Origin of the sequence: Pseudomonas urmiensis (assembly GCF_014268815.2) — a bacterium.
Taxonomy (GTDB): domain Bacteria; phylum Pseudomonadota; class Gammaproteobacteria; order Pseudomonadales; family Pseudomonadaceae; genus Aquipseudomonas; species Aquipseudomonas urmiensis.
Genome location: NZ_JABWRE020000001.1, coordinates 4101876 through 4157982, shown reverse-complemented (window position 1 = coordinate 4157982; position 56107 = coordinate 4101876). Strand labels below are relative to the sequence as shown.

The 56107-nt window shown below is 59.3% G+C and carries 52 protein-coding genes, 6 tRNA genes, 3 rRNA genes and 1 pseudogene (1 of these 62 running past the window's edge); 35 read left to right on the top strand and 27 right to left on the bottom strand.

Features of this window, described 5'->3' with window-relative positions:
* Nucleotides 1–234 precede the first annotated feature (234 nt).
* From HU737_RS18775 to HU737_RS18735, 10 genes are all read left to right on the top strand, one after another.
* Nucleotides 235–1771, top strand: a 16S ribosomal RNA gene (locus HU737_RS18775).
* A gap of 87 nt (nucleotides 1772–1858) precedes the next feature.
* A tRNA-Ile gene (locus tag HU737_RS18770) sits at nucleotides 1859–1935 on the top strand.
* Nucleotides 1936–1958: 23 nt separating this feature from the next.
* Nucleotides 1959–2034: transfer RNA gene (locus HU737_RS18765), tRNA-Ala, on the top strand.
* A gap of 238 nt (nucleotides 2035–2272) precedes the next feature.
* Nucleotides 2273–5165: ribosomal RNA gene (locus HU737_RS18760) — 23S ribosomal RNA — on the top strand.
* 129 nt (nucleotides 5166–5294) lie between these two features.
* Nucleotides 5295–5410: ribosomal RNA gene (gene rrf, locus HU737_RS18755) — 5S ribosomal RNA — on the top strand.
* Together the 16S, 23S and 5S rRNA genes with 2 tRNA genes alongside form the textbook arrangement of a ribosomal RNA operon.
* Nucleotides 5411–5542: 132 nt before the next feature.
* Nucleotides 5543–5902, top strand: coding sequence for a transposase (locus HU737_RS26250; RefSeq protein WP_225915574.1), 360 nt, complete (start codon nucleotides 5543–5545; stop codon nucleotides 5900–5902).
* On the top strand, nucleotides 5899–6744 hold the full coding sequence (locus HU737_RS18750) for an IS3 family transposase (RefSeq protein ID WP_225915657.1): 846 nt from the start codon (nucleotides 5899–5901) through the stop codon (nucleotides 6742–6744). The genes HU737_RS26250 and HU737_RS18750 overlap by 4 nt, the downstream gene beginning before the upstream one ends.
* A gap of 214 nt (nucleotides 6745–6958) precedes the next feature.
* Nucleotides 6959–7618, top strand: coding sequence for a paraquat-inducible protein A (locus HU737_RS18745; protein WP_186553663.1), 660 nt, complete (start codon nucleotides 6959–6961; stop codon nucleotides 7616–7618).
* On the top strand, nucleotides 7605–8228 hold the full coding sequence (locus tag HU737_RS18740) for a paraquat-inducible protein A (protein WP_186553664.1): 624 nt from the start codon (nucleotides 7605–7607) through the stop codon (nucleotides 8226–8228). The genes HU737_RS18745 and HU737_RS18740 overlap by 14 nt, the downstream gene beginning before the upstream one ends.
* On the top strand, nucleotides 8221–10521 hold the full coding sequence (locus tag HU737_RS18735) for a PqiB family protein (RefSeq protein ID WP_186553665.1): 2301 nt from the start codon (nucleotides 8221–8223) through the stop codon (nucleotides 10519–10521). The genes HU737_RS18740 and HU737_RS18735 overlap by 8 nt, the downstream gene beginning before the upstream one ends.
* A 163-nt stretch (nucleotides 10522–10684) precedes the next feature.
* Here HU737_RS18735 and rpsT read toward each other — a convergent pair whose 3' ends face one another.
* Entirely contained in the window at nucleotides 10685–10963 is a 279-nt protein-coding gene (rpsT, locus tag HU737_RS18730; RefSeq protein WP_010220592.1) for a 30S ribosomal protein S20, read from the bottom strand.
* Nucleotides 10964–11212: 249 nt separating this feature from the next.
* Here rpsT and murJ point away from each other — a divergent pair, with 249 nt between their 5' ends.
* From murJ to ispH, 6 genes are all read left to right on the top strand, one after another.
* Nucleotides 11213–12751, top strand: a complete 1539-nt coding sequence (murJ, locus tag HU737_RS18725) for a murein biosynthesis integral membrane protein MurJ (protein WP_186553666.1) — start codon at nucleotides 11213–11215, stop codon at nucleotides 12749–12751.
* A 117-nt stretch (nucleotides 12752–12868) separates the two neighbouring features.
* Nucleotides 12869–13819, top strand: a complete 951-nt coding sequence (gene ribF / locus HU737_RS18720) for a bifunctional riboflavin kinase/FAD synthetase (RefSeq protein ID WP_186553667.1) — start codon at nucleotides 12869–12871, stop codon at nucleotides 13817–13819.
* A complete protein-coding gene (gene ileS / locus HU737_RS18715; RefSeq protein ID WP_186553668.1) occupies nucleotides 13816–16647 on the top strand; it encodes an isoleucine--tRNA ligase in 2832 nt (943 codons plus the stop codon). The genes ribF and ileS overlap by 4 nt, the downstream gene beginning before the upstream one ends.
* A complete protein-coding gene (lspA, locus tag HU737_RS18710; RefSeq protein ID WP_186553669.1) occupies nucleotides 16640–17155 on the top strand; it encodes a signal peptidase II in 516 nt (171 codons plus the stop codon). Before ileS ends, lspA begins: the two co-directional genes overlap by 8 nt.
* Nucleotides 17148–17585 carry an FKBP-type peptidyl-prolyl cis-trans isomerase gene (fkpB, locus tag HU737_RS18705; RefSeq protein WP_186553670.1) on the top strand — a complete coding sequence of 146 codons (438 nt, stop codon included), beginning with the start codon at nucleotides 17148–17150 and terminating at the stop codon, nucleotides 17583–17585. The genes lspA and fkpB overlap by 8 nt, the downstream gene beginning before the upstream one ends.
* Nucleotides 17586–17599: 14 nt before the next feature.
* Nucleotides 17600–18547 carry a 4-hydroxy-3-methylbut-2-enyl diphosphate reductase gene (ispH, locus tag HU737_RS18700; protein WP_186553671.1) on the top strand — a complete coding sequence of 316 codons (948 nt, stop codon included), beginning with the start codon at nucleotides 17600–17602 and terminating at the stop codon, nucleotides 18545–18547.
* Here the strand turns inward: ispH and HU737_RS18695 are convergent, their stop codons facing one another.
* On the bottom strand, nucleotides 18548–19039 hold the full coding sequence (locus HU737_RS18695; RefSeq protein ID WP_186553672.1) for a GspH/FimT family pseudopilin: 492 nt from the start codon (nucleotides 19037–19039) through the stop codon (nucleotides 18548–18550). It abuts the gene before it with no gap.
* Nucleotides 19040–19149: 110 nt separating this feature from the next.
* Here HU737_RS18695 and pilV point away from each other — a divergent pair, with 110 nt between their 5' ends.
* From pilV to thiO, 5 genes are read left to right on the top strand one after another with little or no spacing between them, the layout of a single operon-like run.
* Complete coding sequence (gene pilV / locus HU737_RS18690) at nucleotides 19150–19506, top strand: type IV pilus modification protein PilV (RefSeq protein ID WP_186553673.1); 357 nt, start codon at nucleotides 19150–19152, stop codon at nucleotides 19504–19506.
* Complete coding sequence (locus HU737_RS18685; protein WP_186553674.1) at nucleotides 19503–20156, top strand: PilW family protein; 654 nt, start codon at nucleotides 19503–19505, stop codon at nucleotides 20154–20156. Before pilV ends, HU737_RS18685 begins: the two co-directional genes overlap by 4 nt.
* Nucleotides 20153–20635: a hypothetical protein gene (locus HU737_RS18680; protein WP_186553675.1), complete on the top strand. Its 483-nt coding sequence runs from the start codon at nucleotides 20153–20155 to the stop codon at nucleotides 20633–20635. The genes HU737_RS18685 and HU737_RS18680 overlap by 4 nt, the downstream gene beginning before the upstream one ends.
* 1 nt (nucleotide 20636) lies before the next feature.
* Complete coding sequence (locus HU737_RS18675; RefSeq protein ID WP_186553676.1) at nucleotides 20637–21035, top strand: type IV pilin protein; 399 nt, start codon at nucleotides 20637–20639, stop codon at nucleotides 21033–21035.
* A gap of 39 nt (nucleotides 21036–21074) precedes the next feature.
* Nucleotides 21075–22172, top strand: coding sequence for a glycine oxidase ThiO (gene thiO / locus HU737_RS18670; protein ID WP_186553677.1), 1098 nt, complete (start codon nucleotides 21075–21077; stop codon nucleotides 22170–22172).
* Nucleotides 22173–22284: 112 nt separating this feature from the next.
* Here the strand turns inward: thiO and HU737_RS18665 are convergent, their stop codons facing one another.
* The 10 genes from HU737_RS18665 to HU737_RS18620 all read right to left on the bottom strand — a co-directional run bounded on the left by HU737_RS18665 (nucleotide 22285) and on the right by HU737_RS18620 (nucleotide 32349).
* Nucleotides 22285–23694, bottom strand: a complete 1410-nt coding sequence (locus HU737_RS18665; RefSeq protein ID WP_186553678.1) for an amidase — start codon at nucleotides 23692–23694, stop codon at nucleotides 22285–22287.
* Between the two features lies 1 nt (nucleotide 23695).
* Nucleotides 23696–24973 carry a Zn-dependent hydrolase gene (locus HU737_RS18660; protein ID WP_225915622.1) on the bottom strand — a complete coding sequence of 426 codons (1278 nt, stop codon included), beginning with the start codon at nucleotides 24971–24973 and terminating at the stop codon, nucleotides 23696–23698.
* Nucleotides 24974–25144: 171 nt separating this feature from the next.
* On the bottom strand, nucleotides 25145–25840 hold the full coding sequence (locus tag HU737_RS18655; RefSeq protein ID WP_186553679.1) for an ABC transporter ATP-binding protein: 696 nt from the start codon (nucleotides 25838–25840) through the stop codon (nucleotides 25145–25147).
* Entirely contained in the window at nucleotides 25840–26592 is a 753-nt protein-coding gene (locus HU737_RS18650; RefSeq protein WP_186553680.1) for an ABC transporter ATP-binding protein, read from the bottom strand. The genes HU737_RS18655 and HU737_RS18650 overlap by 1 nt, the downstream gene beginning before the upstream one ends.
* A complete protein-coding gene (locus HU737_RS18645; RefSeq protein WP_186553681.1) occupies nucleotides 26592–27599 on the bottom strand; it encodes a branched-chain amino acid ABC transporter permease in 1008 nt (335 codons plus the stop codon). Before HU737_RS18645 ends, HU737_RS18650 begins: the two co-directional genes overlap by 1 nt.
* A 2-nt stretch (nucleotides 27600–27601) precedes the next feature.
* The gene (locus HU737_RS18640) at nucleotides 27602–28462 is read right to left on the bottom strand and encodes a branched-chain amino acid ABC transporter permease (RefSeq protein ID WP_186553682.1); all 861 of its coding nucleotides are present in this window, start codon (nucleotides 28460–28462) and stop codon (nucleotides 27602–27604) included.
* 65 nt (nucleotides 28463–28527) lie between these two features.
* Complete coding sequence (locus HU737_RS18635; protein WP_186553683.1) at nucleotides 28528–29730, bottom strand: ABC transporter substrate-binding protein; 1203 nt, start codon at nucleotides 29728–29730, stop codon at nucleotides 28528–28530.
* Nucleotides 29731–29820: 90 nt separating this feature from the next.
* Nucleotides 29821–30585: a FadR/GntR family transcriptional regulator gene (locus HU737_RS18630; RefSeq protein WP_186553684.1), complete on the bottom strand. Its 765-nt coding sequence runs from the start codon at nucleotides 30583–30585 to the stop codon at nucleotides 29821–29823.
* Nucleotides 30586–30818: 233 nt separating this feature from the next.
* Nucleotides 30819–31049 carry a PP0621 family protein gene (locus HU737_RS18625; RefSeq protein WP_186553685.1) on the bottom strand — a complete coding sequence of 77 codons (231 nt, stop codon included), beginning with the start codon at nucleotides 31047–31049 and terminating at the stop codon, nucleotides 30819–30821.
* A 280-nt stretch (nucleotides 31050–31329) separates the two neighbouring features.
* Nucleotides 31330–32349 carry an outer membrane protein assembly factor BamD gene (locus HU737_RS18620; protein ID WP_186553686.1) on the bottom strand — a complete coding sequence of 340 codons (1020 nt, stop codon included), beginning with the start codon at nucleotides 32347–32349 and terminating at the stop codon, nucleotides 31330–31332.
* 148 nt (nucleotides 32350–32497) lie between these two features.
* Here HU737_RS18620 and rluD point away from each other — a divergent pair, with 148 nt between their 5' ends.
* From rluD to HU737_RS18585, 7 genes are all read left to right on the top strand, one after another.
* Nucleotides 32498–33460, top strand: a complete 963-nt coding sequence (rluD, locus tag HU737_RS18615) for a 23S rRNA pseudouridine(1911/1915/1917) synthase RluD (RefSeq protein WP_186553687.1) — start codon at nucleotides 32498–32500, stop codon at nucleotides 33458–33460.
* Nucleotides 33457–34200, top strand: coding sequence for a peptidoglycan editing factor PgeF (gene pgeF / locus HU737_RS18610; protein ID WP_186553688.1), 744 nt, complete (start codon nucleotides 33457–33459; stop codon nucleotides 34198–34200). Before rluD ends, pgeF begins: the two co-directional genes overlap by 4 nt.
* Nucleotides 34201–34380: 180 nt before the next feature.
* Complete coding sequence (gene clpB, locus HU737_RS18605) at nucleotides 34381–36945, top strand: ATP-dependent chaperone ClpB (protein WP_186553689.1); 2565 nt, start codon at nucleotides 34381–34383, stop codon at nucleotides 36943–36945.
* A gap of 488 nt (nucleotides 36946–37433) precedes the next feature.
* Nucleotides 37434–37509 (top strand) — tRNA-Asn (locus HU737_RS18600).
* A 4-nt stretch (nucleotides 37510–37513) separates the two neighbouring features.
* A tRNA-Pro gene (locus HU737_RS18595) sits at nucleotides 37514–37590 on the top strand.
* A 6-nt stretch (nucleotides 37591–37596) separates the two neighbouring features.
* Nucleotides 37597–37672: transfer RNA gene (locus tag HU737_RS18590), tRNA-Lys, on the top strand.
* Between the two features lie 99 nt (nucleotides 37673–37771).
* Nucleotides 37772–38308: a dihydrofolate reductase family protein gene (locus HU737_RS18585; RefSeq protein WP_186553690.1), complete on the top strand. Its 537-nt coding sequence runs from the start codon at nucleotides 37772–37774 to the stop codon at nucleotides 38306–38308.
* A 135-nt stretch (nucleotides 38309–38443) separates the two neighbouring features.
* On the opposite strand, the gene HU737_RS18580 is transcribed toward HU737_RS18585, so the two are convergent.
* The 3 genes from HU737_RS18580 to HU737_RS18570 all read right to left on the bottom strand — a co-directional run bounded on the left by HU737_RS18580 (nucleotide 38444) and on the right by HU737_RS18570 (nucleotide 40757).
* Entirely contained in the window at nucleotides 38444–39739 is a 1296-nt protein-coding gene (locus HU737_RS18580; RefSeq protein ID WP_186553691.1) for an NAD(P)/FAD-dependent oxidoreductase, read from the bottom strand.
* Between the two features lie 81 nt (nucleotides 39740–39820).
* A complete protein-coding gene (locus HU737_RS18575; protein ID WP_186553692.1) occupies nucleotides 39821–39994 on the bottom strand; it encodes a DUF3094 family protein in 174 nt (57 codons plus the stop codon).
* Nucleotides 39995–40127: 133 nt separating this feature from the next.
* Nucleotides 40128–40757 (bottom strand): DUF1780 domain-containing protein, encoded by a 630-nt coding sequence (locus tag HU737_RS18570; protein ID WP_119138311.1) that lies wholly within the window; start codon nucleotides 40755–40757, stop codon nucleotides 40128–40130.
* A 105-nt stretch (nucleotides 40758–40862) separates the two neighbouring features.
* On the opposite strand from HU737_RS18570, the gene HU737_RS18565 reads away from it, so the two are divergent.
* Nucleotides 40863–41543 (top strand): energy-coupling factor ABC transporter permease, encoded by a 681-nt coding sequence (locus HU737_RS18565; protein WP_186553693.1) that lies wholly within the window; start codon nucleotides 40863–40865, stop codon nucleotides 41541–41543.
* Nucleotides 41544–41729: 186 nt separating this feature from the next.
* On the opposite strand, the gene yacG is transcribed toward HU737_RS18565, so the two are convergent.
* Genes yacG through HU737_RS18545 form a run of 4 tightly spaced genes read right to left on the bottom strand, consistent with a single transcriptional unit; the run spans nucleotide 41730 to nucleotide 44627 of the window.
* Complete coding sequence (yacG, locus tag HU737_RS18560) at nucleotides 41730–41930, bottom strand: DNA gyrase inhibitor YacG (RefSeq protein WP_186553694.1); 201 nt, start codon at nucleotides 41928–41930, stop codon at nucleotides 41730–41732.
* Complete coding sequence (gene coaE / locus HU737_RS18555) at nucleotides 41927–42550, bottom strand: dephospho-CoA kinase (RefSeq protein WP_186553695.1); 624 nt, start codon at nucleotides 42548–42550, stop codon at nucleotides 41927–41929. Before coaE ends, yacG begins: the two co-directional genes overlap by 4 nt.
* On the bottom strand, nucleotides 42550–43416 hold the full coding sequence (locus tag HU737_RS18550) for a prepilin peptidase (protein WP_186553696.1): 867 nt from the start codon (nucleotides 43414–43416) through the stop codon (nucleotides 42550–42552). Before HU737_RS18550 ends, coaE begins: the two co-directional genes overlap by 1 nt.
* A 2-nt stretch (nucleotides 43417–43418) precedes the next feature.
* Nucleotides 43419–44627, bottom strand: a complete 1209-nt coding sequence (locus HU737_RS18545; RefSeq protein ID WP_186553697.1) for a type II secretion system F family protein — start codon at nucleotides 44625–44627, stop codon at nucleotides 43419–43421.
* A gap of 217 nt (nucleotides 44628–44844) precedes the next feature.
* Here HU737_RS18545 and HU737_RS18540 point away from each other — a divergent pair, with 217 nt between their 5' ends.
* The 5 genes and pseudogenes from HU737_RS18540 to HU737_RS18520 all read left to right on the top strand — a co-directional run bounded on the left by HU737_RS18540 (nucleotide 44845) and on the right by HU737_RS18520 (nucleotide 47908).
* Complete coding sequence (locus tag HU737_RS18540) at nucleotides 44845–45255, top strand: pilin (RefSeq protein WP_186553698.1); 411 nt, start codon at nucleotides 44845–44847, stop codon at nucleotides 45253–45255.
* 126 nt (nucleotides 45256–45381) lie between these two features.
* Nucleotides 45382–45457 (top strand) — tRNA-Thr (locus HU737_RS18535).
* A 91-nt stretch (nucleotides 45458–45548) separates the two neighbouring features.
* Nucleotides 45549–46961, top strand: a pseudogene (locus tag HU737_RS18530) (DUF927 domain-containing protein); the annotation flags it as partial.
* Nucleotides 46962–47050: 89 nt separating this feature from the next.
* A complete protein-coding gene (locus tag HU737_RS18525) occupies nucleotides 47051–47287 on the top strand; it encodes a hypothetical protein (RefSeq protein ID WP_186553699.1) in 237 nt (78 codons plus the stop codon).
* A 48-nt stretch (nucleotides 47288–47335) separates the two neighbouring features.
* Nucleotides 47336–47908: a hypothetical protein gene (locus HU737_RS18520; RefSeq protein WP_186553700.1), complete on the top strand. Its 573-nt coding sequence runs from the start codon at nucleotides 47336–47338 to the stop codon at nucleotides 47906–47908.
* A gap of 139 nt (nucleotides 47909–48047) precedes the next feature.
* Here the strand turns inward: HU737_RS18520 and HU737_RS18515 are convergent, their stop codons facing one another.
* The 8 genes from HU737_RS18515 to HU737_RS18480 all read right to left on the bottom strand — a co-directional run bounded on the left by HU737_RS18515 (nucleotide 48048) and on the right by HU737_RS18480 (nucleotide 54996).
* The gene (locus tag HU737_RS18515) at nucleotides 48048–48734 is read right to left on the bottom strand and encodes a hypothetical protein (RefSeq protein WP_186553701.1); all 687 of its coding nucleotides are present in this window, start codon (nucleotides 48732–48734) and stop codon (nucleotides 48048–48050) included.
* A 231-nt stretch (nucleotides 48735–48965) separates the two neighbouring features.
* On the bottom strand, nucleotides 48966–49862 hold the full coding sequence (locus HU737_RS18510) for a hypothetical protein (RefSeq protein ID WP_189661726.1): 897 nt from the start codon (nucleotides 49860–49862) through the stop codon (nucleotides 48966–48968).
* Nucleotides 49863–49966: 104 nt separating this feature from the next.
* Nucleotides 49967–50326 (bottom strand): hypothetical protein, encoded by a 360-nt coding sequence (locus tag HU737_RS18505; protein ID WP_186553703.1) that lies wholly within the window; start codon nucleotides 50324–50326, stop codon nucleotides 49967–49969.
* 40 nt (nucleotides 50327–50366) lie between these two features.
* Nucleotides 50367–50924: a hypothetical protein gene (locus tag HU737_RS18500; protein ID WP_186553704.1), complete on the bottom strand. Its 558-nt coding sequence runs from the start codon at nucleotides 50922–50924 to the stop codon at nucleotides 50367–50369.
* A gap of 32 nt (nucleotides 50925–50956) precedes the next feature.
* The gene (locus tag HU737_RS18495; RefSeq protein ID WP_186553705.1) at nucleotides 50957–51418 is read right to left on the bottom strand and encodes a hypothetical protein; all 462 of its coding nucleotides are present in this window, start codon (nucleotides 51416–51418) and stop codon (nucleotides 50957–50959) included.
* Nucleotides 51415–52731 (bottom strand): AAA family ATPase, encoded by a 1317-nt coding sequence (locus HU737_RS18490; RefSeq protein WP_186553706.1) that lies wholly within the window; start codon nucleotides 52729–52731, stop codon nucleotides 51415–51417. Before HU737_RS18490 ends, HU737_RS18495 begins: the two co-directional genes overlap by 4 nt.
* 124 nt (nucleotides 52732–52855) lie before the next feature.
* Nucleotides 52856–53518 carry a tyrosine-type recombinase/integrase gene (locus HU737_RS18485; RefSeq protein WP_186553707.1) on the bottom strand — a complete coding sequence of 221 codons (663 nt, stop codon included), beginning with the start codon at nucleotides 53516–53518 and terminating at the stop codon, nucleotides 52856–52858.
* Between the two features lie 608 nt (nucleotides 53519–54126).
* Nucleotides 54127–54996, bottom strand: coding sequence for a TIR domain-containing protein (locus tag HU737_RS18480; RefSeq protein ID WP_186553708.1), 870 nt, complete (start codon nucleotides 54994–54996; stop codon nucleotides 54127–54129).
* A gap of 802 nt (nucleotides 54997–55798) precedes the next feature.
* Here HU737_RS18480 and HU737_RS18475 point away from each other — a divergent pair.
* Nucleotides 55799–56107: the 5' end (the start) of a CBASS cGAMP-activated phospholipase gene (locus HU737_RS18475; RefSeq protein WP_186553709.1), read on the top strand. It continues 726 nt past the right edge of the window; only the first 309 of its 1035 coding nucleotides appear in the window; its start codon is at nucleotides 55799–55801; its stop codon lies beyond the right edge, outside the window.

Here is a 56107-nt window from a genome sequence, read left to right as displayed (position 1 = left end):
TAAACGCTTGACAGACGCAGAGGAAAGCGTAGAATGCGCGCCTCGGTTGAGACGAAAAGCTCTTAACCAAACGCTCTTTAACAAATTGAATCAAGCAATTCGTGTGGGTGCTTGTGAGTACGGTTTGATAGTCGCCAAGATTATCAGCATCACAAGTGGCCACATGAGCAATCATAGTAGTCATTTGAGATTGCTGAGCCAAGTTTAGGGTTTCTTAAAAACCCAAGCAGTATTGAACTGAAGAGTTTGATCATGGCTCAGATTGAACGCTGGCGGCAGGCCTAACACATGCAAGTCGAGCGGATGAGAAGAGCTTGCTCTTCGATTCAGCGGCGGACGGGTGAGTAATGCCTAGGAATCTGCCTGGTAGTGGGGGACAACGTTTCGAAAGGAACGCTAATACCGCATACGTCCTACGGGAGAAAGCAGGGGACCTTCGGGCCTTGCGCTATCAGATGAGCCTAGGTCGGATTAGCTAGTTGGTGAGGTAATGGCTCACCAAGGCGACGATCCGTAACTGGTCTGAGAGGATGATCAGTCACACTGGAACTGAGACACGGTCCAGACTCCTACGGGAGGCAGCAGTGGGGAATATTGGACAATGGGCGAAAGCCTGATCCAGCCATGCCGCGTGTGTGAAGAAGGTCTTCGGATTGTAAAGCACTTTAAGTTGGGAGGAAGGGCAGTAAGATAATACCTTGCTGTTTTGACGTTACCGACAGAATAAGCACCGGCTAACTCTGTGCCAGCAGCCGCGGTAATACAGAGGGTGCAAGCGTTAATCGGAATTACTGGGCGTAAAGCGCGCGTAGGTGGTTTGTTAAGTTGGATGTGAAAGCCCCGGGCTCAACCTGGGAACTGCATCCAAAACTGGCAAGCTAGAGTACGGTAGAGGGTGGTGGAATTTCCTGTGTAGCGGTGAAATGCGTAGATATAGGAAGGAACACCAGTGGCGAAGGCGACCACCTGGACTGATACTGACACTGAGGTGCGAAAGCGTGGGGAGCAAACAGGATTAGATACCCTGGTAGTCCACGCCGTAAACGATGTCAACTAGCCGTTGGAATCCTTGAGATTTTAGTGGCGCAGCTAACGCATTAAGTTGACCGCCTGGGGAGTACGGCCGCAAGGTTAAAACTCAAATGAATTGACGGGGGCCCGCACAAGCGGTGGAGCATGTGGTTTAATTCGAAGCAACGCGAAGAACCTTACCAGGCCTTGACATGCAGAGAACTTTCTAGAGATGGATTGGTGCCTTCGGGAACTCTGACACAGGTGCTGCATGGCTGTCGTCAGCTCGTGTCGTGAGATGTTGGGTTAAGTCCCGTAACGAGCGCAACCCTTGTCCTTAGTTACCAGCACGTTATGGTGGGCACTCTAAGGAGACTGCCGGTGACAAACCGGAGGAAGGTGGGGATGACGTCAAGTCATCATGGCCCTTACGGCCTGGGCTACACACGTGCTACAATGGTCGGTACAGAGGGTTGCCAAGCCGCGAGGTGGAGCTAATCTCACAAAACCGATCGTAGTCCGGATCGCAGTCTGCAACTCGACTGCGTGAAGTCGGAATCGCTAGTAATCGCGAATCAGAATGTCGCGGTGAATACGTTCCCGGGCCTTGTACACACCGCCCGTCACACCATGGGAGTGGGTTGCACCAGAAGTAGCTAGTCTAACCTTCGGGAGGACGGTTACCACGGTGTGATTCATGACTGGGGTGAAGTCGTAACAAGGTAGCCGTAGGGGAACCTGCGGCTGGATCACCTCCTTAATCGAAGACATCAGCCTGCTGATGAGCTCCCACACGAATTGCTTGATTCACTTGTATAAAGACGATGCTGTAACGCGACCCTGTTATAGGTCTGTAGCTCAGTTGGTTAGAGCGCACCCCTGATAAGGGTGAGGTCGGCAGTTCAAATCTGCCCAGACCTACCATTACATGGTGCAGCCTAGAATACGGGGCCATAGCTCAGCTGGGAGAGCGCCTGCCTTGCACGCAGGAGGTCAGCGGTTCGATCCCGCTTGGCTCCACCACTTTCGCAGTACGCAGTAGCTTGTCAGAACTTAGAAATGAGCATTCCAGTGTGAATGTTGATTTCTGACTTTTGTCAGATCGTTCTTTAAAAATTCGGATATGTGATAGAAATAGACTGAACACCAGTTTCACTGCTGGTGGATCAGGCTAAGGTAAAATTTGTGAGTGCTCGCAAGAGCAAACGAATTTTCGGCGAATGTCGTCTTCACAGTATAACCAGATTGCTTGGGGTTATATGGTCAAGTGAAGAAGCGCATACGGTGGATGCCTTGGCAGTCAGAGGCGATGAAAGACGTGGTAGCCTGCGATAAGCTTTGGGGAGTCGGCAAACAGACTGTGATCCAGAGATCTCTGAATGGGGGAACCCACTCAGCATAAGCTGAGTATCTTGTACTGAATACATAGGTGCAAGAGGCGAACCAGGGGAACTGAAACATCTAAGTACCCTGAGGAAAAGAAATCAACCGAGATTCCCTTAGTAGTGGCGAGCGAACGGGGACCAGCCCTTAAGTTGGTTTGAGATTAGTGGAACGCTCTGGAAAGTGCGGCCATAGTGGGTGATAGCCCCGTACACGAAAATCTCTTATCAATGAAATCGAGTAGGACGGAGCACGAGAAACTTTGTCTGAACATGGGGGGACCATCCTCCAAGGCTAAATACTACTGACTGACCGATAGTGAACCAGTACCGTGAGGGAAAGGCGAAAAGAACCCCGGAGAGGGGAGTGAAATAGAACCTGAAACCGTATGCGTACAAGCAGTGGGAGCCTACTTTGTTAGGTGACTGCGTACCTTTTGTATAATGGGTCAGCGACTTATATTCAGTGGCGAGCTTAACCGAATAGGGGAGGCGTAGCGAAAGCGAGTCTTAATAGGGCGTTTAGTCGCTGGGTATAGACCCGAAACCGGGCGATCTATCCATGGGCAGGTTGAAGGTTAGGTAACACTGACTGGAGGACCGAACCGACTACCGTTGAAAAGTTAGCGGATGACCTGTGGATCGGAGTGAAAGGCTAATCAAGCTCGGAGATAGCTGGTTCTCCTCGAAAGCTATTTAGGTAGCGCCTCATGTATCACTGTAGGGGGTAGAGCACTGTTTCGGCTAGGGGGTCATCCCGACTTACCAAACCGATGCAAACTCCGAATACCTACAAGTGCCGAGCATGGGAGACACACGGCGGGTGCTAACGTCCGTCGTGAAAAGGGAAACAACCCAGACCGTCAGCTAAGGTCCCAAAGTCATGGTTAAGTGGGAAACGATGTGGGAAGGCTTAGACAGCTAGGAGGTTGGCTTAGAAGCAGCCACCCTTTAAAGAAAGCGTAATAGCTCACTAGTCGAGTCGGCCTGCGCGGAAGATGTAACGGGGCTCAAACCATGCACCGAAGCTACGGGTATCACCTTTTGGTGATGCGGTAGAGGAGCGTTCTGTAAGCCTGTGAAGGTGAGTTGAGAAGCTTGCTGGAGGTATCAGAAGTGCGAATGCTGACATGAGTAACGACAATGCGAGTGAAAAACTCGCACGCCGAAAGACCAAGGTTTCCTGCGCAACGTTAATCGACGCAGGGTTAGTCGGTCCCTAAGGCGAGGCTGAAAAGCGTAGTCGATGGAAAACAGGTTAATATTCCTGTACTTCCGATTGTTGCGATGGAGGGACGGAGAAGGCTAGGCCAGCTTGGCGTTGGTTGTCCAAGTTTAAGGTGGTAGGCTGAGATCTTAGGCAAATCCGGGATCTCAAGGCCGAGAGCTGATGACGAGTTGCCTTTAGGCGACGAAGTGGTTGATGCCATGCTTCCAAGAAAAGCTCCTAAGCTTCAGACAATCGGGAACCGTACCCCAAACCGACACAGGTGGTTAGGTAGAGAATACCAAGGCGCTTGAGAGAACTCGGGTGAAGGAACTAGGCAAAATGGCACCGTAACTTCGGGAGAAGGTGCGCCGGCGAAGGTGAAGGGCTTGCCCCGTAAGCTTTTGCTGGTCGAAGATACCAGGCCGCTGCGACTGTTTATTAAAAACACAGCACTCTGCAAACACGAAAGTGGACGTATAGGGTGTGACGCCTGCCCGGTGCCGGAAGGTTAATTGATGGGGTTAGCGCAAGCGAAGCTCTTGATCGAAGCCCCGGTAAACGGCGGCCGTAACTATAACGGTCCTAAGGTAGCGAAATTCCTTGTCGGGTAAGTTCCGACCTGCACGAATGGCGTAACGATGGCGGCGCTGTCTCCACCCGAGACTCAGTGAAATTGAAATCGCTGTGAAGATGCAGTGTATCCGCGGCTAGACGGAAAGACCCCGTGAACCTTTACTATAGCTTTGCACTGGACTTTGAATTTGCTTGTGTAGGATAGGTGGGAGGCTTTGAAGTGGGGACGCCAGTTCTCATGGAGCCATCCTTGAAATACCACCCTGGCAACTTTGAGGTTCTAACTCAGGTCCGTTATCCGGATCGAGGACAGTGTATGGTGGGTAGTTTGACTGGGGCGGTCTCCTCCCAAAGAGTAACGGAGGAGTACGAAGGTGCGCTCAGACCGGTCGGAAATCGGTCGTAGAGTATAAAGGCAAAAGCGCGCTTGACTGCGAGACCCACACGTCGAGCAGGTACGAAAGTAGGTCTTAGTGATCCGGTGGTTCTGTATGGAAGGGCCATCGCTCAACGGATAAAAGGTACTCCGGGGATAACAGGCTGATACCGCCCAAGAGTTCATATCGACGGCGGTGTTTGGCACCTCGATGTCGGCTCATCACATCCTGGGGCTGAAGCCGGTCCCAAGGGTATGGCTGTTCGCCATTTAAAGTGGTACGCGAGCTGGGTTTAGAACGTCGTGAGACAGTTCGGTCCCTATCTGCCGTGGACGTTTGAGATTTGAGAGGGGCTGCTCCTAGTACGAGAGGACCGGAGTGGACGAACCTCTGGTGTTCCGGTTGTCACGCCAGTGGCATTGCCGGGTAGCTATGTTCGGAAGAGATAACCGCTGAAAGCATCTAAGCGGGAAACTTGCCTCAAGATGAGATCTCACTGGGATCTTGAATCCCCTAAAGGGCCGTCGAAGACTACGACGTTGATAGGTTGGGTGTGTAAGCGCTGTGAGGCGTTGAGCTAACCAATACTAATTGCCCGTGAGGCTTGACCATATAACACCCAAGCAATTTGCTAGCGCGAATTGCGGTGGTGAAGACGAAAGACCCGAAAGTTCGTACTCACAACTATCGCATATCCGAATTCGCTGGGCTGTCCATCTGGACATTCTGGCTACAGAATTTCTTGACGACCATAGAGCATTGGAACCACCTGATCCCATCCCGAACTCAGCAGTGAAACGATGCATCGCCGATGGTAGTGTGGGGTTTCCCCATGTGAGAGTAGGTCATCGTCAAGATTCATTTCGCAAAACCCCTATCTGCGCGAGCAGGTAGGGGTTTTGTCTTTTCCGTCTTCCGCCAAATCAGCCTAATCGATACCACATTCAGTTGAGACGAAGCATGCGTGGGAGCGGGCTTGATCTGGCCTAATGATTTTGGACACCTTCTACGGGCGCTATGATGGCGCCCAATTGGAGGCAAAATCAGTGCGAAAGTCATACTCGAAAGAACAGAAAATCCGGGCTGCTGAGATGGTGCTCGACGGTGGTCAATCAGTCCCCGAAGTCTGTGAAATGCTTGAAATTGGGCCTACAGCCCTGCGTCGCTGGGTTGAGCAAGTGCGCAAGGAGCGAGAGGGCAAGGTACCGGCTGGAGCCAAGGCTATCACCCCGGATCAACAACGAATCCAAGAGTTGGAGGCGTTGGTTCGGCAGAAAGACCGAGATATCGAAATCCTAAAAAAGGCCAGTGCTCTCCTGCTTCGGGACTCCAAAGATCGTTTTCGCTGATCAACGAGCTGAGTGAGCAATACGGTATCGTCGAATGCTGTCGCGTGCTTGGGGTCAAGCGCAGCAGTTTCTATGCATGGCGCAAACGCCAAGCCCGGAAAAATCCAGAGCGGGATCAGTTACGCTCGGCTGTAGAGGGCCATTTCAAAGTCTCTCGAGGTTCGGCTGGATCGCGAACACTAACCGAGGAACTGCGGCGTGACGGCCATAAAGTCGGACGCTACAAAGTGCGTAGTCTGATGCGTGAAGCTGGCCTGAAATGCAGGCAGCGCCGGCCGCACCGGTACCGTTCTTCAGGCGCGGAAGCGCTGATTGCAGAAAATCAGTTGAAGCGGAATTTCAAAGTTTCGACGATCAACGAAGTGTGGTGTGGGGATGTGACCTATATCCAGGTTGGCAAGCGCTGGCTGTACTTGGCAGCTGTGCTCGACCTGTACGCACGACGGGTGGTGGGCTGGGCATTTTCAATGATTGCGGACGCCAGGCTGGCCTGCAGCGCGCTACGCATGGCGGCCGAATCCCGCGGCAAGCCGAAGGATGTGATGTTTCATTCCGACCAGGGATGCCAGTACACCAGCCACAAGTTCAGGGCTGCACTTGAAGAGTACGACATGAATCAGAGCATGAGCCATCGAGGACAATGCTGGGATAACGCCGCCATGGAGCGCTTTTTTGGGGCCCTGAAGTCAGAGTGGATTCCCGCAGGGGGTTATGAAACCGAAGCACAGGCGCGGGCTGACGTTCAGGCTTATTTGGTCCGCTACAACCTGAAGCGCCTCCACAGCTACAACGGTTATCAAACCCCGGTAGCCATGGAGAAAAAGCTCAAGGATGCGGCATGAAACCTTAACTGGTGTCCAAAATAAGTTGACCAGTTCAGCTTGCCCCGCGATAGCAACTGCCCCCCGCTCAACCCCTGACATCACCCCTCGCGCCTCTATCCCTCAACAACGAGATCGGTGTAAAGGCCATGACACACATCAGCGCCAAACGTCTGCTCCCACAATTGGAATCAGAGCACTAGAATAGAGCCCACGCTTCCATTCAGATCCCCTTATGCCCAACCCTGTCGACCCCGAAGTGCTGGCCCAATTACCCCTGGACGAACTCGTAGCCTGTCACGAGTGCGACCTGCTGCTGCGCAAGCCGCCCTTGCAGCATGGTGAAAAGGCCCTGTGTCCGCGTTGCGGCTACGAGCTCTACGCTCACCGCTATAACGTGGTCAATCGCAGCCTGGCCCTGGTGCTGACGGCCTTGCTGCTTTATATACCGGCGAACTTCCTGCCGATCATGCAACTGCACCTACTCGGCCAGACCTCCGATGACACTGTCTGGAGTGGCGTATTAGGCCTGTACAACTCACAAATGCAGCTGATCGCTGTGGTGGTGTTCCTGTGCAGCATGGCCATCCCATTGCTCAAGCTGCTCTGCCAATTGGCGGTGTTGCTGAGCATCCGCCTAAATATCGGGCGCAGTTATGGCTTGCTGATCTACCGCGTTTACCACCACCTGAAAGAGTGGGGCATGCTTGAGGTGTACTTCATGGGTGTTCTGGTGGCCATCGTCAAATTGGTCGACCTTGCGCAACTGACAATCGGCCTGGGTCTGTTCTGCTTCATTAGCCTGTTACTGGTTCAGGTCTGGCTGGAAGTGGTGATGTCGCCTCACCAGATCTGGGTGGCCTTGTCGGGGGAGGACCTGCATGCGGGCGATTGATGCAGGTATTTTGGTGTGCAATGAATGCCATGAGCTGAACAGACAGCAAGCGGATGCGACTTCGCAGACCTGTACCCGCTGTGGCGCTATCGTACATGCCCGCCGCCCTAACAGCATCGTGCGCACCTGGGCGCTGCTGATCACGGCATTGGTGCTGTACATCCCAGCCAATGTGCTGCCAATCATGACCGTCAGCTCGCTGGGCCAGGGCAGTCCGGACACCATCATGTCCGGGGTTATCACGTTGATGAAGCACGGCATGCTACCTATTGCTGCGGTGGTGTTCATCGCCAGTATCCTGGTGCCCACCTTCAAGCTGGTTGGCATTGGCCTGTTGCTGTACTCGGTGCAGCGCCATCAGCCCCTGTCGGCGCGCCAGCGCATATGGATGTACCGCTTCATTGAATTCATCGGACGCTGGTCGATGCTGGATATCTTCGTCATTGCCATCTTGGTGGCAGTGGTGAATTTCGGCCGCATCGCCAGTGTCGAAGCCAACCTGGGGGCCATCGCCTTCGCCTCTGTGGTGATTCTAACGATGCTCGCTGCTTTAACTTTTGATCCCCGACTGATCTGGGATAACACGGAGTCGGATGACGACCATGAGTGATGTGCCTACGGCTAAAACCCGCCCAGCTTCGAATTGGTCGGCCATCTGGATCCTGCCGCTGATCGCCTTGATCATCGGTGGCTGGCTCGGCTGGCAGGCCTATCGCGATGCCGGCGTCGAGATTCAAGTGCGTTTCGAGTCGGGTGAGGGGATTGTCGCCAACAAGACCGAAGTCATCTACAAAGGTATGCCGGTGGGTAAGGTCACCGCCTTGGTGCTCGATGCCAAGGGCAGCAATACCGGGGTGATCGCTACCATTGAAATGAACAAGGCGGCAGACGAGCACCTGACCACCGGAACCCGCTTCTGGCTGGTCAAGCCGAGTGTCACCCTCGCCGGTATCTCAGGCTTGGAAACACTGGTATCGGGTAATTACATCGCCGTCGACCCCGGCAAGGGCGAGCCGACCAAGCGCTTCAAGGCCTTGTCGGCAGCGCCGCCGCTGTCTGATGCCGAGCCTGGGCTGCACCTGACCCTGAAGGCCGACCGGCTCGGCTCGCTCAACCGCGACAGCCCGGTGTTCTACAAGCAGATCCAGGTCGGCCGGGTGAAGAGCTATCGCCTGTCCGATGACCAGGACACCGTCGAGGTCAAAGTCTTCATCCAGCCTGCCTATGCCAGCCTGGTGCGCAAACACACGCGTTTCTGGAACGCCAGCGGCATCAGCATCGATGCCGACCTGTCCGGGGTCAAAGTGCGCAGCGAGTCGCTGAGCAGCATCGTTGCCGGCGGTATCGCATTCGCAACCCCTGAACATCGCAAGGACAGCCCACCCACCGACCCAAGCCTGCCATTCCGCCTCTATGAGGACTTCGACGCAGCGCAGGCGGGCATCCGCATCAAGGTTCGGCTGAGCGACTTTGAAGGCTTGCAAGCCGGGCGTACGCCTGTGCTGTACAAAGGCATTCAGGTTGGCTCGCTGAAGACCCTGAAAATCGAAGATGACCTGACCAGCGCAATGGCTGAGCTGACCCTCGATCCGCTCGCTGAAGACTATCTGGTCGAAGGGACGCAGTTCTGGGTGGTCAAGCCGTCCATTTCCCTGGCCGGTATCACCGGTCTGGAAGCCTTGGTCAAAGGTAACTACATCGCCATTCGCCCAGGTGAGAAGGGCGCACGCCCGCAACGCGAGTTCGAAGCTCGGCCCAAAGCGCCGCCACTGGACTTGAAAGCCCCAGGTTTGCACATGGTGCTGTTCGCTGACACGCTTGGATCGCTCGAGGTTGGCAGCCCGGTGATGTACCGCCAAGTCAAAGTAGGTAGCGTGCAGAGCTACCAGTTCGCGCGCAACAGCAAGCGGATCCTGATCGGTGTGCACATCGAGAAGGAGTACGCCAACCTGGTCAATGGTTCGAGCCGTTTCTGGAATGCCAGCGGCATTACCCTCACCGGCGGGCTTTCGGGGATCAAGGTCAAGAGCGAGTCGCTGCAGACCCTCATGGCGGGCGGTATCGCCTTCGATACGCCAAGGCCGGATGTGAAGCTCAAGCGGCATATTCCACGTTTCCGTCTGCATGACAGCGAAGAGGCGGTGAATCGCGCAGGCACCCTGATCACCATTCGAGTCGATCGCGCTGACGGCTTGAAGCCCGGTACGCCGATTCGCTTCCGTGGCCTGGATGTCGGCAGTATCGAAAGTACGGATCTGACCGATGATCTACAGGCGGTGCTGCTCAGGGCGCGGATTACCGAAGCCGCCGAGCGCATTACCCGGGTCGGCACGCAGTTCTGGGTGGTCAAGCCCGCGTTGGGCCTGGTGCGCACTGAAAACCTCGATACCCTCATCGGCGGTCAGTATCTGGAAGTGCAGCCTGCCCTGAAGAACCAGGGCCCTCAGCGTGATTTCATCGCCCTAGGCCAAGCACCTGAGGTGGTCGGCCAGGAGATCGGACTGCCGCTGACCCTCAGCGCGCCGCGCCGAGGGTCGATCAAGCCAGGCGTGCCGGTGACTTATCGCGAAGTGGCGGTGGGTAAGGTGACAGGTTTCGAGCTGGGGCAGAGTGCCGATCGTGTACTGATCCATATCCTCATCGAGCCACGCTATGCGGCGCTGGTGCGCGGCGGCAGTCGGTTCTGGAACAGCAGCGGCTTTGGCTTCGACTGGGGCCTGTTCAAGGGCGCTACGGTGCGTACCGAGTCGCTGGAGACCCTGATAGACGGCGGCATCGCCTTTGCCACCCCTGATGGTGAGCAGATGGGCAACCCGGCGCGGCCGCAGCAGACCTTCGCCTTGTTCGACAAGCCCGAAGAGGCCTGGCTGCAGTGGGCGCCAAAGATTCAGCTAGGCAAGTAGACCCAGCACCGCCTATCCGCTCCCACAAGATCTGCGCTGACTTAACAACAGCGCAGCCCCTGTGGGAGCGGGCTTTCCCGCGAAGAGGTCGACGCCGACCCAGACTCAAATCACAGGCAATAAAAAACCGACCCTAGGGTCGGTTTTTGGACAAGCGCGTCGCTTAGGCAGCTGCAGCTTCTTTCAGCGCCTTGATGTGGCCATTCAGACGGCCTTTGTGGCGAGCAGCCTTGTTCTTGTGGATGATACCTTTGTCGGCCATACGGTCGATTACAGGCACAGCCAGGGTGTAGGCGGCTTGCGCTTTTTCGGCGTCTTTTGCGTCAATGGCTTTAACTACATTCTTGATGTAGGTGCGGACCATGGAACGCAGGCTGGCGTTGTGGCTGCGACGCTTCTCAGCCTGTTTTGCGCGTTTCTTGGCGGAAGGTGAGTTGGCCACCGTCGAGCTCCTTGAAAGACTTTAGGAAAATAGCAAACAAAATAGGCCGCGAATCATGCCGATGCATACGACGGATGTCAAGGCCACCTGCAGGGTTCCGCCGAGTGGTGGGTCCGCGAGAGGGAAATATTCCTTTCTGCGCCGCGACCTGTAAACTCGGGAATTTTGGCTCCCCTGCGAAGGCGCGGGAGTATCGCACATCTGGACGTCATTAGTAGCGTCCTCCGTCCCCGGCGTGAAAATTTTTCGATGAACCTGCTCAAATCCCTGGCTGCAGTCAGTTCCATCACCATGATTTCGCGGGTGTTGGGCTTCGTCCGCGACACCATCCTGGCGCGCGTTTTTGGCGCCGGCGTTGCTACCGACGCCTTTTTCATCGCCTTCAAGCTGCCCAACCTGCTGCGCCGGATCTTCGCCGAAGGTGCTTTCTCCCAGGCCTTCGTGCCGATTCTGGCCGAATACAAGACCCAGCAGGGCGAGGAGGCGACCCGTACTTTCGTCGCCTATATAAGTGGCTTGTTGACCCTGGTCCTGGCGTTGGTCACAGCGCTGGGCATTCTTGCGGCGCCGTGGGTGGTCTGGATCACCGCGCCTGGATTTGTCGATGACGCGGAAAAATACGCGCTGACCACCGACCTGCTGCGGGTGACCTTCCCCTATATATTGCTGATCTCGCTGTCGTCGCTGGTAGGCGCGATCCTCAATACCTGGAACCGCTTCTCGGTCCCGGCGTTCACCCCGACCCTGCTCAACGTGGCGATGATCGCGTTCGCCCTGCTGCTTACCCCGTACTTCGATCCACCCATCATGGCCCTGGCCTGGGGTGTGCTGGCCGGCGGCCTGGCCCAGCTGCTGTATCAGCTGCCAGCGCTGAAGAAGATCGGCATGCTCGTGCTGCCACGCCTGAACCTGCGCGACACCGGGGTGTGGCGCGTGCTCAAGCAGATGCTGCCGGCGATCCTTGGCGTCTCGGTCAGCCAGATCTCGCTGATCATCAACACCATTTTCGCCTCGTTCCTGGTGGCGGGTTCGGTGTCGTGGATGTACTACGCCGATCGTCTGATGGAGCTGCCTTCCGGGGTGCTGGGCGTGGCCCTGGGCACGATTTTGCTGCCAACCCTGGCCAAGACCTATGCCAACCGCGACCGCGATGAGTACTCGCGGATTCTCGACTGGGGCCTGCGCCTGTGCTTTTTGCTGGTGCTGCCGTGTACCCTGGCCCTGGCGATTCTGGCCGAGCCATTGACCGTGGCACTGTTCCAGTACGGCAAGTTCACCGCCTTCGACGCGGCCATGACCCAACGCGCGCTGATCGCCTATTCGGTCGGCCTGCTGGCGATCATCCTGGTCAAGGTGCTGGCCCCAGGATTCTATGCCCAGCAAAATATTCGCACCCCGGTAAAGATCGCGATCTTCACCCTGATTTCCACCCAGCTGCTCAACCTGGTGCTGGTCGGCCCGCTTGCCCACGCCGGCCTGGCCCTGGCGATCAGCATGGGTGCCTGCCTCAATGCCGGCTTGCTGTTCTGGAAGCTGCGCAGCCAGGATCTGTTCCAGCCGCAGCCGGGCTGGACGCTGTTCCTGCTCAAGTTGGTGCTGGCGGTGGGCTTGATGTCAGCGGTGTTGCTGGCTGGCATGCACTACATGCCAGCCTGGGAGCTGGGCGGGATGCTCGAGCGTTTCCTGCGTTTGGGCGCGTTGATCGCAGCGGGCGTGGTGACCTATTTTGGTTGCCTGTACCTGTGCGGTTTCCGCCCCCGGCATTTTGCCCGCAAGGCCCTGCACTGAGGCGCTGACCGGCCAAGCGTCGGTTTTTCACATTCCACGCCACCCCATGGCGCTGCTGCCTGTCACCAGCGCCCGGGTGTGGTTATAATCGACCACTTTATGAGCAAGAAGCGCGTTATGCAGCTGGTTCGAGGTCTTCACAACCTGCGCCCCGAGCATCGGGGCTGTGTCGCCACCATTGGCAACTTCGACGGGGTTCACCGTGGCCACCAGGCAATCCTGGCGCGCCTGCGTGAGCGCGGCCAGGAGCTGGGCCTGCCCACCTGCGTGGTGATCTTCGAGCCGCAGCCCCGCGAGTACTTCGCGCCCGAGACCGCCCCTGCGCGCCTGGCCCGCTTGCGCGACAAGGTCGAGCTGCTGGCCGGCGAGGGTATCGACCGGGTGCTGTGCCTGGCCTTCAACCAGCGCCTGAGCAAGCTCAGTGCCGATGCCTTCGTCAAGGCGATCCTGGTCGATGGCCTGGGTGTGCGCCACCTGGAAGTCGGCGACGACTTCCGCTTCGGCTGCGATCGCGCTGGCGACTTCGCTTTCCTGGTCGAAGCCGGCAAACAGTATGGCTTTAGCGTCGAAGCGGCCAATACCGTGGTCCAGGACGGCCTGCGCGTGAGCAGCACCAAAGTGCGCACCGCGCTGGCCAACGCCGACTTCGAGCTTGCCGCGCACCTGCTCGGCCGGCGCTACACCATTACCGGGCGTGTGCTGCATGGCCAGAAGCTGGCCCGCCAACTCGGTACGCCGACCGCCAACATCCAGCTCAAGCGCCGCCGGGTCCCGCTCAGCGGGGTCTACCTGACCAGCGCCGAGATCGACGGCAAGGTCTGGCCGGGTGTGGCCAATATCGGAGTACGCCCCACCGTCGCCGGTGACGGGCGTCCTCACCTTGAGATTCATCTATTGGATTTTGCCGGCGACCTGTATGGCCGGCGTCTGACGGTGGAATTCCACCAAAAGCTGCGCGAAGAGCAGCGATTCGCCTCCCTGGAGGCGCTGAAGTCGGCGATCGACGCGGACATCGCCGCCGCACGTGCCCACTGGCACGCTCAACCGCTAACGAAGAGCCTGAAATGACCGACTACAAAGCCACGCTTAACCTTCCGGACACCGCCTTCCCGATGAAGGCCGGCCTGCCCCAGCGCGAACCGCAGATCCTGCAGCGCTGGGACAGCATTGGCCTGTACCGGAAGTTGCGCGAAATTGGCAAGGATCGTCCCAAGTTCGTCCTGCACGACGGCCCACCCTATGCCAACGGCAAGATCCACATCGGTCATGCGCTGAACAAGATTCTCAAGGACATGATTGTCCGCTCCAAGACCCTGTCCGGTTTCGACGCGCCGTACGTCCCAGGCTGGGACTGCCACGGCCTGCCGATCGAACACAAGGTCGAAGTCACCCACGGCAAGCACCTGAGCGCCGACCAGACCCGCGAGCTGTGCCGCGCCTATGCTGCCGAGCAGATCGAAGGGCAGAAGACCGAGTTCATCCGCCTGGGTGTGCTGGGTGACTGGGACAATCCCTACAAGACCATGAACTTCGCCAACGAAGCGGGCGAGATCCGCGCGCTGGCCGAAATCGTCAAGCAAGGCTTCGTGTTCAAGGGCCTGAAACCTGTGAACTGGTGCTTCGACTGTGGCTCGGCGCTGGCCGAAGCCGAAGTCGAGTATGCCGACAAGAAGTCGCAGACCATCGACGTCGCCTTCCCGGTTGCCGACGCTGACAAGCTGGCCGCCGCCTTCGGCCTGGCCAGCCTGGCCAAGCCCACTGCCATCGTGATCTGGACCACCACCCCGTGGACCATCCCGGCCAACCAGGCGCTGAACATCCACCCGGAGTTCAACTACGCCCTGGTCGATACCGGCGAACGTCTGCTGGTGCTGGCTGAAGAGCTGGTCGAAGCGTGCCTCAAGCGCTACAGCCTGGAAGGCTCGGTGATCGCTACCGCGCCAGGTTCGGCGCTGGAACTGATCAACTTCCGTCACCCGTTCTACGACCGCCTGTCGCCGATCTACCTGGCCGACTACGTCGAGCTGGGCGCCGGCACTGGTGTGGTTCACTCCTCGCCTGCCTATGGTGAAGACGACTTCGTCACCTGCAAGCGCTATGGCATGGTCAACGACGAAATCCTCACTCCGGTACAAAGCAACGGGGTGTACGTGCCGAGCCTCGAATTCTTCGGCGGTCAGTTCATCTGGAAAGCCAACCCGGCAATCGTCGACAAGCTGCAGGAAGTCGGTGCGCTGCTGCACACCGAGACCATCAGCCACAGCTACATGCACTGCTGGCGCCACAAATCGCCGCTGATCTACCGCGCCACCGCGCAGTGGTTCATCGGCATGGACCGCAAGCCAAACACCGGCGACACCCTGCGCGAGCGCGCGCTCAAGGCCATCGAAGAGACCAAGTTCGTTCCGGCCTGGGGCCAGGCCCGCCTGCACGCGATGATCGCCAACCGTCCCGACTGGTGCATTTCGCGTCAGCGTAACTGGGGCGTACCGATCCCGTTCTTCCTCGACAAGCAAAGCGGTGAGCTGCACCCGCGTACCGCTGAACTGATGGAAGAAGTCGCCAAGCGCGTCGAGCAAGAGGGCATCGAAGCCTGGTTCAAGCTGGACGCCGCCGAACTGCTCGGCGCCGAAGCCGACCAGTACGACAAGATCACCGACACCCTCGACGTCTGGTTCGACTCCGGTACCACCCACTGGCACGTGCTGCGCGGCTCGCACGACATCGGCCATGCCACCGGCCCGCGAGCCGACCTGTACCTGGAAGGGTCCGACCAGCACCGTGGTTGGTTCCACTCCTCGTTGCTGACCGGCTGCGCCATCGACAACCACGCGCCGTACCGCGAGCTGCTGACGCACGGCTTCACCGTCGATGAAAACGGCCGCAAGATGTCCAAGTCGCTGGGCAACACCATCGAGCCGCAGAAGGTCAACGACACCCTGGGTGCCGACATCATGCGCCTGTGGGTTTCGGCCACTGACTATTCCGGCGAGATGGCGGTCTCCGACCAGATCTTGCAGCGCAGCGCCGACGCCTACCGGCGGATCCGTAACACCGCGCGCTTCCTGCTGTCGAACCTGTCCGGCTTCGACCCGGCCCGCGACCTGCTGCCGGCCGAAGACATGCTGGCGCTGGATCGCTGGGCAGTGGACCGCACCCTGCTGCTGCAACGCGAGCTGGAAGAGCACTACAGCGAGTACCGTTTCTGGAACGTCTACTCGAAGATCCACAACTTCTGCGTGCAGGAGCTGGGCGGCTTCTACCTCGACATCATCAAGGACCGCCAGTACACCACCGGCGCCAACAGTGTCGCCCGCCGTTCCTGCCAGACCGCGCTGTACCACATCAGCGAGGCCCTGGTGCGCTGGATCGCGCCGATCCTGGCGTTCACCGCCGATGAGCTGTGGCAGTACCTGCCGGGCGAGCGCAACGAATCGGTGATGCTCAACACCTGGTATGAAGGGTTGTCCGAGCTGCCAGAAGGCTTCGAGCTGGATCGCGCCTACTGGGACCGCGTCATGGCGGTCAAGGCAGCGGTCAACAAAGAGCTGGAGAACCAGCGCGCGGCCAAAGCCATCGGTGGCAACCTGCAGGCAGAAGTCACCCTGTTCGCCGAAGAAGGCCTGAGCGCCGATCTGGCCAAGCTGGGCGACGAGCTGCGCTTCGTGCTGATCACCTCCGCCGCCAGCGTGGTGCCGTTCGTGCAGGCGCCGGCCGATGCCGTGGCTACCGAAGTCGAAGGCCTGAAGCTCAAAGTGGTCAAGTCCGGTCACGCCAAGTGCGGTCGTTGCTGGCACTTCCGCGCAGACGTCGGGGCTAATCCTGAGCATCCAGAAATCTGCTCGCGTTGCGTCGACAACCTGAGCGGTTCCGGTGAGGTGCGCCACTATGCCTAACCCTGTTGCGGGGCGCTTCGGGCGCCTTGCCTGGCTCTGGCTGAGCCTGGTGGTGCTGGTCATCGACCAGGCCACCAAGGTCTATTTCGAAGGTGCCTTGAGCCTGTACCAGCAGATCGTGGTGATTCCCGACTACTTCAGCTGGACCCTGGCCTACAACACCGGCGCGGCGTTTAGCTTCCTGGCTGACAGCTCTGGCTGGCAGCGCTGGCTGTTCGCCCTGATCGCCCTGGTGGTCAGCGCCGTACTGGTGGTCTGGCTCAAGCGTCTGGGGCGCAACGAGACCTGGCTGGCAGTCGCGCTGGCCCTGGTACTGGGCGGTGCACTGGGCAACCTGTACGACCGCATCGTGCTCGGTCACGTGGTCGACTTCATCCTGGTGCACTGGCAGAACCGCTGGTATTTCCCGGCCTTCAACGTGGCCGACAGCGCCATTACCGTCGGTGCGGTGATGCTGGCGCTGGATATGTTCAAGAGCAAGAAGTCCGAGGAGCCTGTGCATGACTGAGACCCGTATTGGCCAGAACACCGAAGTCACCCTGCACTTCGCGTTGCACCTGGAAAACGGCGACACCGTCGACAGCACGTTCGACAAGGCCCCGGCCGTGTTCAAAGTGGGCGATGGCAACTTGCTGCCTGGTTTCGAAGCCGCATTGTTCGGCTTCAAGGCCGGTGACAAGCGTACCGTCACTGTCGCCCCAGAAAACGCCTTCGGCCAGCCGAACCCGCAGAACGTGCAAGTGATGCCGCGTTCGCAGTTTGCTGACATGGAACTCTCCGAAGGCCTGCTGGTGATCTTCAACGATGCCGCCAACGCCGAGCTGCCGGGGGTGGTCAAAGCCTTCGACGACGCCCAGGTGACCATCGATTTCAATCACCCATTGGCTGGCAAGACCCTGAGCTTCGAGGTGGAGATCCTCGCGGTGAAGGCCCTGTAAGCCAGGAGCTGAGCATGCAAATCAAACTCGCCAACCCTCGCGGCTTTTGCGCGGGGGTCGACCGGGCGATCGAGATCGTCAACCGCGCCCTGGAAGTCTTCGGCCCGCCGATCTATGTGCGTCACGAAGTGGTGCACAACAAGTTCGTGGTCGAAGACCTGCGCAACCGCGGCGCGATCTTCGTCGAGGAGCTCGACCAGGTGCCGGACGATGTCATCGTCATCTTCAGCGCCCATGGCGTTTCCCAGGCCGTGCGCCAGGAAGCGGCCGGGCGCGGCCTGAAGGTGTTCGACGCGACCTGTCCGCTGGTGACCAAGGTGCATATCGAAGTGGCCAAGTACAGCCGCGACGGTCGTGAATGCATCCTCATCGGCCACGCCGGGCACCCGGAAGTCGAAGGCACCATGGGCCAGTACGACGCCAGCAACGGCGGCTCGATCTACCTCGTCGAAGACGAGAAGGACGTGGCCAGCCTGCAAGTGCGCGACCCTGACCACCTGGCCTTCGTCACCCAGACCACGCTGTCGATGGACGACACCAGTCGCGTCATCGATGCCCTGCGCGCACGCTTCCCGAATATCGGCGGCCCGCGCAAGGACGACATCTGCTACGCCACCCAGAACCGCCAGGACGCGGTCAAGCAACTGGCGGACGAGTGCGATGTGGTGTTGGTCGTCGGTAGCCCGAACAGCTCCAACTCCAACCGCCTGCGTGAGCTGGCCGAGCGCATGGGCACCCCGGCCTACCTGATCGACGGTGCCGAAGACCTGCAGCAAGGCTGGTTCGACGGTATCGGCCGCATCGGCATCACCGCTGGCGCGTCGGCACCCGAGGTGCTGGTGCGCGGGGTGATCGACCAGCTCAAGGCGTGGGGCGCCACGGGCGCCGAAGAGCTCGATGGACGTGAGGAGAACATCACCTTCTCCATGCCCAAGGAGCTGCGGGTGCGTTCGCTGATCTGATCAGTCGCCTGCGCACAGAGGCCTTGCGGCCGTGTCTGTGCGCAGGCTCACCCTGCCGCTAGGCGCCAGCACCACCTGGCGCCGCTCGGCATCGCCGGGCTGGCCGCAGACCTCCAGCGTCCCCCCCAAGAAACCGCCATTGCCCCGCAATGGAATGCCCTGCGCACTGAACCGCACCTCATTACCCAAGCTGCCGACGATCTTCAGGTGTGTGCCAAGACGTTGCTCGCGCAGCAATTCACCGCTGTGCACGCGCAGCACCCGCCAACCCATCCCCCAGTCACCCTGCAAGGGTTGCACTGCCACCGCTTGTTGCAGCAGCAAGGCTTGGCCGCGCGCACTGCGCAGTGCCTGCGCCAGTTCGCGGGCGGCGGTTGCCCGTTGCAGGTCTTTGCTGATTGCGTTGTAGGCCGGCGCCGCAAGCTGGGTCAGAACCCCGGCCAGGGCCAGCGCAAACATCATTTGTATCAGTGTTACGCCCTGTTGCTTCACGCTGCATTCCTCCCTGGAACTGCTTCGCTTTAGCTTTGCGGACGACGGCCAACGGGTCTAGTCGGCCGGATCGCTGGCAGCTAGCGGGAAATTTCCCAAGGAGCACACCAATGCGTATGAGGCAGCGTGGAATGACCTTGCTTGAGGTCATGATTGCGGTAGTGGTGCTGGCGTTGGGCTTGATTGCCAGCGCTGGGTTGCAACTGCGTGCACTGCAGGCCACCGATAGCGCCCGCCGCGACACCCAAGCGGTATACCTGGCGCAAGGCATGCTGGAAAACGCCAGGGCTGCAGGTCGGCTGGAGGCTAGCGCGCTGTCGCAGTGGCAGGCCCAGGTCAAAGCGTCCTTGGGCGCACAGGCCCAGGGCAGGGTCGTGCACACCGGCGACATGCTGGTGGTGGATATCCACTGGCCGGGCGCAGGCACGGCCGAGCGCCAGGGCATCAACTTGCAAGGCCAGCTATGAGCGCCCGTCAGCACGGTTTCAGCCTGCTCGAAGGGCTGCTGGCATTGGCCCTGGGCCTTATCCTTTTGGCCGCAGCAAGCCAGGTATTCGTCGCGAGTGTGCAGAGCTGGCGGATGCAAAACGCTGTAGCGCAATTGCAGGACGATGCCCGCTTGGCCTTGCAGCGCATGGCGCAGGATATTCGCATGGCGGGCATGTTCGGCTGCCTGCGCCTGCAACCGAGTCATTTCGAAAACCCTGCACTCGCCACGGCCTTCGCTAGACCTGTGCAGGTCATCCAAGGCGGACAGGGCCTGAGCCTGATAGTCGCGCAACTACCTGGCAGCGGCAGCCGCCCCGCCTGGACCGTGCTGACCGACTGCCGAAGCTGGGCGCAGGTGAGAAATGGCCCACAGCCAGGCAGCGAGCAGACCCTGGCATTTGCCATCAGTCGACATACCTATCTGCTGCGCGATTCGCGCCTGACCCTGATGCGTAACGGCGCTTCGCAGCCGTTGATCGACAATGTCCGAGACCTGCGTGCAACGCTGGTGGCGAGCGACGAAGGCGAGCGTGTCGATGTGCAATTGACCCTGTTCGACCCGCAGTTTTCCATCGAGCAACGCCATGGCATCAGTGTGGCACTCAGAAACCGGCTGCCCGAGTCATGAAGCGCCAGCGCGGCATGGTGCTGCTGATCAGCCTGGTGCTCAGTTTACTGCTTGGCTTGCTCGCGACCTCGGCGTTAAGCGATGGCTTGCTGCAGACACGCCTGGCCAGTCAGTTGCTGGCCAACGCGCGCGCCCTGGAACAAGCCGAAGCAGCCCTACTGGAGGGCGCGGCGCGGCTGGTGGTTGCTTCGCCGCCAGCCTGCCAGCCGTGCATGCCCCCAGCGGATGCGTTCGACGTACAAGGCAGCCAGGGCGGCTGGCAAGCTGGCAACAGCGGCTTTTTCTTTTTGCAGAATCTGGGCGAGAGCACCCGCGCCGCGCACCTGCCGGCAGACTTGCCGGTGACCTTGTATCGGGTCACTGCGGTAAGCCAGCAGACCCACGCGCGGCAGGTGCTGGAAGCGGTGTACGCCATGGAAGCCGGTCAACCCACTGCGCTGCACAGAATCCTCTGGCGGCAGAGATTGAGGGAGCCATGACATGCAGCAAGGCCTGAGCCTGATCGAGTTGTTGATTGTCGTGGCCGTCACCGGCATTCTGGCAGCCATTGCCTACCCCAGTTACAGCGACCAGCTGCGCCGCGCCGCGCGCAGCGAAGTGGTCGGCTTGCTGCACGACGCCGCCTTGCGCCTGGAGCGCCACCATGCGCAGAGCGGACAGTACGTCGACAGCGACCATCAGCTAGTTTCCTTGCCCGCCGGCAGCCGCTATTACAGCCTGCACGCGCAACGTGACGACGAGCGCTTTCGGCTGCTGGCCAGGCGTTTGCCGGGTAGCTTGATGGAGCATGACCGCTGTGGCGATTTTCAGCTCGACCAGGCGGGTGTGCGCAGCAACCTCAACAGCCAGGGCGATGAGCGCGACTGCTGGGGCGGTTGAACGTGGATATCTCGGTTTTTTCAGGTGTTGGATCGACAGATGAGCAAGCAAGTAGTGATTGTCGGCGGTGGGGTGATCGGCCTGCTGACTGCGTTCAACCTGGCGGCAAAGGTCGACCAGGTGGTGGTATGTGATCAAGGCGAAGTGGGTCGCGAATCGTCCTGGGCCGGTGGCGGCATCGTCTCGCCGCTCTATCCCTGGCGTTATAGCCCCGCCGTGACAGCCCTGGCGCACTGGTCGCAGGATTTTTATCCACAGCTGGGCGAGCGCCTGTTCGCCAGCACAGGTGTCGATCCCGAAGTGCACACCACCGGCCTGTACTGGCTCGACCTCGATGACCAAGCTGATGCGTTGGCTTGGGCCGAGCGCGAGCAGCGTCCGCTGAGCGCTGTGGATATCTCGGCCGCGTACGACGCCGTGCCCGTGCTGGGTGCCGGTTTCAAGCGGGCGATTTTCATGGAGGGCGTGGCCAATGTGCGTAATCCGCGCTTGGTCAAATCGCTCAAGGCCGCGCTGCTGGCGCTGCCGAACGTGAGCTTGCGCGAGCATTGCCAGATCACGGGTTTCTCTCAGCACGCTGGACGCATCACTGGCGTGCAGACCGCCGAAGGTGTGCTCAGTGCTGATGAGGTGGTGCTCAGCGCTGGCGCTTGGAGTGGCGATCTGCTGCGCACGCTGGGCCTGGAGTTGCCGGTCGAGCCGGTCAAAGGGCAGATGATCTTGTTCAAGTGCGCGGAAGATTTCTTGCCGAGCATGGTCCTGGCCAAAGGGCGTTATGCGATCCCTCGGCGCGATGGGCATATTCTGGTGGGCAGTACCCTGGAGCATGCGGGCTATGACAAGACGCCGACCGAGGATGCGCTTGAAAGCTTGAAAGCCTCGGCGGTGGAGCTGTTACCGGAGTTGGCCGATGCTACTGTGGTGGGGCATTGGGCGGGGTTGCGGCCAGGCTCGCCCGAGGGCATTCCGTATATCGGGCCGGTGCCGGGGCATCAGGGGTTGTGGTTGAACTGCGGGCATTACCGCAATGGGTTGGTGCTGGCGCCGGCGTCGTGCCAGCTGTTTTGCGATCTGTTGACCGGTGCCGAGCCGATCATCGATCCAGCGCCGTATGCCCCGGCTGGGCGTTTGGGCTGAAATCGCTATCGCGGGGCAAGCCCGCTCCCACGCAGGGCCACTTGACGTATGCGAGCTTGCAACTTGGCGTGGGAGCGGGCTTGCCCCGCGATAGCGATGGCGAAGGCACCGCTTAACCCTCGACTGGCGCCTGCAAATGCCGACTCGGATAATGCTGCTCATACACCTTGCACACCCGCAGCACCTGCTCATCGGCAAATCGCCCAGCCACCACCTGCAGCCCCACCGGTAGCCCCTCGCGAGTAAACCCGCAAGGCACCGACGCCGCTGGCTGTTGGGTCAAGTTGAACGGATAGCTGAACGGCGTCCATTCCATCCACTGGCCCATGCCTGACCCAGGCGGCACGTTGTGCCCGGCCTCGAACGCCACCAGCGGCATCATCGGCGACACCAGCACGTCATAGCGCTGATGGAAGGCATTCATCCGCGCCACCAGCTCAGCCCGTGCTTCCAGTGCCTCGGTGTACTGACTCAGGCTGATATCCGCACCGCGCTCGGCAATCCAGCGCAACCCTGGGTCGAGCAGGTCACGCTGCGCCGGCGACAATTGGCTGGCCAGCCGCGCCGCCCCGGCGAACCACAAGGTGTTGAAGGTATCGAGCGGATCGGCAAAGCCCGGATCGACTTCCTCCACCTGCGCGCCCAACCGCGCCAGGCGTTGCACTGCTTGCGCGGTCAGCGCCTGGATCTGCGGATCGACCTTCACGTAGCCAAAATCGGCGCTGTAGGCGATGCGCAGGCCGCTCAGATCTTGATCGTCACTTAACCACGGCACCTGCCGCGGCGCCCCGGCCAGGCCGTCGCGTGGATCGAGCCGAGCCACGCAATCGAGCATCAGCACCGCATCATCGACCGTTCGGGTCATCGGCCCCAGGTGCGACAGCAGGGTCATGGCGCTGGCCGGCCACTGCGGCACATAACCAAAGGTCGGCTTGATCCCGAAGGTGCCAGTGAAGGCACAGGGAATGCGGATCGAACCACCGGCATCGCTGCCCTGATGCAACACGCCAAGGTTGAGCGCTGCCGCCGCCGCCGCACCGCCCGACGAGCCACCTGCGGTCAGGCGCGTGTCCCAGGGGTTGCGGGTAATGCCATACAGCGGATTGTCAGTAACGCCTTTCCAGCCGAACTCCGGCGTGGTGGTCTTGCCCACCAGTACCGCCCCGGCCTCAAGCATGAAGGCAGAGAAGGGCGCGTCCACCTCCCAAGGGCCAGCCGCCGAGGTGGTCAGCGAGCCCTTGCGCGTAGGCATGCCACGGGTCAGGGTCAGGTCTTTGATCGAGGCAGGCACGCCATCCAGCCGGCCACAGGGTTCGCCGCGCTGCCAGCGTTGTTCGCTGGCGCGGGCGGCAGCGCGAGCGCCTTCGCCGTCGACATGGCAATAGGCGTTCACCGCCGGATTGTGGCGATCGATGCGCGCCAGTACATCGTCAACTACCTCGACAGGTGACAGCTGGCGCTGGCGGAACAGCTCAAGCAGTTCGACGGCGGTGAGTTCGCCGATAGCGGTCTTGCCAGTCATCTCAATGGGCTCCCTGATTGGCGGCCTGGAACATGGCGCGCAGTAGCACGTCGCAGCCGTCGGCCAGATCCTGGGGCGCGGCGTTCTCGATCTCGTTATGGCTGATACCACCTTCGCACGGCACGAAGATCATCCCGGCAGGGCCCAGCTCGGCGACGAAGATCGCATCGTGGCCAGCGCCGCTGACGATATCCATATGACTCAGGCCCAGCTCGCGGGCGCCCTGGCGCACGGCATCGACGCACTGCTTGGCGAAGTACAGCGGGGGGAAGTCGGCAGTCGGCGTGAGTTCGACGCTCAGGCCATGCTTGGCCGCGCTCGCCTCGATCACTTCGCGCACCTCGGCGACCATCGCGTCGAGGTGGCCGGGGTCGAGGTGGCGCAGGTCGATGGTCATCTGCACCTGCCCAGGAATAACGTTGCGCGAGCCAGGGTGCACGTTCAGGCAACCGACCGTGCCACAGGCGTGCGGCTGGTGAGCGTGGGCGATGCGGTTGACCGCCGCGACCACTTCAGCGGCGCCGACCAAGGCGTCTTTACGCAGGCGCATTGGGGTAGGGCCGGCGTGGGCTTCGACGCCGGTCAGCACCAGGTCGAACCACTTCTGCCCCAGGCAGCCCTGCACCACGCCGATCGTGGTACGCAGGTCTTCGAGCACCGGCCCCTGCTCGATATGCGCCTCGAAATAGGCGCCCACCGCATGCCCGGTCGGCACGCGTGGGCCGGCATAGCCGATGCGCTGCAACTCAGCCCCCACCGACAGCCCCTGATCGTCGACCTTGTCCAAGGTCTCCTGCAGGCCGAACTTGCCGGCAAACACGCCTGAACCCATCATGCACGGCGGGAAGCGCGAGCCCTCCTCGTTGGTCCACACCACCACTTCCAGTGGCGCTTCGGTGCTCAGGCCAAGGTCATTGAGGGTGCGGATCACCTCCAGCCCGGCCATCACCCCATAGCAGCCGTCGAACTTGCCGCCGGTGGGCTGGGTGTCGATATGGCTGCCGGTCATCACCGGTGGCAAGTCAGGATTACGCCCCGGCCGACGGGCGAAGATATTGCCAATGGCGTCAACGCTCACCGTACATCCGGCATCCGTGCACCACTGCACGAACAGGTCGCGCGCCTGACGGTCGAGGTCGGTCAGGGCCAGGCGGCACACGCCACCCTTTTGCGTGGCACCCAGGCGGGCCAGGTCCATCAACGATTGCCACAGGCGTTCGCGGCTGACCAGCGCGCCTTGGCCAAGCAGGTGTTGCGAGGGATCGATGCGGGTATTCATGGTCCATCTCTCCTAATGCAAATCTCATGGATTTAGCAGGGACCCTGTAGGAGCGGGCTTGCCCGCGAAGAGGCCGGTTCAGGCCTCATCGGGGGATGGCAAGGGCTGCGCCCTTGTTCGCGGGCAAGCCCGCTCCCACAGGGTTTTGTAGTGTCTGCACAGCGTCCGGGGCTAGGCGCTCAGGGCCAGGTAGCGGTTCTTGATGCTCGGGTCGGCGCGAAACTGCTCGGCGCTGCCCTGGTAGGCCACCCGGCCTTGTTCGAGCACGTAGTGGCGGTCGGCGAGTGCGTCGCAGACCTTGAGGTTCTGCTCCACCAGCAGGATCGACAGGCCTTCGTCCTTGATCCGCCGCAGGATCTTCACCAGCTCATCGACGATCACCGGCGCCAGGCCCTCGGTCGGTTCATCGAGAATCAGCAGTTTCGGGTCGTTGAGTAGCGCACGGGCGATGGCCAGCATCTGCTGTTCACCGCCAGACAGGGCAAAGCCATTGTTGCGCCGGCGCTCCTTGAGCCGTGGGAACATCGCGTAGACATCCTCCAGCTGCCAGCGGCTGTCCTTGCGCGCGGCAATCTTCAGGTTCTCCTCGACGTTGAGCTGGCGGAAGATCCCGCGATGCTCGGGCACCAGTGCGATGCCCTGGCGAGCGATGTCGAAGATCTCGCGGCCGACCAACGCCTGGCCGTTGAACTGGATCTGCCCCTGCCGTGGCCGGACGATGCCGAGAATGCTGCGCAGGGTGGTGGTCTTGCCGGCGCCGTTGCGTCCGAGCAGGGTCACCAGTTCACCGGCCTCGACTTTAAGTGAGACCCCTTCGAGCACATGGCTCTTGTCGTAGTAGGAATGGATCGAATCGACGCTGAGCATCAGGCGGCCTCTCCAAGGTAGGCGGTGCGCACGCGATCGTCGTTGCGCACCTGGTCCGGGGTGCCCTCGACCAGGATCTGGCCGTGGCTCATGACAGTGATGCGCTGGCTGATCGACATGACGATGCTCATGTTGTGCTCGATCAGCAGCACGGTGTGGTCGCGACCCAGGTCGCTGATCAGCTCGGTCATCACCGGAATGTCATCGATGCCCATGCCCGAGGTGGGCTCATCGAGCATCAGCAAGGTCGGTTTGGCGCAGATCGACATGCCCACTTCCAGCACCCGCTGCTGGCCGTGCGACAGCTCACCCGCCAGGGTTTCGGCGCGGCCGTTGAGCTTGAGCCGCTCCAGCACCTGGTCGGCGGTGTCCCAGTGGCTGCGCTTGTGCTCGACACTGCGCCAGAAGTTCAGCGCACCGAGGCCATCGCGGCCTTGCGCGGCCAGGCGCAGGTTCTCGCGTACGCTGAGGTTCTGGAACAGGCTGGTGAGCTGGAACGAGCGCGCCATGCCCAGCGCCACCCGGCCATGGGAGGGTTTGCGGATGATGTCCTGGTCGTTGAACAGGATCTTGCCAGCCGTGGCCTGGCGCTCGCCGGTCAGGCAGTGGAACAGGCTGGTCTTGCCGGCGCCGTTGGGGCCGATGACCGTGTGGATGGTGCCCGCGCGGACCTTCAGGTCAACCCCATCGACTGCGCGGAACGGCCCATAGGCCAACTGCAGATTGCGGGTTTCCAGGAGAAATTCACTCATCACAGGGTCTCCTTGGTCTTGGCATCGAGGGTGCGCGAGGGTTGCAGGCGCTTGACCAGGTCGGCCAGGCCGCCCCACAAGCCGCCACGCATGAACACCACCACCAGGATCAGAATCGCCCCCAGCAGCATCAGCCAGCGCGGCCATAGCTCCGACAGCACATCGCCAAGCACGACGATGGCGCCGGCGCCCAGCAGCGAGCCGAACAGCGAGCCGGTGCCGCCGACGATGGTCATGATCAGGATGTTTTCGCTCATCATCAGGTCGATGTTCGACAGCGGTGCGAAGTGCAGCAGCATCGCGTACAGCGCCCCGGCGATGCCGGTGATGGCGCCAGACAACATGAACACCAGGATCTTGAAGTGGCGGATGTCATAGCCAATCGCCGCGGCGCGGGTCTCGTTCTCGCGGATCGCCAGCAAGGTGCTGCCAAACGGCGAGCGGATCACCCGCAGGGCGCCGGCGAAGATCAGCAGGAACAACACGGCGACGAAGGCATAGAAGTGCCGGGGGTTAGCCAGGTCGACCAGCACATGGCCGGCGATCTCGATATTGGGCCGTGGCACGTCGAGCAGGCCGTTGTCGCCGCCGGTCCAGCCGCTCAGGGTGTAGGCGAGGAAATACGCCATCTGGCTGAAGGCCAAGGTCAGCATGACGAAGTAGATGCCCTTGCGGCGGATCGCCAAGGCGCCGACCAGCAACGCCAACAGGGCACCGAACAGCGCCGCGCCGACCAGCGCGCCGAGCATGCCCCAGTGCAGGTGGATCATCAGCAGCGCCGCGCCATAGGCACCCGCGCCGAAGAAGATGCCCTGGCCGAACGACAGCAGCCCGGTGTAGCCCAGCAGCAGGTTACAGGCCAGCGCGGCGAGACCGAAGATCAGGATCTCGGTAGCCAGGGTCGCCGACGGCAAGATCAGCGGCAGGCCGATCAGGCTGACGATCAGCAGCAACAGCAGGGCAGGGCCGTGACCCTTGGCCACTGCCAGTGGATTCTTGTCAGTCATGTTCATGCTCTCCCGAACAGGCCGTAGGGACGAACCAGAATCACCGCCGCCATCGCGCCGTAGATCATCAGGCTGGCGCCTTGCGGCCAGAGGCTGGTCATCATGCTTTGCACCACACCCACCAGCAGCCCGCCCACCAGCGCGCCGCCGAACGAGCCCATGCCACCGATCACCACCACCACGAAGGCGATACCGAGGATCTCCGGGCCAACGAACGGCTGGGCACCGCGCAGCGGCGCGAACAGCACCCCGGCGACACCGGCCAGGCCCACGCCGAGAGCGAAGGTCAGGGAGAACAGGCGGAAGATGTTGGTGCCCAGCAGCGACACGGTTTCGGTGCTTTCACTGCCGGCCCGCACCAGGGCGCCGAAGCGGGTGCGCTCCAGCAACAGCCACAGGCCCAGGCCGATCAGCGCAGCGAAGCCGATCAGGAACAGGCGGTAGTAGGGGTAGATGAAGTCGCCGACGATCAGCACCCCGCGCAGCTCGGGTGGCACCGCGATGTGCTTGCCGACCGGGCCCCAGATCAGCACCGAGGCCTCCTGGATGATCAGCGCGATGCCGAGGGTGACGAGGATCTGGAAGGTGTGTGGCAGGTGATAGATGCGCTTGATCAGTACGCGCTCGACCGCCCAGGCCAAGGCCGCCACCGTCAATGGCGCGATCAGCAGCGCCAGCCAGAAGTTACCGGTCAGGGCCACGGCGGTGTAGCACAGGTAGGCGCCGAGCAGGAAGAACGCGCCATGGGCGAAGTTGACGAAGTTGAGCAGGCCGAAAATGATCGTCAGGCCCACGGCGATGAGGAAGTAGATCATCCCCAGCCCTAGGCCGTTGAGCAGCTGGAACAGGTACAAATCGAGCATGGAAGTGCCCTCTGCAGCGCGCCGAGCGCCTGCATCTGTGCAAAAAATGGGACCAGCGCCGCGGCTCAGGCCAGGGCGCAACCGGTGTGATCGACCTCGACGAACGAGCGGCCGGCACTGAGCACCTCGGCCAAATCGTCTTCATCGCGCATCTGCGCCTGCGGCTTGCCCCGCAGCAGGTAGTAGTCCTTGAGCACCTGGTGATCGCCGGGGCGGATCAGCTCCTCGCCGGTCGGCCCCTGGAAGCGCATGCCCTGTAGCGCCTGGGATACCGCCGCACCATCGAGGCTGCCGGCTTTGACGATGGCCTCGAGCATGACCTTGGTGCCGATGTAGTCGGCGGCCAGCGGGTAGTTGGGGTTGATGCCGTAGGCCTTGCGGGTGGCTGCGACCAGCTCGCGGTTCAGCGGGGTGTCGACCTGGTGCCAGTACTGCGCGCCGAGGTAGACGCCTTCGAGTACATCGCTGCCCAGCTCCTGGAACTGATCCAGGCCGGCCGACCACACCAGCAGCACTTTCATCCGCTCCTTGATGCCGAAATTGACCGCCTGGCGCAGGGCGTTGGATGACTGGCTGCCGAAGTTGAGCAACACCAGTACGTCGGGCTTGGAGGCGATGGCGTTGGTCAGGTAGCCGGAGAACTCCTGCTCCTGCAGCGAGTGGTAGCTGTTGCCGATGTGTTCGATGCCGTGCTCGGCGAACACCTTGCGCGCGTTGTCCAGCAGGGCATCGCCGAACACGTATTGCGGGGTGATGGTGTACCAGCGCTTGGCCTCGGGCAGCAGCTTGATCATCGGCACCAGGGTTTCGCGAATGGCGCCGTAGGTCGGCACCGACCAGCGGAAGGTCGAGCTGTTGCAGTCCTTGCCGGTGATCTCGTCGGCGCCGACCGGGGTCATGAACACGCCGCCGGCCTTGTGAATCTCCTTGGACACCGCCAGCGCCGAGGAGGACAGGGTGCAGCCCTGGAAGAAGCGCGCGCCATCCTGGCCGATGGCTTCCTGAACCTTGCGTACCGCTTTACCGGCGTTGCCCTCGGTGTCGATGACCTTGTACTTCAACGGTCGGCCGAGCAATTGCGGGTGTTCGGCAATGGCCAGGCGCGAACCCATGTCGGCGTATTTGCCATAACTGGCAAACGCCCCGGACATCGACTTCAGTCCGTAGAAGGTCAGCGGCTCTTCGGCGAATGCCCGGTGCGCTCCGAGGGGGAGGCTACCGAGGGCACCCAGGGCAAGGCCTGCCTTGAGCAGGGTACGTCTTTGCATGAGTAACTCCTTGGTTGTGGTTATTAGGCAGGAGTGGCAATGACAAAGCGGGTACGGCTGGGCCTGTGCGCAGGCCTCTGTCCAGGCGGATCAGTGGTGGTGATCGAACTCCAGCAGGAAGTTGCGGGCGACCTCGCCTTCGAGCGCGGTCATATGGTGTTCGGCGTCGCACATGTGCTCGTGCATCAGACGGCGCACGGCCTGTTCGTCGCTGGCGCGTAATGCCAGCAACAGTTGCTTGTGGTAGTCGATGTTGGCTGCGGCGAACTGCTGGCGCTTGGGCAGGTAGGCTTTTTTCAGCACCACCAGGTCGCGTAGCAGGTCGTTGAGAAACACCGCCATGAAGCTCAGCAACGGGTTGGGGCAGCGGCGTGCGAGCAGGGTGTGGAACTCAAGCTCGGCCAGGCGTTGTTCGCGCTGGCCCTCTTCGCTGTCTTCCGGGGCGCTGCAGAAATCGATGTTGGCTTGCAGGGCGGCGTAGTCGTCTTCGCTCAGCTTGCCCATCACCGACACCGCCAGCTCGACTTCGATGACCTTGCGCAACTGGTAGACCTGCTCGCCATCCAGGTGCTGGAAGTGCAGGTAGTTGCGCAGGGCGCGGCTAGCCGGTTCAGTGCCGACTTCATTGAGGTAGGCGCCGCCCGTGGGGCCGGTGCGGGTGCTGACCAGGCCTTCGACTTCGAGGGCCTTGAGTGCTTCACGGGCGGTGCCCTTGGAGCATTCGAAGTGCTCCATCAGCTCGCGCTCGGTGGGCAGGCGGTCCCCCGGGTGCAGGGCCTCGGTGACGATCGAGCGCTTCACCGATTCGACGATCATGTCGGAGAGCTTCTGGCGTTTGCGCTTGGGTTTGAGCATGGCTGCTAATTTTTCATATTTATGCGGATAAATAGGATTTAGCGAATTTTGCTCGGGTGGGTCAATGGTGGCGGTGGGGGAGGGGTCGTAAATAGTGTGGAAGGGTCGGGGAGAGATATGTGCCGAAGTCTGTGCCGTCAGAATGCACTCGCGGGGCAAGCCCGCTCCCCCGTTTGCTCACAGATCATTGATCTGGCGTGGGAGCGGGCTTGCCCCGCGAGTGGCCGGCCGGATTAGTGCTTCTGCTCAGGCCCCTGCTCCAGATGCGCCTGGCTGCAATACCACTGGCTACCCTGCTGCAAGGCCCGGTCATTGGGCAGATGCACGCCACAATGCGCACAACGCACCATCTTCAGCGGGTCATCGAGCTTCTGCTCAGGACGTGATTGCTGGCTGAGCTTGAATTTGCGCCACAGCCAGAACGCGGCGGCGATCAGGGCGATCCAGAAGAGTAGGCGAACCATGGTGTCCAGCTTGTCGAGAAATAGAGGCCACAGTCTAGGACGCGGGCATGAAAAAAGGGAGGCCTGGGACTAATGCTGTTCACTAAAGATTTTGGGGCCGCTTTGCGCCCCTTCGCGGGCAAGCCCGCTCCCACAGGTAAAGCGCTTAACTTGAGAGCGGCGCTACACCTGTGGGAGCGGGCTTGCCCGCGAAGGGGCGCAAAGCGGCCCCAAAGCAGGCGACAAGGGCCTTAAGTGAACAGCATTAGGCCTGGGCCTCCCTTTCTGCTGCTGCACTGAATCAGTCGAACAGACCAAAGGTCGCGTAGCTGAACCAGGAGCGGCCTTTCTCGGCTTCTTTCGGACCTTCCGGCAGGATCGGGTCGCCGTTCTCGTCTTTGGGCAGCAAGTCTTGCGGCATTTCCGAACGGGCATCCTTGAACTGACGGACCACGTCCTGGTTGGCGCGGGTTTCACCCGGCGGCAGCGGGGTTTCGGTCTCGATCAGGCCCAGGGTGGCCTTGGACAGCCACGAACGGCCATCAGCCTCGTCCTGCTTAGGCTCGAAGTTGCCATCGACCAGGCTTGGGTGGTTCGGGTAGTTGAGCTTGAGGGTTTCCAGGCTGGTGGCAGCCAGCTCGTCCAGGTGCAGGCGCTGGTAAGACTCGACCATCACCGCCAGGCCGTCGCCGACCGATGGGGTTTCCTGGAAGTTCTCGACCACGTAGCGGCCACGGTTGGCGGCGGCTACATATGCCTGGCGGCTCAGGTAGTAGTCGGCAACGTGGATTTCGTAGGAGGCCAGCAGGTTGCGCAGGTAGATCATGCGCTGCTTGGCGTCCGGCGCGTAGCGGCTGTTGGGGAAGCGGCTGGTGAGCTGGGCGAACTCGTTGTACGAGTCGCGGGCAGCGCCTGGGTCACGCTTGGTCATGTCCAGCGGCAGGAAGCGCGCCAGCAGGCCGCGGTCCTGGTCGAACGAGGTCAGGCCTTTCAGATAATAGGCGTAGTCGACGTTCGGGTGCTGCGGGTGCAGACGAATGAAGCGCTCGGCAGACGACTTGGCCGCCTCTGGCTCCGAGTTCTTGTAGTTGGCGTAGATCAGCTCGAGCTGGGCCTGGTCGGCGTAGCGGCCGAACGGGTAGCGCGATTCCAGGGCCTTGAGTTTGTTCACGGCGCTGGTGTAGCTCTTGTTGTCCAGGTCGGCCTGCGCCTGCTGGTACAACTCGGCTTCGCTGAGGTTCTCGTCAATCACTTCCTTGTTCGAGGAACAGGCAGCGGTGAGCCCGAGGATGGCGATCAGCAGCAGGTGTTTCACTTGCATGGCGGCTTGCGTCCTTTGACGGCCGCTGTCTTGGGCGGTGCCGTCCTGTTATGATGAGCGCCCCCGGCCTAACCCCGGGGCAAAAGAAGCCGTATTTAACCACAAGCGCGCAGTTGAAACCAAAGGCTGTGCGCCCGCCGAATCGAGCATGTCCGAGATCATTCAACTTAGCGCAGAGGTGCCGTCCGAACTGGGCGGTCAACGCCTCGACCAGGTCGCCGCCCAACTGTTCGCCGAGTACTCGCGTTCGCGCCTGTCCTCCTGGATCAAAGATGGCCGCCTGACGGTCGATGGCCAGGTCGTTCGTCCCCGCGACATCGTCCATGGTGGCTCCGTTCTGGCCCTTGAAGCCGAACAGGAAGCCCAGGGCGAGTGGATCGCCCAGGACATCGAACTGGACATCGTTTACGAAGACGAGCAGATCCTGGTAATCAACAAGCCGGCAGGCTTGGTGGTGCACCCGGCGGCTGGCCACGCCGATGGCACCCTGCTCAATGCCCTGCTGCACCACGTGCCGGATATCGTCAACGTGCCGCGTGCGGGCATTGTCCACCGCCTGGACAAAGACACCACCGGCCTGATGGTGGTGGCCAAGACCCTGCAAGCGCAGACCAAACTGGTCGAGCAGCTGCAGAGCCGTACGGTCAGCCGCATCTATGAGTGCATCGTGATTGGCGTGGTCACCTCCGGTGGCAAGATCGACGCCCCCATCGGTCGCCACGGCGGCGCGCGCCAGCGCATGGCGGTCACCGAAGGCGGCAAGCCTGCGGTCAGCCACTATCGCGTGCTTGAGCGTTTCCGTTCGCACACCCATGTGCGGGTCAAGCTGGAAACCGGCCGTACCCACCAGATTCGTGTGCACATGGCCCACGTCGGCTTCCCGCTGGTCGGTGACCAGACTTATGGTGGACGCTTCCGCATTCCACCGGCGGCCGACCAGGACATGGTCCAAGCGCTCAAGCACTTCCCGCGTCAGGCCCTGCATGCACGCTTCCTGGCCTTGAAGCACCCCACCACCGGGCAGGTGATGAAGTGGGAGTCGCCGCTGCCGGATGACTTCGTCGAGCTGCTGACCCTGCTGCAAGACGACCGCGGCAGCTTTATCGGATGAACGGTCTGACGCAGTTGTTGCGCCCCGACTGGCCGGCCCCGGCCACGGTGCACGCCTGCGTCACTACCCGTGAGGGCGGGGTGAGCCTGCCTCCTTATGAAAGCCTCAATCTTGGCGACCATGTGGGCGATGACCCGGCAGCGGTTGCCAAGAACCGTCGTCGCCTGAGCGATCAATTCGCCATCCAGCCGGCCTGGCTCAAGCAGGTACATGGATTGGTGGTGGCGGATGCCGATCCGGCGATAGTTGCCGAAGCTGATGCCAGCTGGACCGATCAAGCCGGTATCGCCTGCACCGTGATGACTGCCGATTGCCTGCCTGCGTTGTTCTGCGATCGCGCCGGCACCCGCGTGGCCGCGGCCCACGCTGGCTGGCGCGGATTGGCCGGGGGTGTGCTGGAAGCCACGCTCGATCGCCTGCAAGTGCCTGCTGAGCAGGTGCTGGTCTGGCTCGGCCCGGCGATTGGCCCGCAGGCGTTCGAGGTCGGGCTGGAAGTGCGTGATGCCTTCACTGCGGTGCATCCCGAGGCAGCGCGGGCCTTCGTGCCAGGTGAGCGTCCTGGCAAGTTGATGGCCGACATCTATGAGCTGGCGCGTATTCGCCTGGCGGCGCGTGGCGTCACTGCTGTTTATGGCGGTGGTTTCTGCACGGTCAGCGATCCGCGTTTCTTCTCTTATCGACGTACGCCGCAAGGCGGGCGTTTCGCTTCTCTGGTGTGGCTCGCCGGCGCAACCTCCTGAACGCCGCGCCTACGGCATTTGTGCATCTGTCCGGTGCCCGTGGAAACGTCCTGACTGACTCCAGTCAATCCCGCTACGCTTGAATCTTGCACAATCAACCCAATCTACTGGTTATCTCAGGCAGGTTTCTTCATCAGGTGTATCCATCGCTCCGGCCTGCCCTTATAGGAAGGTATCCCCATGCGAATAGACCGTTTAACCAGCAAGCTGCAATTAGCGTTATCTGATTCCCAATCCCTGGCCGTTGGCATGGACCATCCGGCCATCGAGCCTCTGCACCTGTTGCAGGCGCTGATCGACCAGCAAGGCGGCTCGATCAAGCCGCTGCTGATGCAGGTTGGCTTCGACGTCAACAGCCTGCGCACGGCGTTGAGCAAAGAGCTCGACCAACTGCCGAAAATCCAGAACCCCACCGGCGACGTGAACATGTCGCAGGACCTGGCGCGCCTGCTCAACCAGGCTGACCGCCTGGCCCAGCAGAAGGGCGACCAGTTCATCTCCAGCGAGCTGGTGCTGCTCGCCGCCATGGATGAAAACAGCAAGGTCGGCAAACTGCTGCTCGGCCAGGGCGTGAGCAAAAAAGCTCTGGAGAACGCCATCAACAACCTGCGCGGCGGCGCGGCGGTCAATGACGCCAACGCCGAAGAGTCGCGCCAGGCCCTGGACAAGTACACCGTCGACCTGACCAAGCGCGCCGAAGAAGGCAAGCTCGACCCGGTGATTGGCCGTGACGACGAGATCCGCCGTACCGTGCAGGTGCTGCAACGCCGCACCAAGAACAACCCAGTGCTGATCGGTGAGCCTGGCGTGGGTAAAACCGCCATCGCCGAAGGCCTGGCCCAGCGCATCATCAACGGCGAAGTGCCCGACGGCCTCAAAGGCAAACGCCTGCTGGCCCTGGATATGGGTGCGTTGATCGCTGGCGCCAAGTACCGCGGTGAGTTCGAAGAGCGCCTCAAAGGCCTGCTCAACGAGCTGTCCAAGCAGGAAGGCCAGATCATCCTGTTCATCGACGAGCTGCACACCATGGTCGGCGCCGGTAAAGGCGAGGGCGCCATGGACGCCGGCAACATGCTCAAGCCGGCCCTGGCCCGTGGCGAGCTGCACTGCGTGGGTGCTACCACGCTCAACGAGTACCGCCAGTTCATCGAGAAGGACGCAGCCCTTGAGCGGCGCTTCCAGAAGGTGCTGGTCGAAGAGCCGAGCGAGGAAGACACCATCGCCATCCTGCGCGGCCTGAAAGAGCGTTATGAAGTGCACCACAAGGTGGCCATCACCGACGGCGCGATCATCGCAGCGGCCAAGCTCAGCCACCGCTACATCACCGATCGCCAGCTGCCGGACAAGGCCATCGACCTGATCGACGAAGCGGCCAGCCGCATCCGCATGGAAATCGACTCCAAGCCGGAAGTGCTCGATCGCCTCGACCGTCGCCTGATCCAGCTCAAGGTCGAATCGCAGGCGCTGAAGAAAGAAGAAGACGAGGCCGCCAAGAAACGCCTCGAGAAGCTCACCGAAGAAATCGAGCGGCTGGAGCGTGAATACTCCGACCTCGAAGAGATCTGGGCTTCGGAGAAAGCCGAAGTACAGGGCTCGGCGCAGATCCAGCAAAAGATCGAGCAGGCCCGCCAGGAGCTGGAAGCCGCTCGCCGCAAAGGCGACCTGAGCCGCATGGCCGAACTCCAGTACGGGGTGATCCCGGACCTGGAGCGCAGCCTGCAGATGGTCGACCAGCACGGCAAGACCGAGAACCAGCTGCTGCGTAACAAGGTGACTGAAGAAGAGATCGCCGAAGTGGTCTCCAAGTGGACCGGCATCCCCGTCGCGAAAATGCTCGAAGGCGAGCGCGAGAAGCTGCTGAAGATGGAAGAGCTGCTGCACCAACGGGTGATCGGCCAGAACGAAGCGGTCACTGCCGTGGCCAACGCGGTGCGCCGTTCGCGTGCCGGGCTGTCCGACCCGAACCGGCCAAGTGGCTCGTTCCTGTTCCTTGGCCCGACCGGTGTCGGTAAGACCGAACTGTGCAAGGCCTTGGCCGAGTTCCTGTTCGACACTGAAGAGGCGATGGTGCGTATCGACATGTCCGAGTTCATGGAGAAACACTCCGTGGCTCGCCTGATCGGTGCACCACCAGGCTACGTCGGTTACGAAGAGGGCGGCTACCTGACCGAAGCCGTGCGCCGCAAGCCGTATGCCGTGGTGCTGCTGGATGAGGTCGAGAAGGCTCACCCGGATGTATTCAACGTGCTGTTGCAAGTGCTTGAAGACGGTCGCCTGACCGACAGCCACGGTCGCACGGTGGACTTCCGCAATACGGTGATCGTGATGACCTCCAACCTCGGCTCGGCGCAGATCCAGGAGCTGGTCGGTGATCGTGAGGCGCAGCGTGCGGCGGTGATGGATGCGGTGGGTAACCACTTCCGTCCGGAGTTCATCAACCGCATCGACGAAGTGGTGGTGTTCGAGCCGTTGGGCCGCGAACAGATCGCCGGCATTACCGAAATCCAGCTCGGCCGCCTGCGCAGCCGCCTGGCCGAACGCGAGTTGAGCTTGAGCCTGAGCCCAGAGGCGACCGACAAGCTGATCGCCGTCGGTTACGACCCGGTGTACGGCGCACGGCCACTGAAGCGTGCGATTCAGCGCTGGATCGAGAACCCGCTGGCGCAGTTGATCCTGGCAGGCGAGTTTTTGCCAGGTTCGGCGATTACCGCCAAGGTCGAAGGCGACGAAATCGTCTTTGCCTAAAAAAAATGCCCCGCGAAAGCGGGGCTTTTTTTTGTGTTTTGGAAAATATTTTGAGCCTTTGCCGGCCTCATCGCGGGGCAAGCCCGCTCCCACGAAGCTTCTCACAGCCATTTACGGCGCGTGTCTGTGCGCGTGTCTGGGGTGCGTGGGAGCGGGCTTGCCCCGCGATGAAGCCCGCCCAACCCCCGAAAAACCTGGGCCTCACCACCTTTCTTGATAACTTGCTGAAAATTTTGAAATTTTTGCTTGCATCAAAATTCGAGTGCCCCTAATATACGCCCCGCTGTCAGGCACTAAGCGAATCACCAGCAACATCGGTGATCGCAAAACAACTTAGAAATCAGTAAGTTGAATGAAAAAAAGTGGTTGACAAGCAAAACGAAGAATGTAGAATAGCCGGCCTCAGCAGCGACAACGCGAAAGCGGATAGCCAAAGAGATCGAAGCTAACACAGACTTCGAAGCTGTAGAGATGTACCGAAGTTCAGTTCCGCGATAGCTCAGTCGGTAGAGCAAATGACTGTTAATCATTGGGTCCCTGGTTCGAGTCCAGGTCGCGGAGCCAATCTCGGGGTGTAGCGCAGTCCGGTAGCGCGCCTGCTTTGGGAGCAGGATGTCAGGAGTTCGAATCCCCTCACCCCGACCATTTTCAGGGTCGTTAGCTCAGTTGGTAGAGCAGTTGGCTTTTAACCAATTGGTCGTAGGTTCGAATCCTACACGACCCACCATGTAAAAAGGGCATCTCGACTGAGATGCCCTTTTTCTTTTGCCTCGATTTTATCCCGCCTCTCTTGCTAGCCTTCGTATTCAACCGAAGGAGCGAGCCCATGCCATTGAAAGCCAGCGTTTTCATCGCCACCAGCCTGGATGGCTTCATTGCCCGCGAAGACGGCAGCCTCGACTGGCTGATGGGCGCTACCAGCTCCAGTGATGATCATGGCTATGGGGCGTTCATGGCCAGCGTCGACACCCTGGTGATGGGGCGTGGCACGTTCGACAAGGTGCTGACGTTTGGCGAGTGGCCTTATCCGAACAAGCGTGTGGTGGTGCTGAGCGAAACGCTCAAGGCGCTGCCTGCTGGGTTGGGGGAGGGCATCGAGCTGCATCCGGGGCCGATTCCAGCCTTGCTCGAGCATCTGACGGCTACTGGGGCGAAGAGCCTGTACCTGGATGGCGGAAAGTTGATTCAGGGCTTTTTGCGCGAGGGGCGGGTGGATGAGCTGACCATTACCCATATCCCGGTGTTGCTTGGGCGCGGCATTGCGCTGTTTGGCGAGCTGGCGCGGGATGTGCAGTTGCAGCACCTGCGTACGACCAGTTTTGAGAGCGGCTTTGTGCAGAGCACCTACCGCGTCGTTAAGTAGTTTTTGGGGCCGCACAGCGGCCCATCGCGGCGGTTCGGCGCCCCGACAAGCCCGCTCCCACAGGTACAGCGCAAATCCCTGTGGGAGCGGGCTTGCCCGCGAAGGGCCGCACAGCGGCCCCAAAATCTCAAACGATCAGTGCAACTTCAGGCGCGGCTCAGTCCCACGCCCAATTCGGCTGCCGAGCATCAGCATCAAGGTACGGAACGTCCCATACAGCGCCATCTGGTGCATCCGATACAGCGACACATAGAACATCCGCGCCAACCAGCCTTCGAGCATCACGCTACCGGTCAGGTTGCCCATCAGGTTACCCACCGCCGAGAACCGCGACAGCGACACCAGCGAGCCGTAATCCTTGTACGCATAAGTCGGCAGCGCCTTACCCTCAAGCCGCGCCTGGAAGCTCTTCACCAACATCGAGGCCTGCTGGTGCGCCGCCTGTGCACGGGGCGGCACGTTGCGATCGCTGCCCGGCTGCGGGCAGGCGGCACAATCGCCAAAGGCGAAGATATCGTCATCCAGCGTGGTCTGCAGCGTAGGGCGTACCACCAGCTGATTGATCCGATTGGTCTCCAGCCCATCGATATCCTTCAAGAAGCCCGGCGCGCGAATGCCCGCCGCCCACACCTTGAGGCTCGCCTGGATCACATCGCCACTGGCGGTTTTCAAACCATCTTCAGTCACTTCACTGACCGCAGAGTTGGTCATCACGGTGATGCCCAGTTTCTCCAGGGTCTTGTGCACCGGCACGCTGATCCGCTCAGGCAATGCCGGCAGCACCCGTGGGCCCGCCTCGATGATGGTGATGTGCATGTCCTTGGGCTGAATCTTGTCCAGGCCATACGCCGCCAGCTCGTGCGCAGCGTGATGCAGCTCTGCCGCCAGCTCGACACCGGTGGCGCCAGCGCCGACGATCGCCACGCTGATCTTCTCGCTCGCCACGTCGCCGGCATGAGCGCGCAGGTAGTGATTGAGCAGCTGCTGGTGGAAGCGCTCGGCCTGCTTGCGGGTATCCAGGAACAGGCAATGCTGCGCCGCGCCCAGGGTGCCGAAGTCGTTGGTGTTGCTACCCACGGCGATCACCAGGCTGTCGTAGCCCAGGGTGCGCGCAGGCAGCAGCTCGCGGCCGTCTTCATCGAGGGTCGCCGCCAATTGGATCTGCTTGCTCTCACGGTCCAGGCCGCTCATGCGCCCCAGCTGGAAATTGAAGTGGTTCCACTTGGCCTGGGCCACGTAGTTCAGTTCGTCTTCCGAGGAGTTCAGCGAGCCGGCGGCCACTTCGTGCAGCAGCGGCTTCCAGATGTGCGTCAGGTTGGCGTCGACCAGGGTGATCTCGGCCTTGTTGCGCTTGCCCAGGCTTTTACCCAGGCGGGTCGCCAGTTCCAGGCCGCCGGCGCCGCCGCCGACAATCACGATGCGATGAGTCATGGAAATATCTCATAAGGTTTAACGAATTCGTGCCCCCAAGAGGCGGCGCCGTCGGCGAGCGGAGGGCGAGCGCAAGGCAGCTCATAGCACCAGTCCACTCAGCAGGCGGCTCAACAGGCCCAGACCAATGGTCACCCCAACCACCAGCGCCAGGAGCAGCAAGGGCCGAAACGGCTTGCGCTCAACTTGATGCTGAGGGGCTTTGAGATACTCATCGACGCGACGCTGATCTTCAGGATTCAGGCGGCTGGTCATGGTGGGCCTCGTCAGGTAGACGCATGTGACTGCGCAAAGGCTACAGGGTTCGCGCAGGGTCTTGATAACGAATGATAATGCTTTCTATCTCTGGCGCCGAGTGTACGCCATTGCAAAGACTCTCGGCACTGGATCAAAGACTGATACCGACATCGAACACAATACTGCGCCCCAAGTTGCCGCGCAGGAAATCCGGCGCATCCGGGTGGGCGAACAGCACCCGGGCGAAGGTCGGCCCGACCAACGACAACGAACGCCAGCCCTGGCGCAAATATTCGGTGGGCGGCGGAAAGTGGCTGTTCAAATCCAGCACCTCACGCTTGAGGCTGGCAAAAGCGATGATATCCAGCTCGTTCAGCTCCAGGCCCCGTTCCCGGTAGTTGTGCGCCTTCTTGCGCAAGGTCGGCGCCAGGCGTACCAGCAGCTCCTGGGCGCTGATCCGCCGGGGCCGCGCCTCGCGGCGCACCAGCTGGCTCAGGGAAAACGCACTGCGCCGGCGCTGCAGCTCCTCGCGCCATTCGTCATTGAGCCGACGGCCTTCATCGAGCACGAAAAACACCTCGAACGCCGCATCGCGAAACAGCACATCGGGTGGTTCTTGCCCGGCCGGGGTGAAGTCTTCGTTGCGGTAGGGAATGTTCAGCCCTTGCAGCAGGCGCTGGCACACCCAACGCTCGCGTTCCCATTTGCGGGCATTGGACAGGAACGCATTGGCTTGTTCGGCCTGGATGGTAAGCAGGCGCAGGTAGTCTGAGTCATCCATGTGCACAAGCTTAGCCGCTAATCTGTGACGGTAAGGTGTTGTTTGCCGGTAGGAATCGGCCCAGGGTGTAGACTCGAAGCTGTCTGAAAGGGGAGTGAGGTCAAGGTGATCAGCGCACAAGTCCTGTCCACCACCAGCCTGACCCTGGGCTGGGTGGCTTACGTTCCGCTACTGCTCTGGGCGGTGGCGCGTACCCGTTGGGTCGAGCTGTTCACCGATCGGCGCCGCCAGCATCTGCTGTTCGGCACGGTGTTCGCCCTGTTTGCCTTGTGGCTGGTCAGGCGCGATTTCGATACCGGGGTGTCTTATCACTTTATTGGCATGACGGCAGTGACCCTGTTGCTGGATTGGCCGCTGGCGATTCTTGGAGGGTTTTTCGCCCAGCTCGGGCTGATGGCGCTGGGGCGCCAGGATCTGGCGGCACTTGGGGTCAACGGCCTGTTGATCATTGGCCTGCCGGTATTGATCACCGAGGTGTGCGCCATCCTGGTCGAGCGCGCGCAGCCGCGTAACCTGTTCGTTTATATCTTCTGTTCGGGGTTCTTTGCCGCGGCGTTGTCGGCGCTGCTGTGCCTGCTGGCGGCGATGGGGTTGTTGTGGCTGGATGGGCGGTTTGCCATGCCCGAGTGGCTGACGGACTTTGTCGGTTACCTGTGGCTGATCATCTTTCCCGAGGCGTTTATCAATGGGATGGTGGTCAGCGCCTTGGTGGTGTTTTGCCCTGAGTGGTTGGAGACTTTTAACCGTACCCGTTATCTGCAGGCGCCGTGGAAGGATGACGCCTGAGACGTGCCGGCCCTATCGCGGGGCAAGCCCGCTCCCACGCATTACGCGCTTGGCTCATCGTGGGAGCCCTCTCCCACGCATTGCGCGCTTGGCTTATCGTGGGAGCCCTCTCCCACGCATTGCGCGCTTGGCTTATCGTGGGAGCGGGCTTGCCCCGCGATAGGGCCATAACTGACCCACCACCCATCAATGCCGCGGTTCCAGATCCCCCGAATACAAGTCATCCTCAGCCTCAGGCGCCACCGGGATCTTATGCTCCTCAGCCGCCCACGCCCCCAGGTCGATCAGCTTGCAACGGTCCGAGCAAAACGGCCGGTTCGGGCTCTTCGCGCTCCATTCCACAGGTGCGCCACAGGTCGGGCAATCAACGGACAACGGCTGGCTCATGGCTGGCCTCCTCGTAAAGTCAGGTAAAAGTGGTGCAGGCGGTCAATCTGCTCGTGCAACCCGGCCAGGTCGCGGTCATTGACCACCACATCATCGGCATGGCGCAAACGTTCCTCGCGCGCCAACTGCGCCGCCAGAATCGCCTGCACCTGTTCAGCGCTGGTGTTATCGCGCAGCAAGGTACGCTGCACCTGCAATTCTGGCGGCGCATCGATCACCAGCACGCGCTGGGTCTTCTGGTACTGCCCCGACTCGATCAGCAGCGGCGACACATACACCGCATACGGCGACTCGGCCTTGGCCAGGTAACTGAAAATCTCCTGGCCAATCAGCGGATGCAGCAGCTGTTCAAGCCAGCGCCGCTGGCTTGGGTCGGCAAAGATCAGCTGGCGCAAGGCCGAGCGATCCAGCTGCCCGTCGTCCAGCAACACCCCCGCGCCAAAGCGCTCGACGATGCTGGCCAACGCCGGCCGGCCCGGCTCGACCACCCAGCGCGCCGCCTGATCGGCATCGACCAGGTGCACGCCCAGCTCCACGAAGCGCTCGGCAGCGGCGCTCTTGCCACTGCCGATGCCGCCGGTCAGGCCCAGTATCCAAGGGGTAAATGCCGCAGTGGTCATCAGAATCCAAGCAGTTGCAGGTATGAGGCGTACATTTCATCACCCCAGAGCACGGCAATCCACCCCGCAATGGCCAGATACGGACCAAAAGGCATCGCCGTGCCCAATGAAGCCTTACGCAAACGCAGCAAACACAAGCCAATCAGCGCCCCCACCACCGACGACAGCACCAGCGTCACCGGCAATACCTGCCAGCCACCCCAGGCGCCGATCAGCGCCAGCAGCTTGAAGTCGCCATAGCCCATGCCCTCCTTGCCGGTCACCAGCTTGAACAGCCAATAAACGCTCCACAGGCTCAAATACCCCAGCACCGCGCCCCACAGTGCCGCATCCAGCGCCACAAACACGCCGAAGGCGTTGACGATCAGCCCGATCCACACCATGGGCAGCACCAGCACATCCGGCAGGATCTGCTGCTCAGCATCGATCAAACTCAACGCCAGCAAACACCAGGTCAGCAGCAACGCCGTCAACGCCTGCACCCCCGGCCCAAAGTGCCACGCCACCACCAGCGAAAGCCCCGCACACGCAAGCTCCACCAACGGATAGCGCGCACTGATCGCCCCCTTGCACGCCGAGCAGCGCCCGCGCAGCAACAGGTAGCTCAACAGCGGAATGTTCTCCCACGGCCGAATCCGATGCCCACAGTGCGGGCAGTGCGAAGCGGGCAAAGACAGGTTGAAGCGCTCGTGCTCGACCAAAGGCAGGTCGAGCACCTCCTGCGCCTCACGCTGCCACTGGCGCTCGAGCATGATCGGCAAACGATGCACCAGCACATTGAGAAAGCTGCCCACCAGCAGCCCCAGCACTGTGGCCAACACCAAGAAGTAAACCGGCTGCACAGCCAGGAAAGTCCACAGATTCATGTTCAGATCAAACTACCCAACTGGAAGATTGGCAGGTACATGGCAACCACCAGGCCACCCACCAGGAGGCCAAGGATCAGCACGATGGCTGGCTCCAGCAGGCCGGTCAACTGGTCGAGCGCCTGGCTGACCTGTTCCTCATAATGGCTGGCCGCTTTGCCCAGCATCTGGTCGAGCGTGCCGCTGGACTCACCAATCATCGTCAGCTGCACCAACAACGGCGCAAATAACCGCTCCCCCGCCATCGCCTGATGCAGCGCCTGCCCATTGGCCATGCCTTGGCGCAGCCGCAAAATCGCCTGTTCATGCACGCTGGCGCCACTCGCCGCTGCCACCGTGCCCAACGCATCCAACAGCGGCACCCCCGCCGAATACGCCGTGCCCAAACTGCGCGCAAACCGCGCCATCGCCGCATGCCCCAGCAACCGCCCAAGCAGCGGAATACCCAGCGCCCGGCGAGATATCCACAAGCGCGCCCCGGCATGGCGCCGATACAGCTGGCGCCCACCTACACCGAGCAAAAGCAACACCACCAACAGCCAAGGCCCATGCAGCCCAAAGCCTGTGGATAAATCGATCACCCACTGGGTAAACGCCGGCAGCGCCTTGCCGAAACTGGCAAACAGCCCCTCAAAGCGCGGCACCACCTCCAGCAGCAACAGCGCCGACACGCCCAAGCCCGTCAGCAACAGCAGCGCCGGATAGAGCATCGCCTTACGCACCCGCCGCTGCAGCGCCTGGCGCTGCTCCAGCATGTCTGCCAGCTGTTCCAGCTGGCCATCGAGCGTGCCCGACTGCTCACCCACCCGCACCAGATTGCAGTACAACCGATCGAACCACCCCGGCTGGCGCTGCAACGCATCGGCCAGCCCCATGCCCGCCGCCACATCCTGTTTCAATCGCGTCAGCAGCTTGCCCAGGCTCTCATCGCCCCCACTGCGCCCCATCACCTCGAACGCCTGCAGCAGCGGCACCCCCGCCTTGAGCAAGGTCGCCAACTGCCGACTGAATCCCGCCGCATCGGCCTTCTCCCGCCGCGCCGGCAACCGCCAGCCAAGCCCGTCCGCCGGGCGCAAGCGCGCATTACTGATGCCCTGGCGCAGCAACCCCGCTCGCACCAACGCCGGGCTGCGCCCCTCACTCTGGCCCGTGACCCGCGCACCGTTGGCATCGATGCCTTGCCAGGCGTAAAGCCGTGTTGTTTGGCGCATAGATAAGCTCCTTGCTGCACGTGCGACAAGCCCGGTAACAGCTTGCCGTGCCCCTGCGTGGGCGGGTTTCCCTGATGGTCACTAGAGTAGTTCAGCGAACATGACGTCCAGCCGGGCAGGGGTGACAAAAGGTGTCTGATGAGGCCTACTGCGCGCCTGCCAGCCTGGCGTCCAACAGTGGATGAAGGCTCAGCCGAATCAACAAGGAAACGCGTTCATGAAAGGCCAACAAGGCATCACCCTGATCGAACTGATGATCGTCGTCGCGATCATCGGCATCCTCGCCACCATCGCCGTGCCGATGTACACCAACCACCAATCGCGCACCAAAGCCGCCGCCGGGCTGCTAGAAATTTCAGCCCTCAAGACCGCAATGGACCTGCGCCTGAACGAAGGCAAGGACGTGACGGATGTAGCGGCCCTCGGCGGCCAACCCGCCACCGCGCACTGCGCAATCACCGCCCAAGGCACAGCCGCCAGTGGCACCGGCGCCATCACCTGCACCCTGGCCGACGGCCCGGCCAGCGTGATGGGCAAAACCCTGACCCTGACCCGCGCCGCCAGCGGCTGGACCTGCACCACCAACATCGAAGAAGACCTGGCCCCGAGCGGCTGCAAAGCCGGCTAAGCCCCGGCCACCAAGCCCGCTGTAGGAGCGGGCTTGCCCCGCGATGAGGCCCTCAGCACCCAGCAAGTTCTGACTAAAAACCAGCAGTTTGCGAAACCGCCACGGCAGTGGTACGTTGCGCAACACGCCGGTGTAGCTCAGTCGGTAGAGCAGCGCACTCGTAACGCGAAGGTCGCAGGTTCGATTCCTGTCTCCGGCACCATCTAGCTGTTCCGTCACGACTCTGTTTGTATTCGGAACTTTCAAGAAAGCCCGCCTTGTGCGGGCTTTGTTGTTTCTGTCTGTCTCGTTTTGCCCGATTGGTTACTCGTCTGGGCTGGCATGGGGATGCTTATCTGGTGCCGGATCAGCAGATCGGTGCCAGCACTGAATACCTGCACTTCTACGAAGCCGGCGCCCAGCTCCCGCCCATTACTCAAGTTGGAACACTAGATAAGTGGCAACAGCCAATCGGCACGTTGTGCGTGGGGACAACCGCCTGACGTTCGTCGTGTGCGTAGCTGTTGCTGGAGCGGTACTGCATTTGCTTGGCCATGAATCAGGTGGTTTCCACCTCTACGGCGATAGCTCGGGCGGAAAGACTACCCATTTACAGGTGGCCGCTTCGGTTTGGGGAGGGCCACGCCTGGTGCGTTCCTGGCGTTCTACAGATAACGCGCTGGAGAGTATCGCGGCGGCACATTCCGACGGCCTTCTGGTGCTTGATGAAATCGGGATGTGCGATCCACGGATCATCGGGGAAACGGTCTACATGCTTGGCAACGGCACAGGCAAAGCCAGGGCTAACGACCGTGCGATGAGCGGTCGCCAGATACAAGAATGGCGATTGCTGTTCCTTTCCACGGGAGAGAAGACCCTTGCGCAGCACATGGCTGAAGCAAACAAGGATTTGAAAGCGGGTATGGAAGTGCGGCTATTAGCCGTGCCGGCTGATGCCGGAAAAGGACTGAGTTTGTTCGAGGCGCTGCATGGTTTTGAAGATGCCGCTGCGCTTTCGGATGCGCTGAAAGCCCGTGTGGCCAAATCCTATGGATCTCCTGCCCTGGCATTCCTGTCGGCCCTGTGCGACCCGGTCAGGTTACGCGCCTACACAGCCATGGTCCGCAGCACAATGGAGCGTTTCACTGCTGAAGCGCTCCCTGCCACTGCTAGCGGCCAGGCCCAGCGGGCCGCAACCCGCTTCGGTTTGGCAGCGGCTGCAGGAGAGCTGGCCACCGCTTTGGGCGTTACGGGGTGGCCAGACGGCCTGGCGCTCGACTCCGCCCGCGTATGCCTGAATGCCTGGTTAGCTGAGCGAGGTGGGGCTGGAAACATGGAAGGTGATGCGATTCTCGCACCCCTGCGCCAGGTGATTGAGCGTTTTGGAAAGAGCCGCTTTACACGCTGGGAATCGACGGCTGCCAAGGTAGATGAACACGGCCCCCGCACTATTGACCGGCTCGGCTTTCGCAAGTCGATGGAGCACGGCATGGGTGACACGTCGCACACGACGACAACCTATTCTTCCCGAAGCTTGGCGCTCTGAAATCTTCCGAGGCATGAACATCAATGCAGTGAACAAAGAGCTGCTGAGGCGTCGGGTATTAGAGCCTGGCAAAGATGGCAAGGCCTCCACCTCTGTGCGCCTGCCCGGCCTCGGACTGCAGCGCTGCTACGTCGTCGTGACTATCCCTGAACCGGCTGAGAACGAAGCACAGGCCGCTTGAACCACTACCTCTAAACCCACGAGGTAGTGTCGGCAACATATGGCCTTGCCAGCCTCGCACAAACCACTTCCAATCATTAGGTGTTGATCATGAAAGAACTGAAAAAGCAGCGTGACGAATTGATTGCAGAGCGTGACTCTCTTGAAGATAGCATTCCGGGCCTGAGAGCTGCGTGGGAGGCAACACCGAGTAACTGGGACCGTCATGGCAATTGCATTGGCAGCCCTGAAAGTACGGCGGCTATGAATAAGCTTTCCAGCGCAGAGGGTCGCTTGCGCAGTATTCCTGGTGCTATTGAGCGAATTGAACGCGAGATCAGCTATTAGGAAAGTTTGGCGAATGCGAAGCAGGCCAAGACAAAGGCTCGTCAAGTCATGTCCGATTCAGTTAAAACCATAACTTCACTAGAGAGCACTCGCACGCTTGTTTTTGAGCGCCTCCAAGCGATCCAAAAAGAATCAAATCTAGCCATCGAGAGGGCACAGCAAGCTGAGATTGAGGCTGCGAACCTCTACGCCCGCAACGTAGCAACCGGTAACAGTGAGGGTGAAAAGGCTGCAGGCACCGCGATGGAGAGGGCTAGCACCTTGCTAATTGAGGCTGATGAACATGCAAGGCGCCAAGAACTGATTGTCGCTGCATTGCAGGCGGAAACTGAGGCGCTCGATGCTCAGATCTCCAAGGCTAAACAGGAGTCTAGCCAAGCTCAGGACAGCACCCTACGCGCAGCCGCTTTGGCCCTCGGCGATGAATGGAATCGCTTGGCCAAGCAACTTGCCGCTGTGGGCTCTCGAATTCTCGCCGTAGACCATCATCGAGGTAGCGGGAGCATGATGTTGTCAGACCTGTCGATCCCGCTCTTCGGCCCTTCGGCCAGTGAGCTCGACCGCGACGATGTGCTTGAGGGGGCTAAGGACCTCACGCTAGCAGATGTAATCGATGCGTAACCCTCGAACAGCCCGTGAAAGCGGGCTGTTTACTGTTGAAATGATGACGGTTTTGTCGTCAGTCCTGCTTGAGCAGGATCCTTCGCGTAACAACCTTAAACCCCAGCTCATTGGCACCCAAACCATAAGATTGGCTGACTTACGCCATGTGTTGCTCGCGGGTGTATTCTGAAATACCAATCTCTACTTCAACGCTGCTACCGCTGATTAAAGCCACATCGCACGCGCTTGATACTGACACGCTCATGTCAGCAACATCACTTATCAGCTGGACCATGTGGCTGAAAATGGCCTGTGCAGCCTGCTTGTAAGGTAGCGAGCAAAGAGATGTTCTAACTACCTCCTGCAAGCTCACCTGTACTGCTTGAGCTTCCATGGAGCTGAGTCCGCCGGGAAGGCAAAGCACCCCGTTCTCATCCAGAACGACGAGATGGTCTGCACTGACTGACTGATGATAAAACCTTACTCGTGTGACAGCTCTGCCTTGCTCTGTTGCTGGGTAGGTGAAAACCCATGAAGTTTCACTTAGGTCCTTATCTAGGCGAGCGCTGCCGCTGTACCGCTCAGAGTACTCCTTTCGGACTTGAAGAATGGACTCCAGAACCTGTCCAGAATCATTGAAGCTTTTTCCGTTGAACTTTGATTTCACTTGATCAAGCATTTCAACAATGCCAGCGCCAGCGATCACTCCTACTCCGGTTTCCACGATTTTTTGTACGTCGTCAGTTAGCACGGTCCTTGAGCCGTCCGAATTGATTTGAACAGCCCGCTTGTCAGCGGCAAGAATGACGTGTTCGCCGAGGTGGGCTACGAGAATGCAGGTCATTGAGACAATCCTTGGGTGCAGTTATTCACGCGATGAAAAGTCGCGAGCAAGTGCTGTCCTGGTGTATCGCTCAGTGACTTTCCCCAGCCAGCATGATGTGGCAATGGTTTAAAACATCGAAGATGCTTCAGAGCAAGCCGAACACTCAAAATAACACCGAAAAAAGTATGCGAAAACCATGCAAGCGTTTCATGATCCGTTCTCGGATCATGCTCCAGCCATTTCATGATTTCACCGTCTACCGATAAGAAGCTGTACAAACGCAAATAGCCGGTGAAACAAGTAGTCCACATGGTCAGTTTCGATTACCGGAATTTGTCTTGTTTCGAAATGGCGAATGAGAAAATTATTACCGATTTCGGTCAATTGCTTGGCTTCAGTCTCTAGCATTGCGCGAAATGATGGCTCCCTGGTTACTGCGTCCAAAATAATTCTAATAGATTTCTTTTTGTCAGTGTCTGCCAATGTCTTTAATCGCTCAAATGCATCCCATAACCGCTCTAGCGCTTCTCGACGAATGATCGGGTTCGGTGAGGAAAACTTGGCGCGTGACTCTTCAAGTGCATTATTTAAAATTGTGTCGCCGGTGTTGAAGAGGGCGCGACTAAGCGATTCTCGAAGAATAAGCGGCAGTAGGCGCACTACCTTCCCGCTGGGTTTCAATTCGTAGGCAATGCCGCATCTCGAAAAGATGCTGTTCACGTCATTTAAAAATTCTGTTTGCCCTTCAACTTGATTAAATCCAAGATGGTTGTGGCTTAGGTAGTCGTGACGTTTCAATATAATTGGCTTGGCTACTACAGAATACACATATTCTACGAAGTCTAGGATGAGCAAAGTGGGTGGCGCCATTGGGATCCGGTCGAAGCTGTAATCCGGGTCAGGATGAGTTGTTTGAAGCGGCCACTCAAGACCGGGCATTAATGCTTTGACGTTAGCTCCAAGCGCATGCTCATCAGTACCGCACGGGGCATTTCCATCGGAACAAGTCTGCGGGAATCGATTACCAAAACCGCCATTGGAAATATAAGCCTGAACCAAGGCAACAATTCCTGCCCATGCTAGGGGTGAAATCACCTGATCGGTACGGGCAACTGGCCCATTTTCTCGATCACTGAAGTAGTCCATCACGTTAATCTCTCTATTAACATTGCTTGAAATTTGTACACTTCATTGCCTCACCTGGAAGTGTGAGGTTTAGATCAGGCTATCAGCTTAATGCATGCTTTATCCTATAAAGTCGGATAGTTGGCTTTAAGCACGGCTGGCCGCAATACATAGCAGCACTCGCCACTGACTTGGATTTGCTCCTTACCTGTGGCAGTTGGCAGTGTCAAGAAAAGATACATGCGCTCCTCGTATTCAGAAATTTCAACCCACGCGCCAGATTCAATTGCTTGATTGAATCCCGTCGTGATGGCTTCGACCAATATGATTAAATCTGGGTGCCTTACGTCAGGTGCAATTCGGTATTCGCGAATTGATGGATTTCCATTCTCGTTCAATAATTTGCAGAAAATAAATAGGTTCGGATAGCCCTTTCCGTTGTCTTTGAGTATTCTTGAAAATTGCTCAACCTTGTATTTCGCCATATCTTCATTCCTCGTTAAGGCAGGCGCGTGAAGTGCATTTTTATATTTCATTGGGTGTGTAATGGCCCCCTGCGCGCAACTGCTCCAGGTAGAACTCCAGATTGTCAGATATTTTCTGCAGAATACTAGGGAGGAAGGGTACCAAATCAATGAATTTCGAGCCCATCGGGCCGCCGTGATAATGCCGGCAGTGGTTGAGGATCGCTTCGCATTCCTCGGTTGGCAGCAACTGCATCGGGTCTCGGTCGTTGTAATCGTGCAAATGGGATAAGTGAATGAAAGCACAACCGAATTTGTACACGGAAAGCGTCCAGGCTTGGAGGTGCTGAGCCAGCTCAACCATCTCACGATCTGTGACTCGACCGCGCCCCTCGGATTTCCCCCATTGCTGACCGTTTACGGACGCGAAGATTAGAGCCTCTCGTCGTGCAGGCTCTTGAGCCAATAAATAAATGACTCGGACCATCGAATCCAGTTCTTGACGCAGAATAGCCATCATCTGACTTGGGATGTTTGCTGCCGCTACGACATGCATGGCCCGATTGTGGTCTTTAGAGCGACCTAGAATCTGCCTGGTGAAAACGGCAACTATATCCATCGGGTTCCATCCCTTATTTAAGCTGTTTAATATTAGATCTCTGGTGGTCGATCATATGAAGCAAGGTGTTTGTCGAGCGACCAGATGTAAACTCGACGCCCTCTATTCTGTAAGCAAAGACGATTCCAATCATGAATGATGGATAGATCACCTAGGCCGCTCCCTCCGGTAGCATGATCAGGAAAATCTCTCAACCACACTACCATTTCTTCAGCCTTTAAGAAACTGATTGGTTTGAAAGGAGAGCCCCCCTCAAGTGCCTTGCTAACTTGTGTAACAAACCGTTCTGCACAGGCGCGTCTCGCTCCCCCGTCACCATTTTGACCAATATGGTTTCCTGTTTCAAGAATAGTAGCCATCGGGAGAAATAATGACTCCTTTAATTGTATACGCTTCGCTAGCTCTTCCAAGATTTTGGTGTGTTGTTGAGCCTTGACGGGTACATTGAGAATCTCGAGAAATATGGAAGTGTCCAAGAGGCAGACTGCTGTCATTCTTGGTTCTCCTGAGCACTTTCCTTCAACTGTTGAAGCCAATCAAGAGCATTAGCTTCTCGCTCTTCCTCTGTTGTACTGTCCTTAAGAAAGCGATCCAAGATACGTCTTGTCATCAACTGACCTAGTGGCCCTTGTGCAACCAATTCGGGATAACGATCTAGGTCGCCAAGTCGTATCAAGCGGCTATCTCCTTCTTCCGGATCCCGGTAGCAGGCGACAACGTCTGCGAGGGCGCTGTCGGGCAACGCATCTAACAAAGCGGGGTTATGTGAGGTAAGCAAGACACGCAGTTCTCGCTCGGAGGCAATTTTCTGGAGCTGACGCACCAACGTATCTGCACGGCTAGGGTGTACACCGTTGTCAATTTCTTCGATGATGACCAACGAGCCATTTGGAGCCGTCAGCAGTGCAGCCCCGATGGCAAGTACGCGCAGCGTCCCATCAGAAAGAAGAGGTGCATCAACATTTCGACTCTTTTGTCCGAAAGTCTCTACTAGTCTAACCATTACGTCATTACGGTCAGTTTTGATAAACTGAATATCCGTAATGTCTTGCTCGGGCAAAGACTTAATGAACTCTAGGAGCTTGGATTTTTCAGCCTCCAACTGCGATAAACCGTACAGCACCGCAGACAGATTACTACCATCTTCCTTTATTTGATCATCCTTTACATATGCATAATCACGCATCAAGGCCGGGCGTGGATCGAGAAAAACAATATTGCGTAACGTCTCGCGTATAGCCCTTGTTACGATTGGGATGATACGTTGCGACTCCGTATGATTTGCTTCGAATCTCCCAGGCGTTTCGATTTGATAGAAAATAGCTTGCCTGTTAGAGCAAGGGATATGGGGCTTGTTTTTACCTCGTTTGAAGTTGTTATAAGCCACACTAATTTCATCAGTATGCGAGCTGGAAACACCATCAACCTGATACAGCGGCACACCATTACCAGGTTTGTCGATTTTTTCCCCCGTAACTGCTAACTGATCAGCCACCAAACCAATCGAAACTTCAAAATCGCTCCAGCCTTCCTTAGCTTCTCCAAAATTGCTGCCTAGCATGAAACTTTTGTGTGTATCACGAAATAAGTCGTTTGCCTGCCCGCGAACAATGGCGTCACCGCTTTGTATGGAGCGAGTGATATCATCTAGGCGACTGCCTTTTGCCAGCCAATTGAGCAAGCGAATAGCTTCTAAAACATTGCTTTTGCCCGAAGCGTTAGCACCGATTAAAAAGGTTAGCGCAGCCAAAGGAAGGCGTGCCCTTTCATAGCTTTTAAAATTTTCTAGATCAATCGACATCAACATGTTCTGTCCTCATCGATAGTGATGGCCAATCTCTGATTTAGCATTCCAGATAGGCAACAAAAAACTTTCACATGTTTGAGCTGCGCAGCGAAAATTTCTCTTATTATCCGTACTAGAACCACCATTAAATAATTCTCTTCACAATCTCGCCCAAACGAGCAGGATCGCCTGCGCAAAGCTTCTTGACTGCTTCCAGGCTCTCGATACCCAGTATCTCGCTTATGTGTCGTAGATCGACTCCACGGCGCTTCAGCTTTACCGCAAGGGTGCGCCGTCCTGAGTGCGCGCTAGCACCTTCGACGCCTGCCTGCTCAAACAGCCGAGTGAACAGTCGACTGAGCTGGGTGGCGCTGTAGTAGGTTTTGCCATCTCGCTTCTTTGCGCTGATCCGGAGACCGTCACCGGTTCGACCAGACACAAACAGAGGGGACTCAGGGTCAAGTCCACGGTATGCATTCTGCCGCTTCGTCACACCGTGGCCACGCTCCAGGCGTTCGGCAAGGTGCGCTTCGACAGCGTTGGTAAGCTTCTTGTTGGTCCAGCATAAGGGACGTGACTTGTGGTTATAGGCGATCTCGGCCCGTATGTGGGAATCAATCCGTATGGTCCCGGATTGAGTCAGAAAATCACTAATTTTGAGTCGACAAAGCTCGGTTACAGTCATTCCTGTTCCGAAGCAGGCCAACAGCAATGCTGCATCGCGAAGGCCGTTTTCTGGACTACTCAACCTAGCGACCTTAACTGCCTGCTCTAGTTGGTCATCTTCTACAACGATGGCCCTTGGCATTTGTCATCTCACAGGCTTTTCAATCATGAATCCTGACATAGTAGGCTAAAGAAAAGTACGAGGGTAGTCCCCGATGAAATGCCTCGACCGGTGTTCGCGGAGGATTGGATCCACTGCTCATGTCAAGTCTGAACGGTGATCAAACACAAAAGTCCAGGTGACCATGGTTACACCGACTCAGTTGTTACACTGCCAGAGTACAGCGAGCAGGTAAACGTGTAACCCGGCTTTAGATGTTTGAAATCAATAGGTTACGAACTAGCGCTACACCGATTACACCTGTTACACCAGATTAGCGTCTTAGTTAGCTATTGACCCCGTGCCCCCTATTCGGGCGCGCCTTCAGCGGCAGGTGGCGTCCACGCCCTCCCATTCCTGGAACCTTCTGGGGACCCTGGCAGATTGGGCAAGATACGGGGCAGGAAACCCGCGGCTTTTTATTAGTGGAAGGCTGGCCAGCTTAGTGAACTGGTTAACAAGGTAAACTCAGTGAAAATGTGCAGCTTCTTGAACAGGCAAGCTGATCTTTGCAGCCTCGGTAACGTTTCGGATAGGGCCCCAGGTGCTGAGGCCGTCCGATAGCTTGTGAGGTTGCCGGCTGGGCTCGGTCATGCACGCATGACTTTATTCCAATCTAACTCATACCCTGCTTCTTCGAGCTCCCTTCCGAGGGCCTGCTTCCAGTTTCCCTCAAGCGATTCATACACTACACCCGCATAGTCGCTAGGAATTTCCAACGATCCCCGTTTCAAAGCACAGACCCTTCCCCGCCCCAGGCGACCAATGAAATACCCAAGCTCCAAAATCACGTTCTGGCGAGCACGGGGTGTAGGCGTACCACCTTTGACGCAACCCTCATCATCGGGGGTAAGAAGTACTACAGCAAATCCCACCCCACCGTATCTCTCCACCTTCTCGATCACGGTCCGGCCTTGGTTGGCCTGCTCATGCAAGATGATGGCGTCAAAGCCGATTCTCTCTAGGAAGCGGGCTACCATCTCGCGAGACCCATCGTCGTGGCCGTGGACTACAAAAACTTGTCTGGACAGCGCTGTCGGTGCGCTATGGTCTGAAAGGGGAGCGGCCTGTTCCTGCTGGTAGTCGGCTAAGTCTTCCTCGAGCGACCGCTGGCCTTGGGTGAGTAGCGCTATAGACCGTTCGAAGTTTTTTCTCATCCGACCTTCATAGTCTGGGGACGGCGCGCCTCTCCTGACCATGCCTGGTCGCCACGAGAGAACGGCAGCACTTTCTAAGTCCCTGTAAGTCGTAGAACTCTCACCAAAACACCGCTCCAGGGTCTGTCTGATCGACACCTCTAACCCTTTAAGCGCAGCGGTTGGACCCTGGCGGAGGCTACTCAGATCGAAAGCTTGAAGCTCATTGATGCGTTCACCTAATCGCTCAGTTCCTTTCTGGATGTTCTGAACACGAATAGGAGGAGCAGATGCTTGGTTCGTTGGGGGATTGGTTCGGGCCATCGAATGAAGACTCCATGTGGGGGAGCAAAACACTATCTGATCCAACACAATCGCGCAGCATCGTGAGCTGAAGGTAGTGGCATGAGTCTTTGTCCCCAGTGGGACTGGCAACTGGTGGATCAGGGCCTAGGTAATGCATGGGGCAGTGGATTTACGTTTAGGGATACGTTTTGTCATTGTGAGTCAGCGAGCCCAGGTTTTACTGGGATGGCTACGCCATGTTAGGTTCCTGTCTCCGCACCAGTTCAGGTTCCAGCGAAGGCTACCAAAATCTCTGGAACCCCCGTAAAACCCGCCTTCTGGCGGGTTTTTTCGTTTATGGCGTTCCGTCAGAATCCGAGAGCTGCCAGCCGATTTAGGGTACGGCTGCTCGCTCGCCGATTAGAAAAGTCATGGGTATTCAACCGCTAAGCGAGGATTTGATATTGATAATCTTATGCGAGCAAACGTCCAGCCTACCGCACCGCCGCAGCCTTATACCCCTTCGAGCTTACTTATCCACAGCAAGAAACGCCGGTTTTCAATCGTCAGAAATAATCCACAAGGCCACTGGCCATGATCCATGGATCCAAAAAAAAAATTCTTGAACGCCTCAGCATGCTTGGCTTGCGGGCTTCAAGCTGTATCTATATACATACTCACAAGTTATCCACAGGCCTCCTCCTTGCAAAGCTGTCGTGAGCACATTATCTTGCGGTTAGTGACCGTATAAAGCCCATATATATTGGGCTTTTGGTGGGAATTTGCTCGAGCTGTGGATAACGCATGATTTGAGCTAACCCGACTGTGCAAGGAGGAAAAAATGGTGGCTGACGCAGAGCAAAAGCGCTTTCAGATCTTGGCGTTATCGGGTGGGGGCTATCGAGGGCTGTATACGGCCAAGATCCTTGCTGATTTTGAAGAAGAGATCGGCGCTCCCATCGCTACACGCTTCGATTTGATAGCTGGCACCTCCATCGGAGGCATTCTTGCTTTAGCTGTAGCGGCCGGTATCCCTGCGAAGGTCATGGTTGACCTATTCGTGGAGCACGGGGAGGAAATATTCAAACGGCGATTTTCCCTTAAAGGCATTCTGAGAGCCCCATACTCGGCGAAGCCCCTGCAGACCCTT

Coding starts and splice junctions, on each gene's coding strand:
- HU737_RS26250 (WP_225915574.1), top strand. CDS start 5,543: ATGATTTTGGACACCTTCTACGGGCGCTATGATGGCGCCCAATTGGAG.
- HU737_RS18745 (WP_186553663.1), top strand. CDS start 6,959: ATGCCCAACCCTGTCGACCCCGAAGTGCTGGCCCAATTACCCCTGGAC.
- HU737_RS18740 (WP_186553664.1), top strand. CDS start 7,605: ATGCGGGCGATTGATGCAGGTATTTTGGTGTGCAATGAATGCCATGAG.
- HU737_RS18735 (WP_186553665.1), top strand. CDS start 8,221: ATGAGTGATGTGCCTACGGCTAAAACCCGCCCAGCTTCGAATTGGTCG.
- murJ (WP_186553666.1), top strand. CDS start 11,213: ATGAACCTGCTCAAATCCCTGGCTGCAGTCAGTTCCATCACCATGATT.
- ribF (WP_186553667.1), top strand. CDS start 12,869: ATGCAGCTGGTTCGAGGTCTTCACAACCTGCGCCCCGAGCATCGGGGC.
- ileS (WP_186553668.1), top strand. CDS start 13,816: ATGACCGACTACAAAGCCACGCTTAACCTTCCGGACACCGCCTTCCCG.
- lspA (WP_186553669.1), top strand. CDS start 16,640: ATGCCTAACCCTGTTGCGGGGCGCTTCGGGCGCCTTGCCTGGCTCTGG.
- fkpB (WP_186553670.1), top strand. CDS start 17,148: ATGACTGAGACCCGTATTGGCCAGAACACCGAAGTCACCCTGCACTTC.
- ispH (WP_186553671.1), top strand. CDS start 17,600: ATGCAAATCAAACTCGCCAACCCTCGCGGCTTTTGCGCGGGGGTCGAC.
- pilV (WP_186553673.1), top strand. CDS start 19,150: ATGCGTATGAGGCAGCGTGGAATGACCTTGCTTGAGGTCATGATTGCG.
- HU737_RS18685 (WP_186553674.1), top strand. CDS start 19,503: ATGAGCGCCCGTCAGCACGGTTTCAGCCTGCTCGAAGGGCTGCTGGCA.
- HU737_RS18680 (WP_186553675.1), top strand. CDS start 20,153: ATGAAGCGCCAGCGCGGCATGGTGCTGCTGATCAGCCTGGTGCTCAGT.
- HU737_RS18675 (WP_186553676.1), top strand. CDS start 20,637: ATGCAGCAAGGCCTGAGCCTGATCGAGTTGTTGATTGTCGTGGCCGTC.
- thiO (WP_186553677.1), top strand. CDS start 21,075: ATGAGCAAGCAAGTAGTGATTGTCGGCGGTGGGGTGATCGGCCTGCTG.
- HU737_RS18665 (WP_186553678.1), bottom strand. CDS start 23,694: ATGACTGGCAAGACCGCTATCGGCGAACTCACCGCCGTCGAACTGCTT.
- HU737_RS18660 (WP_225915622.1), bottom strand. CDS start 24,973: ATGAATACCCGCATCGATCCCTCGCAACACCTGCTTGGCCAAGGCGCG.
- HU737_RS18655 (WP_186553679.1), bottom strand. CDS start 25,840: ATGCTCAGCGTCGATTCGATCCATTCCTACTACGACAAGAGCCATGTG.
- HU737_RS18650 (WP_186553680.1), bottom strand. CDS start 26,592: ATGAGTGAATTTCTCCTGGAAACCCGCAATCTGCAGTTGGCCTATGGG.
- HU737_RS18645 (WP_186553681.1), bottom strand. CDS start 27,599: ATGACTGACAAGAATCCACTGGCAGTGGCCAAGGGTCACGGCCCTGCC.
- HU737_RS18640 (WP_186553682.1), bottom strand. CDS start 28,462: ATGCTCGATTTGTACCTGTTCCAGCTGCTCAACGGCCTAGGGCTGGGG.
- HU737_RS18635 (WP_186553683.1), bottom strand. CDS start 29,730: ATGCAAAGACGTACCCTGCTCAAGGCAGGCCTTGCCCTGGGTGCCCTC.
- HU737_RS18630 (WP_186553684.1), bottom strand. CDS start 30,585: ATGCTCAAACCCAAGCGCAAACGCCAGAAGCTCTCCGACATGATCGTC.
- HU737_RS18625 (WP_186553685.1), bottom strand. CDS start 31,049: ATGGTTCGCCTACTCTTCTGGATCGCCCTGATCGCCGCCGCGTTCTGG.
- HU737_RS18620 (WP_186553686.1), bottom strand. CDS start 32,349: ATGCAAGTGAAACACCTGCTGCTGATCGCCATCCTCGGGCTCACCGCT.
- rluD (WP_186553687.1), top strand. CDS start 32,498: ATGTCCGAGATCATTCAACTTAGCGCAGAGGTGCCGTCCGAACTGGGC.
- pgeF (WP_186553688.1), top strand. CDS start 33,457: ATGAACGGTCTGACGCAGTTGTTGCGCCCCGACTGGCCGGCCCCGGCC.
- clpB (WP_186553689.1), top strand. CDS start 34,381: ATGCGAATAGACCGTTTAACCAGCAAGCTGCAATTAGCGTTATCTGAT.
- HU737_RS18585 (WP_186553690.1), top strand. CDS start 37,772: ATGCCATTGAAAGCCAGCGTTTTCATCGCCACCAGCCTGGATGGCTTC.
- HU737_RS18580 (WP_186553691.1), bottom strand. CDS start 39,739: ATGACTCATCGCATCGTGATTGTCGGCGGCGGCGCCGGCGGCCTGGAA.
- HU737_RS18575 (WP_186553692.1), bottom strand. CDS start 39,994: ATGACCAGCCGCCTGAATCCTGAAGATCAGCGTCGCGTCGATGAGTAT.
- HU737_RS18570 (WP_119138311.1), bottom strand. CDS start 40,757: ATGGATGACTCAGACTACCTGCGCCTGCTTACCATCCAGGCCGAACAA.
- yacG (WP_186553694.1), bottom strand. CDS start 41,930: ATGAGCCAGCCGTTGTCCGTTGATTGCCCGACCTGTGGCGCACCTGTG.
- coaE (WP_186553695.1), bottom strand. CDS start 42,550: ATGACCACTGCGGCATTTACCCCTTGGATACTGGGCCTGACCGGCGGC.
- HU737_RS18550 (WP_186553696.1), bottom strand. CDS start 43,416: ATGAATCTGTGGACTTTCCTGGCTGTGCAGCCGGTTTACTTCTTGGTG.
- HU737_RS18545 (WP_186553697.1), bottom strand. CDS start 44,627: ATGCGCCAAACAACACGGCTTTACGCCTGGCAAGGCATCGATGCCAAC.
- HU737_RS18540 (WP_186553698.1), top strand. CDS start 44,845: ATGAAAGGCCAACAAGGCATCACCCTGATCGAACTGATGATCGTCGTC.
- HU737_RS18525 (WP_186553699.1), top strand. CDS start 47,051: ATGAAAGAACTGAAAAAGCAGCGTGACGAATTGATTGCAGAGCGTGAC.
- HU737_RS18520 (WP_186553700.1), top strand. CDS start 47,336: ATGTCCGATTCAGTTAAAACCATAACTTCACTAGAGAGCACTCGCACG.
- HU737_RS18515 (WP_186553701.1), bottom strand. CDS start 48,734: ATGACCTGCATTCTCGTAGCCCACCTCGGCGAACACGTCATTCTTGCC.
- HU737_RS18510 (WP_189661726.1), bottom strand. CDS start 49,862: ATGGACTACTTCAGTGATCGAGAAAATGGGCCAGTTGCCCGTACCGAT.
- HU737_RS18505 (WP_186553703.1), bottom strand. CDS start 50,326: ATGGCGAAATACAAGGTTGAGCAATTTTCAAGAATACTCAAAGACAAC.
- HU737_RS18500 (WP_186553704.1), bottom strand. CDS start 50,924: ATGGATATAGTTGCCGTTTTCACCAGGCAGATTCTAGGTCGCTCTAAA.
- HU737_RS18495 (WP_186553705.1), bottom strand. CDS start 51,418: ATGACAGCAGTCTGCCTCTTGGACACTTCCATATTTCTCGAGATTCTC.
- HU737_RS18490 (WP_186553706.1), bottom strand. CDS start 52,731: ATGTTGATGTCGATTGATCTAGAAAATTTTAAAAGCTATGAAAGGGCA.
- HU737_RS18485 (WP_186553707.1), bottom strand. CDS start 53,518: ATGCCAAGGGCCATCGTTGTAGAAGATGACCAACTAGAGCAGGCAGTT.
- HU737_RS18480 (WP_186553708.1), bottom strand. CDS start 54,996: ATGGCCCGAACCAATCCCCCAACGAACCAAGCATCTGCTCCTCCTATT.